This is a genomic window from Streptomyces olivaceoviridis (assembly GCF_014650115.1).
GTDB lineage: Bacteria > Actinomycetota > Actinomycetes > Streptomycetales > Streptomycetaceae > Streptomyces > Streptomyces olivaceoviridis.
This window is the reverse complement of record NZ_BMUI01000013.1, coordinates 170934-225933: the sequence shown is the minus strand read 5'-3', so window position 1 is coordinate 225933 and position 55000 is coordinate 170934. Positions and strand designations below refer to the sequence as shown.

56 protein-coding genes and 1 riboswitch (2 of these 57 only partly in view) are annotated in these 55000 nt (G+C 72.5%); of the genes, 30 read left to right on the top strand and 26 right to left on the bottom strand.

All coding sequences use genetic code 11. The features are described from left to right. Positions 1-611: the 3' portion of a MerR family transcriptional regulator gene (locus tag IE273_RS24820; RefSeq protein WP_086011502.1), read on the top strand. It extends 73 nt beyond the left edge of the window; only the last 611 of its 684 coding nucleotides appear in the window; its start codon lies off the left edge, out of view; the stop codon is at positions 609-611. 81 nt (positions 612-692) lie between these two features. Next, positions 693-2183, top strand: a complete 1491-nt coding sequence (locus tag IE273_RS24815; RefSeq protein WP_189817378.1) for a DNA polymerase IV — start codon at positions 693-695, stop codon at positions 2181-2183. Here IE273_RS24815 and IE273_RS24810 read toward each other — a convergent pair. Beyond that, entirely contained in the window at positions 2105-2476 is a 372-nt protein-coding gene (locus IE273_RS24810; RefSeq protein ID WP_189817377.1) for a PRC-barrel domain-containing protein, read from the bottom strand. The genes IE273_RS24815 and IE273_RS24810 overlap by 79 nt on opposite strands. A gap of 119 nt (positions 2477-2595) precedes the next feature. Next, positions 2596-2691: riboswitch (glycine riboswitch) on the top strand. Positions 2692-2865: 174 nt separating this feature from the next. On the opposite strand from IE273_RS24810, the gene gcvP reads away from it, so the two are divergent. Next, complete coding sequence (gene gcvP, locus IE273_RS24805; RefSeq protein WP_189817376.1) at positions 2866-5751, top strand: aminomethyl-transferring glycine dehydrogenase; 2886 nt, start codon at positions 2866-2868, stop codon at positions 5749-5751. A gap of 54 nt (positions 5752-5805) precedes the next feature. On the opposite strand, the gene IE273_RS24800 is transcribed toward gcvP, so the two are convergent. The 8 genes from IE273_RS24800 to IE273_RS24765 all read right to left on the bottom strand — a co-directional run bounded on the left by IE273_RS24800 (position 5806) and on the right by IE273_RS24765 (position 13467). Continuing rightward, positions 5806-6225 (bottom strand): TOBE domain-containing protein, encoded by a 420-nt coding sequence (locus IE273_RS24800; RefSeq protein WP_189817375.1) that lies wholly within the window; start codon positions 6223-6225, stop codon positions 5806-5808. A 28-nt stretch (positions 6226-6253) separates the two neighbouring features. Then, positions 6254-7546, bottom strand: coding sequence for an ABC transporter ATP-binding protein (locus IE273_RS24795; RefSeq protein ID WP_229887476.1), 1293 nt, complete (start codon positions 7544-7546; stop codon positions 6254-6256). Next, positions 7543-8403, bottom strand: a complete 861-nt coding sequence (gene modB / locus IE273_RS24790; protein WP_189817374.1) for a molybdate ABC transporter permease subunit — start codon at positions 8401-8403, stop codon at positions 7543-7545. Before modB ends, IE273_RS24795 begins: the two co-directional genes overlap by 4 nt. After that, positions 8400-9239 carry a molybdate ABC transporter substrate-binding protein gene (gene modA / locus IE273_RS24785; RefSeq protein WP_189817373.1) on the bottom strand — a complete coding sequence of 280 codons (840 nt, stop codon included), beginning with the start codon at positions 9237-9239 and terminating at the stop codon, positions 8400-8402. Before modA ends, modB begins: the two co-directional genes overlap by 4 nt. A gap of 200 nt (positions 9240-9439) precedes the next feature. Then, positions 9440-9835 carry a TOBE domain-containing protein gene (locus IE273_RS24780; RefSeq protein ID WP_041665013.1) on the bottom strand — a complete coding sequence of 132 codons (396 nt, stop codon included), beginning with the start codon at positions 9833-9835 and terminating at the stop codon, positions 9440-9442. A gap of 189 nt (positions 9836-10024) precedes the next feature. Beyond that, positions 10025-11983, bottom strand: coding sequence for an APC family permease (locus IE273_RS24775; protein ID WP_189817372.1), 1959 nt, complete (start codon positions 11981-11983; stop codon positions 10025-10027). A gap of 252 nt (positions 11984-12235) precedes the next feature. Continuing rightward, positions 12236-12793 carry a hypothetical protein gene (locus tag IE273_RS24770; RefSeq protein WP_189817371.1) on the bottom strand — a complete coding sequence of 186 codons (558 nt, stop codon included), beginning with the start codon at positions 12791-12793 and terminating at the stop codon, positions 12236-12238. 143 nt (positions 12794-12936) lie between these two features. Next, positions 12937-13467: a universal stress protein gene (locus tag IE273_RS24765; protein WP_189817370.1), complete on the bottom strand. Its 531-nt coding sequence runs from the start codon at positions 13465-13467 to the stop codon at positions 12937-12939. 222 nt (positions 13468-13689) lie between these two features. Between IE273_RS24765 and IE273_RS24760 the strand changes: the two genes are divergently transcribed. Next, positions 13690-15165 carry a glycoside hydrolase family 43 protein gene (locus tag IE273_RS24760; RefSeq protein ID WP_189817369.1) on the top strand — a complete coding sequence of 492 codons (1476 nt, stop codon included), beginning with the start codon at positions 13690-13692 and terminating at the stop codon, positions 15163-15165. 191 nt (positions 15166-15356) lie between these two features. Here IE273_RS24760 and IE273_RS24755 read toward each other — a convergent pair whose 3' ends face one another. Both IE273_RS24755 and IE273_RS24750 read right to left on the bottom strand, forming a co-directional pair. After that, positions 15357-15563, bottom strand: coding sequence for a DUF5999 family protein (locus IE273_RS24755; protein WP_189817368.1), 207 nt, complete (start codon positions 15561-15563; stop codon positions 15357-15359). Between the two features lie 286 nt (positions 15564-15849). Next, a complete protein-coding gene (locus tag IE273_RS24750) occupies positions 15850-16434 on the bottom strand; it encodes a hypothetical protein (protein WP_189817367.1) in 585 nt (194 codons plus the stop codon). A 569-nt stretch (positions 16435-17003) separates the two neighbouring features. Between IE273_RS24750 and IE273_RS24745 the strand changes: the two genes are divergently transcribed. Then, positions 17004-18521 carry a glutamate-cysteine ligase family protein gene (locus IE273_RS24745; RefSeq protein ID WP_189817366.1) on the top strand — a complete coding sequence of 506 codons (1518 nt, stop codon included), beginning with the start codon at positions 17004-17006 and terminating at the stop codon, positions 18519-18521. A 255-nt stretch (positions 18522-18776) separates the two neighbouring features. Next, positions 18777-19577: a CPBP family intramembrane glutamic endopeptidase gene (locus IE273_RS24740; RefSeq protein ID WP_189817398.1), complete on the top strand. Its 801-nt coding sequence runs from the start codon at positions 18777-18779 to the stop codon at positions 19575-19577. Between the two features lie 8 nt (positions 19578-19585). Here IE273_RS24740 and IE273_RS24735 read toward each other — a convergent pair whose 3' ends face one another. Beyond that, a complete protein-coding gene (locus IE273_RS24735; protein WP_189817365.1) occupies positions 19586-20398 on the bottom strand; it encodes a PhzF family phenazine biosynthesis protein in 813 nt (270 codons plus the stop codon). 187 nt (positions 20399-20585) lie between these two features. Here IE273_RS24735 and IE273_RS24730 point away from each other — a divergent pair, with 187 nt between their 5' ends. Continuing rightward, a complete protein-coding gene (locus tag IE273_RS24730; RefSeq protein WP_189817364.1) occupies positions 20586-21221 on the top strand; it encodes a PadR family transcriptional regulator in 636 nt (211 codons plus the stop codon). A 64-nt stretch (positions 21222-21285) separates the two neighbouring features. Here the strand turns inward: IE273_RS24730 and IE273_RS24725 are convergent, their stop codons facing one another. Beyond that, positions 21286-21714 carry a type II toxin-antitoxin system Rv0910 family toxin gene (locus tag IE273_RS24725; RefSeq protein WP_189817363.1) on the bottom strand — a complete coding sequence of 143 codons (429 nt, stop codon included), beginning with the start codon at positions 21712-21714 and terminating at the stop codon, positions 21286-21288. A gap of 334 nt (positions 21715-22048) precedes the next feature. On the opposite strand from IE273_RS24725, the gene IE273_RS24720 reads away from it, so the two are divergent. From IE273_RS24720 to IE273_RS24710, 3 genes are all read left to right on the top strand, one after another. After that, on the top strand, positions 22049-22648 hold the full coding sequence (locus IE273_RS24720; protein WP_189817397.1) for a Clp protease N-terminal domain-containing protein: 600 nt from the start codon (positions 22049-22051) through the stop codon (positions 22646-22648). Between the two features lie 84 nt (positions 22649-22732). Beyond that, a complete protein-coding gene (locus IE273_RS24715) occupies positions 22733-23737 on the top strand; it encodes an EamA family transporter (protein ID WP_189817362.1) in 1005 nt (334 codons plus the stop codon). A gap of 190 nt (positions 23738-23927) precedes the next feature. Then, positions 23928-24884: a DMT family transporter gene (locus IE273_RS24710; protein WP_189817361.1), complete on the top strand. Its 957-nt coding sequence runs from the start codon at positions 23928-23930 to the stop codon at positions 24882-24884. Between the two features lie 10 nt (positions 24885-24894). Here the strand turns inward: IE273_RS24710 and IE273_RS24705 are convergent, their stop codons facing one another. Continuing rightward, entirely contained in the window at positions 24895-25575 is a 681-nt protein-coding gene (locus IE273_RS24705; RefSeq protein WP_189817360.1) for a pyridoxamine 5'-phosphate oxidase family protein, read from the bottom strand. 50 nt (positions 25576-25625) lie between these two features. On the opposite strand from IE273_RS24705, the gene IE273_RS24700 reads away from it, so the two are divergent. Continuing rightward, on the top strand, positions 25626-26957 hold the full coding sequence (locus IE273_RS24700) for an aminotransferase class I/II-fold pyridoxal phosphate-dependent enzyme (protein WP_189817359.1): 1332 nt from the start codon (positions 25626-25628) through the stop codon (positions 26955-26957). Positions 26958-27023: 66 nt separating this feature from the next. On the opposite strand, the gene IE273_RS24695 is transcribed toward IE273_RS24700, so the two are convergent. After that, on the bottom strand, positions 27024-27965 hold the full coding sequence (locus tag IE273_RS24695; protein ID WP_189817358.1) for a DMT family transporter: 942 nt from the start codon (positions 27963-27965) through the stop codon (positions 27024-27026). Positions 27966-28039: 74 nt separating this feature from the next. On the opposite strand from IE273_RS24695, the gene IE273_RS24690 reads away from it, so the two are divergent. Next, the gene (locus IE273_RS24690) at positions 28040-28942 is read left to right on the top strand and encodes a LysR family transcriptional regulator (protein ID WP_189817357.1); all 903 of its coding nucleotides are present in this window, start codon (positions 28040-28042) and stop codon (positions 28940-28942) included. A gap of 15 nt (positions 28943-28957) precedes the next feature. Here the strand turns inward: IE273_RS24690 and IE273_RS24685 are convergent, their stop codons facing one another. After that, positions 28958-29428, bottom strand: coding sequence for a pyridoxamine 5'-phosphate oxidase family protein (locus tag IE273_RS24685; protein ID WP_189817356.1), 471 nt, complete (start codon positions 29426-29428; stop codon positions 28958-28960). A gap of 97 nt (positions 29429-29525) precedes the next feature. On the opposite strand from IE273_RS24685, the gene IE273_RS24680 reads away from it, so the two are divergent. Further along, a complete protein-coding gene (locus tag IE273_RS24680; protein ID WP_189817355.1) occupies positions 29526-30170 on the top strand; it encodes a cysteine hydrolase family protein in 645 nt (214 codons plus the stop codon). A 6-nt stretch (positions 30171-30176) separates the two neighbouring features. Here the strand turns inward: IE273_RS24680 and IE273_RS24675 are convergent, their stop codons facing one another. After that, positions 30177-30647, bottom strand: a complete 471-nt coding sequence (locus IE273_RS24675) for a Rieske (2Fe-2S) protein (protein ID WP_189817354.1) — start codon at positions 30645-30647, stop codon at positions 30177-30179. Positions 30648-30830: 183 nt separating this feature from the next. Then, positions 30831-31394 (bottom strand): fasciclin domain-containing protein, encoded by a 564-nt coding sequence (locus IE273_RS24670; protein ID WP_229887475.1) that lies wholly within the window; start codon positions 31392-31394, stop codon positions 30831-30833. A 385-nt stretch (positions 31395-31779) separates the two neighbouring features. On the opposite strand from IE273_RS24670, the gene IE273_RS24665 reads away from it, so the two are divergent. The 3 genes from IE273_RS24665 (at position 31780) to IE273_RS24655 (ending at position 35518) form a co-directional block, all read left to right on the top strand. Then, a complete protein-coding gene (locus tag IE273_RS24665) occupies positions 31780-32343 on the top strand; it encodes a hypothetical protein (RefSeq protein WP_189817352.1) in 564 nt (187 codons plus the stop codon). Positions 32344-32481: 138 nt separating this feature from the next. After that, positions 32482-35160, top strand: a complete 2679-nt coding sequence (locus tag IE273_RS24660) for a helix-turn-helix transcriptional regulator (RefSeq protein ID WP_229887474.1) — start codon at positions 32482-32484, stop codon at positions 35158-35160. A gap of 160 nt (positions 35161-35320) precedes the next feature. Beyond that, entirely contained in the window at positions 35321-35518 is a 198-nt protein-coding gene (locus tag IE273_RS24655; RefSeq protein WP_014671381.1) for a DUF8691 family protein, read from the top strand. Positions 35519-35532: 14 nt separating this feature from the next. Here the strand turns inward: IE273_RS24655 and IE273_RS24650 are convergent, their stop codons facing one another. Next, complete coding sequence (locus IE273_RS24650; RefSeq protein ID WP_189817395.1) at positions 35533-36030, bottom strand: potassium channel family protein; 498 nt, start codon at positions 36028-36030, stop codon at positions 35533-35535. A 560-nt stretch (positions 36031-36590) separates the two neighbouring features. Between IE273_RS24650 and IE273_RS24645 the strand changes: the two genes are divergently transcribed. The 11 genes from IE273_RS24645 (at position 36591) to IE273_RS24595 (ending at position 46277) form a co-directional block, all read left to right on the top strand. Further along, positions 36591-37937 (top strand): hypothetical protein, encoded by a 1347-nt coding sequence (locus tag IE273_RS24645; protein ID WP_189817351.1) that lies wholly within the window; start codon positions 36591-36593, stop codon positions 37935-37937. Between the two features lie 101 nt (positions 37938-38038). Next, the gene (locus IE273_RS24640; RefSeq protein ID WP_189817350.1) at positions 38039-38506 is read left to right on the top strand and encodes an SHOCT domain-containing protein; all 468 of its coding nucleotides are present in this window, start codon (positions 38039-38041) and stop codon (positions 38504-38506) included. A gap of 33 nt (positions 38507-38539) precedes the next feature. Continuing rightward, positions 38540-38965, top strand: a complete 426-nt coding sequence (locus IE273_RS24635) for a DUF7144 family membrane protein (RefSeq protein WP_189817349.1) — start codon at positions 38540-38542, stop codon at positions 38963-38965. A 66-nt stretch (positions 38966-39031) separates the two neighbouring features. Then, a complete protein-coding gene (locus IE273_RS24630) occupies positions 39032-39985 on the top strand; it encodes a CorA family divalent cation transporter (protein WP_189817348.1) in 954 nt (317 codons plus the stop codon). A gap of 113 nt (positions 39986-40098) precedes the next feature. Continuing rightward, positions 40099-40887 (top strand): HipA family kinase, encoded by a 789-nt coding sequence (locus IE273_RS24625; protein WP_189817347.1) that lies wholly within the window; start codon positions 40099-40101, stop codon positions 40885-40887. Further along, entirely contained in the window at positions 40884-41333 is a 450-nt protein-coding gene (locus tag IE273_RS24620) for a DUF3037 domain-containing protein (RefSeq protein WP_229887472.1), read from the top strand. Before IE273_RS24625 ends, IE273_RS24620 begins: the two co-directional genes overlap by 4 nt. 148 nt (positions 41334-41481) lie before the next feature. After that, positions 41482-42243, top strand: a complete 762-nt coding sequence (gene fabG / locus IE273_RS24615; RefSeq protein ID WP_014671373.1) for a 3-oxoacyl-ACP reductase FabG — start codon at positions 41482-41484, stop codon at positions 42241-42243. 21 nt (positions 42244-42264) lie between these two features. After that, a complete protein-coding gene (locus IE273_RS24610) occupies positions 42265-43026 on the top strand; it encodes an SDR family oxidoreductase (RefSeq protein ID WP_189817346.1) in 762 nt (253 codons plus the stop codon). Between the two features lie 193 nt (positions 43027-43219). Further along, complete coding sequence (locus IE273_RS24605) at positions 43220-44797, top strand: ABC transporter substrate-binding protein (RefSeq protein ID WP_189817345.1); 1578 nt, start codon at positions 43220-43222, stop codon at positions 44795-44797. Positions 44798-44916: 119 nt separating this feature from the next. After that, on the top strand, positions 44917-45600 hold the full coding sequence (gene ung, locus IE273_RS24600; RefSeq protein WP_189817344.1) for a uracil-DNA glycosylase: 684 nt from the start codon (positions 44917-44919) through the stop codon (positions 45598-45600). A gap of 164 nt (positions 45601-45764) precedes the next feature. Beyond that, positions 45765-46277, top strand: a complete 513-nt coding sequence (locus IE273_RS24595; RefSeq protein ID WP_189817343.1) for a hypothetical protein — start codon at positions 45765-45767, stop codon at positions 46275-46277. 190 nt (positions 46278-46467) lie between these two features. Here the strand turns inward: IE273_RS24595 and IE273_RS24590 are convergent, their stop codons facing one another. Then, the gene (locus tag IE273_RS24590) at positions 46468-46926 is read right to left on the bottom strand and encodes a hypothetical protein (RefSeq protein ID WP_189817342.1); all 459 of its coding nucleotides are present in this window, start codon (positions 46924-46926) and stop codon (positions 46468-46470) included. 239 nt (positions 46927-47165) lie between these two features. On the opposite strand from IE273_RS24590, the gene IE273_RS24585 reads away from it, so the two are divergent. After that, positions 47166-48077, top strand: coding sequence for a Gfo/Idh/MocA family protein (locus IE273_RS24585; protein ID WP_189817341.1), 912 nt, complete (start codon positions 47166-47168; stop codon positions 48075-48077). Here the strand turns inward: IE273_RS24585 and lnt are convergent. Both lnt and IE273_RS24575 read right to left on the bottom strand, forming a co-directional pair. Next, positions 47995-49569, bottom strand: coding sequence for an apolipoprotein N-acyltransferase (lnt, locus tag IE273_RS24580; RefSeq protein ID WP_189817340.1), 1575 nt, complete (start codon positions 49567-49569; stop codon positions 47995-47997). The two genes, IE273_RS24585 and lnt, sit on opposite strands and share 83 nt — an antisense overlap. Positions 49570-49732: 163 nt before the next feature. Continuing rightward, positions 49733-50197, bottom strand: coding sequence for a nuclear transport factor 2 family protein (locus IE273_RS24575; RefSeq protein WP_189817339.1), 465 nt, complete (start codon positions 50195-50197; stop codon positions 49733-49735). Between the two features lie 95 nt (positions 50198-50292). On the opposite strand from IE273_RS24575, the gene IE273_RS24570 reads away from it, so the two are divergent. Beyond that, a complete protein-coding gene (locus IE273_RS24570; protein ID WP_189817338.1) occupies positions 50293-50913 on the top strand; it encodes a DUF4291 domain-containing protein in 621 nt (206 codons plus the stop codon). Between the two features lie 55 nt (positions 50914-50968). Here the strand turns inward: IE273_RS24570 and IE273_RS24565 are convergent, their stop codons facing one another. From IE273_RS24565 to IE273_RS24555, 3 genes are all read right to left on the bottom strand, one after another. After that, entirely contained in the window at positions 50969-51148 is a 180-nt protein-coding gene (locus tag IE273_RS24565) for a hypothetical protein (protein ID WP_189817337.1), read from the bottom strand. Positions 51149-51343: 195 nt separating this feature from the next. Next, complete coding sequence (locus IE273_RS24560) at positions 51344-52219, bottom strand: undecaprenyl-diphosphate phosphatase (protein ID WP_189817336.1); 876 nt, start codon at positions 52217-52219, stop codon at positions 51344-51346. Between the two features lie 96 nt (positions 52220-52315). Then, on the bottom strand, positions 52316-52786 hold the full coding sequence (locus tag IE273_RS24555) for a winged helix-turn-helix transcriptional regulator (RefSeq protein WP_189817335.1): 471 nt from the start codon (positions 52784-52786) through the stop codon (positions 52316-52318). A 106-nt stretch (positions 52787-52892) separates the two neighbouring features. Here IE273_RS24555 and IE273_RS24550 point away from each other — a divergent pair, with 106 nt between their 5' ends. Next, positions 52893-54062, top strand: coding sequence for a thiolase family protein (locus tag IE273_RS24550; protein WP_189817334.1), 1170 nt, complete (start codon positions 52893-52895; stop codon positions 54060-54062). 561 nt (positions 54063-54623) lie between these two features. Here IE273_RS24550 and IE273_RS24545 read toward each other — a convergent pair. Then, positions 54624-55000 carry the final stretch of a TVP38/TMEM64 family protein gene (locus tag IE273_RS24545; protein WP_189817333.1) on the bottom strand. Its footprint extends 391 nt past the window's final position, so only the last 377 of its 768 coding nucleotides appear in the window; its start codon lies off the right edge, out of view; it ends in the stop codon at positions 54624-54626.

Below are 55000 nucleotides of genomic sequence, written 5' to 3'. Positions count from 1 at the left end.
CCCCGAGCTCGCGACCTCGCTCAGGCGGGGGTCATGCCCATCCCGGCAGCGCGGTGGAGCACGCTCCGCAGCTGCCGACGGCGGTGCCGAACGGCGGAGGGGTGGCGTCCATGGCGTCCGAGGAGATCGGCTACCGCGGGCCCACGGCCTGCGCGGCTGCCGGCATCACCTACCGGCAGCTCGACTACTGGGCCCGCACCGGGCTGGTCGAGCCCAGCGTACGGCCCGCCTACGGGTCGGGCACCCAGCGTCTGTACAGCTTCCGGGACGTCGTCGTCCTGAAGATCGTGAAGCGGTTCCTGGACACCGGGGTGTCCTTGCAGAACATCCGCACGGCCGTCCAGCACCTCAGGGAGCGCGGTTTCCGCGACCTGGAGCGGATGACCCTGATGAGCGACGGCGCGACCGTGTACGAGTGCACCTCGCCGGACGAGGTCCACGCCCTGCTCCAAGGCGGTCAGGGCATCTTCGGGATCGCCGTCGGCGTGGTGTGGCGGGACGTGGAAAGCGCCCTCTCCCAGCTGCACGGCGAGCGCATCGACACCGGCGAGACCCTGGTCGGGCACAACCCCGCGGACGAGCTGGCGCGGCGCCGCAACCGGGCGGTCTGACCTCCGGGTCCGGCCGCCGGGCCCCCCGCGGGGCACCCCGGCGTCACGGCGTTGTCAGTGCCGTGGTGCAGCATCGGAGATGTGAGAAACGCGCCCACGATCCTGCATCTCGACATGGATGCCTTCTTCGCCTCGGTGGAGCAGGCGTCCAAGCCGAGCCTGCGCGGGAAAGCGGTGGTCGTGGGCGGGCTCGGACCGCGCGGGGTGGTGGCGACCGCGTCGTACGAGGCACGGGTGTTCGGGGTGCACTCGGCGATGCCCATGTCCCAGGCGCGCCGGCTGGCACCCAACGCCGCGTATCTGGTGCCGCGCTTCACCCTGTACCGGACGATCAGCGAGCAGGTGATGGCGCTGCTGCGGGAGCTGTCACCGCTGGTCGAGCCGCTGAGCCTGGACGAGGCGTTCGTGGACCTGGAGGCCGGGGGAGCGGCCTGCGACGAGGAGTCGGCGCGGCGGGCCGGGGAGAGGCTGCGCGCGGACATCCGGGCGGTCACCGGGCTCACCGGATCGGTGGGGCTCGCCGCCTCCAAGATGCTCGCGAAGATCGCCTCCGAGCAGGCCAAGCCGGACGGCCTGCGGCTGATCGAGCCGGGCACGGAGCGGGCGCTGCTGGCGCCGATGCCGGTGCGCACCCTGCCGGGGGTCGGACCGGCCACCGGGGACCATCTGCGCCGGGCCGGGATCACCACGGTGGAGGAACTGGCGGAGGCCGGCGAGGACGAGCTGGTCCGGCTGCTCGGCAAGGCGCACGGGCACGCGCTGTACGCCATGGCCCTGGCCCGGGACGAGCGGCCCGTGGTGGCCGAGCGGGAGACCAAGTCGGTGTCGGTGGAGGACACGTACGACGTGGACATCCACGACCGGCTGCGGGTCGGTCTGGAGGTGCGGCGGCTGGCCGACCGGTGTGTGCGGCGGCTGCGCCAGGCCGGGCTGTCCGGGCGGACCATCGTGCTGAAGGTGCGGCGGTACGACTTCTCCACCCTGACCCGCTCCGAGACGCTCAGGGGGCCCACGGACGACCCCGTGGTCATCCGTGAGGCGGCGGCGCGACTGCTGGACTCCGTGGACACGACGGGCGGGGTGCGGCTGCTCGGGGTGGGGGTGTCCGGGCTCGCCGACTACACGCAGGAGGACCTGTTCGCGCAGGCGATGCCCGTGCCGGCGGCGGAGGAGCCGGAGAAGGGTGCGGTGGAGGCGGTCGTGGAGCGGGCGGAGCCCGTCGAGCGGCAGTGGCGGGCCGGACAGGATGTGCGGCACGCGGAGCACGGGCACGGGTGGGTGCAGGGGAGCGGGCTGGGGCGGGTGACCGTGCGGTTCGAGACGCCGCACTCCCCTCCGGGGCGGGTGCGGACGTTCTTCGCCGACGATCCCGCGCTGGAGACCGCAGATCCGTTGCCGTTGGTCCCGGATTCCTCCCACCCGGCCGAACGTCCCGGTCCGCCTGACCGTGGCCGTCGCACGGCTCCGCCCCGGTCTCCGGAGGACCTCGCGGCTCAGGCATCCTCCGACCCCGCCAGCTTGCCGAAGTCGTGGTCCGGGACCTTGGGGGGTGAGGCCACGTCGAGGCCGTAGTGGTGGTAGAGCTGGAGCTCCTGTGCGGGGGAGAGGTGGCGGCCCACGCCGAAGTCGGGGGCGTCCTTGATCAGGGAGCGGTCGAAGGGGACGTGCAGGGTGCCCTCGACGAGTTCGCTGGGCTCCAGCGGTACGAAGGCGTCCCGGGAGAACAGGCCGGTGCGTATGGCCGCCCATTCGGGCACGCCGGTCGCGTCGTCCAGGTACACCTCGTCGATGGTGCCGATCTTGGTGCCATTGCGGTCGAACGCCTTGCGGCCGATCAGGTTGCGTGGATCGATGTCGGTCTGCACGGTCCCTCTCCCTCCACGTGGTCGCAACTCATCCGTAAGCACTACAAAAGAGCACATTCAACGAGGCGGCCACTCGAAGACCCCGGTGTTGACCTCGCTGGTAGGCTGACAGCGGCTGCTGACCCCGTGCGGGAGAGTCCTCCGACCACCATCGGGGGCGCCGAAGGAGCAAATCCTCCCCGGAATCTCTCAGGCTCACGTACCGCACGGACGAGGTCACTCTGGAAAGCAGGGCGGATGTCGACGGCTTCCGCTCTCACCGACGGGGAAAGCCGGTGCCCACGGGCGTCCGGTGAAGCTCTCAGGTCGAGATGACAGAGGGGGAGGCCGTCGGGGTGCCCGCGCCGTGGTGCCCCTCGCAGGTCGCGTCAGACCAGGAGGCCTCCGCAATGACCGCCCATCGCATTCCGCTCTCCGAACTCGAAGCGGGCACCCCGTTCGAGCAGCGCCACATCGGGCCCGACCAGGAGGCGCGGGCCAAGATGCTCGCGCAGGTCGGGTACGGCTCGCTCGACGAACTGACCGCCGCCGCGGTGCCGGATGTGATCAAGAACGCCGATGCCCTGGACCTGCCGGGCGCCCGCACCGAGGCCGAGGTGCTCGCCGAGCTGCGCTCGCTCGCCGACCGCAACCAGGTCCTCGGCTCCATGATCGGCCTGGGCTACTACGGCACCTTCACGCCCCCCGTCGTCCTGCGCAACGTCATGGAGAACCCGGCCTGGTACACGGCCTACACGCCGTACCAGCCGGAGATCTCCCAGGGCCGCCTGGAGGCCCTGCTGAACTTCCAGACGATGGTCGCCGAGCTGACCGGCCTGCCCACCTCCGGCGCCTCCCTGCTGGACGAGGGCACCGCCGCCGCCGAGGCCATGGCGCTGTCCCTGCGCATGGGCAAGAACAAGAAGGGCCTGTTCCTGGTCGACGCGGACGCGCTGCCGCAGACCATCGCAGTGATCGAGACCCGTGCCGAGCCGACCGGCGTCGAGGTCGTCGTCGCCGACCTCGGCGACGGCATCCCGGCGGACATCGCCGAGCGCGAGATCAGCGGCGTGCTGATCCAGTACCCGGGCGCCTCGGGTGCCGTACGGGACATCAAGCCCGTCATCGACCAGGCGCACGAGCTGGGCGCCCTGGTCACGGTCGCCGCCGACCTGCTCGCGCTGACCCTGCTGACTTCGCCGGGCGAGCTCGGGGCGGACATCGCCGTCGGCACGACCCAGCGCTTCGGTGTGCCGATGGGCTTCGGCGGCCCGCACGCCGGTTACATGGCCGTGCACGAGAAGTTCGCCCGCAGCCTCCCCGGCCGGCTCGTCGGCGTCTCCGTCGACGTCGACGGCAACAAGGCCTACCGCCTGGCGCTCCAGACCCGTGAGCAGCACATCCGCCGCGAGAAGGCCACCAGCAACATCTGCACCGCCCAGGTGCTGCTCGCCGTGATGGCCGGCATGTACGCCGTCTACCACGGGCCGGAGGGCCTGCGGACCATCGCCCGGCGCACGCACCGGTACGCCACGATCCTCGCCGAGGGGCTGAAGGCCGGTGGCGTGGAGATCGTCCACGGCGCGTACTTCGACACGCTCACCGCGCGCGTGCCCGGCAAGGCCGCCGCGATCGTCGCCGCCGCCCGGGAGAACGGGGTCAACCTGCGTCTCGTCGACGCCGACCACGTCTCGGCCGCCTGCGACGAGACCACCGACCGGGCCCAGCTGGCCGCCGTCTTCGCCGCCTTCGGGGTCGAGGGCGACATCGAGGCGCTGGACGAGAGCGCCGAGGACACCCTGCCCGAGGCGCTGCTGCGCACCGACGCCTACCTCACCCACCCGGTCTTCCACCAGCACCGCTCCGAGACCGCGATGCTGCGCTACCTGCGCAAGCTGGCCGACCGCGACTACGCGCTGGACCGCGGCATGATCCCGCTGGGCTCCTGCACCATGAAGCTCAACGCGACCACCGAGATGGAGCCGGTCACCTGGCCCGAGTTCGGGCAGCTGCACCCCTTCGCGCCCATCGAGCAGGCCCAGGGCTACCTCGCGCTCATCCACGAGCTGGAGGACCGCCTCGCCGAGGTCACCGGCTACGACAAGGTCTCCCTCCAGCCGAACGCCGGCTCCCAGGGCGAGCTGGCCGGTCTGCTCGCCGTACGCGGCTACCACCGCGCCAACGGCGACGAGCAGCGCACCGTGTGCCTCATCCCGTCCTCCGCGCACGGCACCAACGCGGCCAGCGCCGTGATGGCCGGCATGAAGGTCGTCGTCGTCAAGACCGCCGAGGACGGCGAGATCGACGTCGAGGACCTGCGCGCCAAGATCGAGCAGCACCGCGACGAGCTGGCGGTGCTGATGATCACCTACCCCTCGACGCACGGTGTGTTCGAGGAGCACGTCGCCGACATCTGCGCCCAGGTGCACGAGGCGGGCGGCCAGGTCTACGTCGACGGCGCCAACCTCAACGCGCTCGTCGGCCTCGCCAAGCCCGGCCACTTCGGCGGTGACGTCTCCCACCTGAACCTGCACAAGACGTTCTGCATCCCGCACGGCGGCGGCGGCCCGGGGGTCGGCCCGGTCGCGGTCCGCTCGCACCTGGCGCCGTACCTGCCGAACCACCCGCTCCAGCCGGAGGCCGGCCCCGAGACGGGCGTGGGACCGATCTCGGCCGCCCCGTGGGGCAGCGCGGGCATCCTGCCGATCTCGTGGGCGTACGTCCGTCTGATGGGCGGTGAGGGCCTCAAGCGGGCCACGCAGGTCGCGGTGCTCTCCGCGAACTACGTCGCCAAGCGCCTGGAGCCGCACTACCCGGTGCTCTACACCGGCCCCGGCGGCCTCGTCGCGCACGAGTGCATCATCGACCTGCGCCCGCTGACCAAGGCGACCGGCGTGAGCGTGGACGACGTCGCCAAGCGCCTGATCGACTACGGCTTCCACGCGCCGACCATGTCCTTCCCGGTGGCCGGCACGCTGATGATCGAGCCGACCGAGTCCGAGGACCTGACCGAGCTGGACCGCTTCTGCGATGCGATGATCGCCATCCGCGCGGAGATCGACAAGGTCGGCTCCGGCGCGTGGCCCGCCGAGGACAACCCGCTGCGGAACGCCCCGCACACCGCCGCCGCGCTCGGCGGTGAGTGGACGCACGCCTACAGCCGCGAGGAGGCCGTCTTCCCGGCCGGTGTCTCGGCCGCCGACAAGTACTGGCCGCCGGTGCGCCGCATCGACCAGGCCTACGGCGACCGCAACCTGGTGTGCTCCTGCCCGCCGCTGGACGCCTACGAGGACTGAGCGAACCGCTGACGAAGGCCCCGCCCGGGTTCCGGGCGGGGCCTTCGGGATTTCCTACGCCGTCGCCAGCGAGACCTCCGTCGCCTTGATCAGGGCGACGACGTCGGAGCCCACGAACAGACCGAGGTCCCCGGCCGCGTCCTTCGTGATCGCGGCGGTGAGTTCGCCGCCTTCCACGGCGACCCGGACGGTGGCCATCGCCTCGCCGAGCGAGAGACGGATGACCGTGCCCCGCAACTGGTTGCGGATCGACAGACCCTCGACCCGGTCGGCGGCCAGGGAGACCTCCGTCGCCTTCACCAGGGCGGTCACCGGGGAACCCGGGGCGAGGCCGAGCTGCTCGACGGCTTCCAGGGTGACGGCCGCGGTGAGGTCCTGGCCGCCGGTGAGCCGGACTTTGACGGTCGCCATGACTTCGCCCGGGCGCACCTCGGTGACGGTGCCGGGCAGCTGGTTGCGGATGCTCAGGGTCATGGGCACCCACCGTAGAGCGCCGGTCCGCTCAGGCCGGGTATGCGTGGGTCTGCGTCGCCTTGACCGTCGCCCAGACCGGTGCACCCGGGTGCAGGTCCAGCTCGGCGGCGGCGACCGTCGTCAGGTCCGCCGCGAGCGGCAGCTCACCGGTGAGGTCGGCGCGGATCTGGTCGCCGTACGTCTCCAGGCCGGCGACCTCGCAGCGCCACAGGTTGCGGGCGCTGGCGCCGGAGGGCCGGTCCCGGAACAGGGTCACGGCGGACGGCGGGAAGGCCACGAAGGCCGGGCCCGACAGCTCCTCCGTGGTCGTGATCGCGGGCCCGGTGTCGAGCCGTACGGTGTGCCCCGCGGCCTGTCCGCGGTAGAGGTTGAGGCCGACGAGCCGGGCGATGTAGTCCGTGCGCGGGTGGCGGGCGATGTCGGCGGGGGTGCCCTCCTGGACGACCCGGCCGTGCTCCACGACCACCAGCCGGTCCGCGAGCACCATGGCGTCCAGCGGGTCGTGGGTGACCAGCACGGAGACCGCCTCGAACTCGGCCAGGTGGCGCCGGAGCTGTGCGCGGACCTCCAGCCGGGTACGGGCGTCCAGGGCCGCCAGTGGCTCGTCCAGGAGCAGCAGCCGGGGACGGGTGGCCAGGGCGCGGGCGAGGGCCACGCGCTGGGCCTGGCCGCCGGACAGACCACGCGGCTTGGCGCCCGCGTGGGCCGTCAGGCCCATCCGCTCCAGCCAGGCCGCCGCCTGGGCGCGGGCCTCCGCCTTGCGCACGCCCTGGCAGCGGGGGCCGAAGGCGACGTTGTCCAGGGCGGACAGGTGGGGGAAGAGCAGGTAGTCCTGGAAGACGACGCCGACCGGGCGGGACTCCGGAGGTGTGTGGGCCAGGGGGGTGCCGTCCAGGTGGAGGTGACCCTCGGTGAGGGGGGTGAGGCCGGCGAGGGCGCGCAGGGCGGTGGTCTTGCCGGCGCCGTTGGGGCCCAGCAGGGCGAGGACGTCCCCTGGATCGGCTTTCAAGGTCACGTCCAGGCGGAAGGTGCCCCGGTCGACGACGAGGCGGGCGTCGAGGCCGGAGGGCTGGTGCGGGTCGGTGGCGGGCGGCCGGCCTTCGATCGACTCCGGGTTCCCACCCGCACCAGCCGTGCGGGTCTCGCCGTCGGGTCCGGGTGGCCCCTGCGGGACGGGGGTGCCGTCGGCGGCTGCGGCGGTGTCCTGTGCCCGGGCGGTGCCGTCAGTGGTCGTGGCGGCGTCCTGTGCGGGGTCGGTGGGTGCCGCGGGATCCCGGGAGGGCTCGGTGCCGTCGGCGGCCTTGGGGTGGGGAGTCGTCATGACGTTGTCATCCAGCGGTCCCTGAGGCCCGCCAGTACCGCGATCGACACGGTCAGCAGGACCAGGCTGAGGGAGATGGCGGTCTCGGGGTCGTTCTGGAGGGCCAGGTAGACCGCGAGGGGCATGGTCTGGGTGCGGCCGGGGAAATTGCCCGCGAACGTGATCGTCGCGCCGAACTCGCCGAGCGCGCGGGCCCAGGCCAGCACCGCGCCCGCCGCGATGCCGGGCGCGATCAGCGGAAGCGTCACGCGGCGGAACGCGGTGAAGCGGGAGGCGCCGAGCGTGGTCGCCGCCTCCTCGTACCGTGGGTCGGCGGCGCGCAGCGTGCCCTCCACGCTGATCACCAGGAACGGCATCGCGACGAACGCCTCCGCGATCACGACCCCGGCGGTGGTGAACGGCAGGGTGATGCCGAACCACGCGTCGAGCCACCGCCCGATGACGCCGTTGCGGCCCAGGGCGAGCAGGAGGGCCACACCGCCGACCACCGGCGGCAGCACCAGCGGAAGGGTCACCAGGGCGCGCACGAGACCCCGGCCGGGGAACTCCGTTCGGGCCAGCAGCCAGGCCAGCGGCACACCGAGGACGAGGCTGACGGCGGTCGCCGCCGTGGCGCTCACCAGGGACAGCTGGAGCGCCTGCCACACCTCCGCGCCGGCCAGCCGGCCCGGCAGGCCGCGCCACGGCGCGCGGACGAGCAGGGAGAGCAGCGGCAGCAGCAGGAACGCCAGGGCCAGCACGCCCGGCAGCAGCAGCGGCAACGGCGCCCCGGGCCGGCCCCCCGTGCCGACGCGGCGGCGCCGTGGCCGGCCCGTGCGGGGGCCGGTCGAGGCACCGGGCTTGTCGAGCGAGGTCACGGCTTGAGGAACCCCGCCTCGCTCAGCACCTTCTGGCCTTCGGCGGAGCGTACGAGGGCGATGAACGCCTTGGCGGCCTCGGTGTTCGGCGCGTTCTTCAGCAGCGCGATCGGGTAGTCGTTGACGGCACGGGCCGATTCGGGGAACTCCACGCCCTCCACCCTGTCACCGGCGGCCCTGACATCGGTCTTGTACACCACCGCCGCGTCGGCCTCCTTCAGCTCCACCTTGGTCAGGGCGCCCTTGACGTCCTGCTCGTAGGAGACCGGCGTGAGCTTCAGACCGCTCGCGTCCAGGGCCTTCTGGGCGGCGGCGCCGCACGGAACGGTCCTGTCGCACAGGACGACCTTCAGACCGGCCTTGGTGAGGTCCTTCAGGGAGGCCACCTTGTGCGGGTTGCCCGGGACGGTCGCGATCTCCAACTGGTTGCGGACGAAGGTGACCGGGGTGCCGGCCGTGTCCTTCTCGTCCGTCACGACGGCCATGGTCTTGGGGCTGGCCGCGGCGAACACGTCCGCGGGGGCACCGCCGGTGATGTTCGCGGCGAGGGTGTCGCTGCCGCCGAAGTTGAAGTCGACCTTCGTGCCCGGGTGCTGCTTCTCGAACTCCTTGCCCAGGGCCGTGAAACTCTCCTTCAGCGAGGCCGCCGCGAACACGGTCACCGTGCCGGAGAGCTTCGGGGACGTCGATGTGCCGGAGGAAGCGGACGAGTCGGAGGAGTTGGACGAGTCGGTGGAGTCGGACGAGGAGGAGCAGGCGCTGAGGGCCAGCGCGGCGGCGGCTCCCGCGCCGGCCAGCCGCAGCATCCGCCGGGTCCGGCGCACGGAACGGGTCATCACGGATCTACTCCTCGGTTCTGTCGAACGACGGTCGCGTCCGGGCACGGCCGAGTTGGCCGTGCGGTGATGATTTTGCCGCATGTGCCAGGCAGAAGTCATCTGTTGCATGGCATGAGCTGGCAACTGTGGGCTTCCGGCTTGCATGTGCGTTCGTACGGCGCTCGTCGCTCCGAGGTGGGGCGGTCGTACGTGCCCGGTCAGGTCCGGTCGATGTGCACGTTGGTGGACTTCACGCGCGCGGTCGCCTCCATGCCGACCTCCAGGCCCAGTTCCTCCACCGCCTCCCGGGTCAGCAGCGAGACGAGCCGGTGCGGGCCCGCCTGGATCTCCACCTGGGCGGCGACATCGCCGAGCTTGATCGCGGTGACGATGCCGGGGAAGGCGTTGCGGGCCGAGGTGTACGAGGCGTCCTCCTCGGCGGCTCCCGCCTTGGCCAGTTCGACCGAGAACGCGGCGAGGTCTCTGCCGTCGACGAGCCGCCGCCCGGACTCGTCGCGGTGCGTGGCCACCCGGCCTGCGTCGGCCCAGCGGCGGGCGGTGTCCGGGCTGACGCCGAGCAGCCGCGCGGCCTGACCGATCGTGTAGGACTGCATGCCGGTCACGATAGGGCCACGCCCCCGGGAACCATGGACACGGGTCGGCCGTCGGAGGTACCGGGACGCGGCCGTACCGCGCCCCGGTCCCGGCGGAAGCGTTCGGCGGCTGCGGGATCAGGCGTACGTCGTCGCAGTGCCGGACGACCGGAGCGCCGAGGCGATCCGTGCCCGGCCGCACGGCCCGGCTCAGCCCGTGTGCACCCGTGGCCGGCGTTCGCGGTCCGGTTCCGCCTCGCGCAGTACCTCGCGGGTGACCGGGGCGACCTCGCCCTGGCCGAAGAGGAAGAAGCGGAGGAAGTTGGCGAACGGGTTGCCCTCGGTCCACTCGAAGTAGATGTGCGGGGTGCAGCCGGTGACGTCACGGATGTGCAGCAGCAGGGCGGCGAGGGCGTTCGGGATCGAGGCGGACTCCAGCGTCAGCACCCGGTAGCGGTCGTGCAGCACCTCGCCGCGGACGGTGAGGCCCGCCTCGAACTCCGACGGGTCGGTGACGGTGACCTCGACGAAGACGAAGTCCTCCTGCTCGGGCATGTCGTTGTCGGTGCGGATCTGCTCGATCTTGTCGCGGTACTCGGCCTTGTCCCGGCGGTCCGGTTCGTTGGCGATGAACCGCATCCTGCGGCTGGCCATGTCCCGTATGAACCGTTCCGCCATGGGATCGAGCGACACGCTGGTCACCCGCAGCTCGAACGCACGGGCCAGCCGGGACAACAGGGACACCAGCACGATGCCCGCGATGAAACAGGCACCGATCTTCACACCGTCCGGGCGTTCGATGACGTTCACGACGGTCGTGTAGAGGAACACCACCGAGATCACCGCGAACGTGACGGTCCAGCCGTGCTGTTCCGCCTTGCGCGCGGCGATGGTCACGGCGATGGCGGCGGAGCTGATCAGCACCAGCACGCCGGTGGCGTAGGCGCCGCCCTGCTTGTCGACGTTGGCGTCGAAGATCCAGGTCACCAGGAAGGCGACCAGGGTGAAGACGATGACCATCGGCCGCACCGCCCGCGCCCAGTGCGGGGCCATGCCGTAGCGGGGCAGATAGCGCGGCATCAGGTTGAGCAGCCCGGCCATCGCGGAGGCGCCCGCGAACCACAGGATGGCGATCGTCGACACGTCGTACACCGTGCCGAAGGCGTTGCCCAGGTACTCGTGCGCGAGGTAGGCGAGCGCGCGGCCGTTGGCCTGGCCGCCCGCCTTGAACTCCTTCTCCGGGATCAGCAGCGTGGTGATGAAGCTGGTGGCGATCAGGAAGCAGCTCATGATCAGCGCGGCGGTGGTCAGCAGCTTCTTGGTGTCCCGGATGCGTCCCGTGGGCCGCTCCTCGGTGTCGCCGGCGTCGCCCCTCACATGCGGCATCACGGCGACACCGGTCTCGAAGCCGGACAGACCGAGCGCGAGTTTCGGGAAGACGATCAGTGCCACGCCGATCATGACGAAGACGTTCCCGTGCTGCGCGGTCAGCGCGCTGCCCCAGTCGGTGACCACATGCCCGGCGGTGACGACGTGCCACAGGCCGGTGATGACGACGACGAGGTTGAGTCCGAGGTACACGCCCACCAGGGCGACCGCGACTCCGATCGCCTCCAGGAAGCCCTTGAGGAAGACCGCGCCGAGCAAGGCCACCAGGAGGAGGGTGATCAGCATCTGCTTGCCCTGGAGGGCCTGCGTCAGATGCGGGTTCTCCACCAGGTGGGTGGAGGCGTCGGCGGCGGACAGCGTGATGGTGATGAGGAAGTCCGTGGCCGCGAAGCCGAGCAGGGTGAGCACGAACAGCTTGCCCTGCCAGAACGACAGCAGCCGCTCCAGCATCGCGATCGAGCCCTCGCCGTGCGGGCTCTCCTCCGCGACCCGGCGGTAGACCGGCAGCGCGCCGGCCAGCGTCACGATGACGAGCACGATGGTCGCGATCGGCGAGAGCAGACCGGCGGCCAGGGCGGCGATGCCGGGCTGGTAGCCGAGGGTGGAGAAGTAGTCGACACCGGTCAGGCACATCACCCGCCACCAGCGCTGTCCCTGGTGCGGGGGCTCCGGCTCGGCGTGGGGTCCGGTGTGGCCACCGCCCTTGCCCATGTCGGACAGGCCCTCCAGCATCCACGCGCGCAGGCGGCTGGTACTGGGAGGGCGCTCGGTCGTGACCATCGGCGTGCTCCTGATGTGCGGCTCAGCTCTTTGCGGCCATCACGCGGACGGCGGCACCAGCGTAAGCAGAGAGTGACGCCTGGGCCCATGGATCACGGCTCGGGCGGCGTCAAGCTTGCGTTAAGAATGGCCCGCGCGGGGCGGAGCCGCACCAAGAAGGGGAGGCCGGGGCGGGTTCGGCCGGGGTGGAGCGGAGCGGATGAGCACGCGGGGAGTCGACGGGAGAGCCGCCCGGGTGGCGGCCACCGAGCGTCACTCCAGACCCGACGCCCGGAACACACCGAGGGCCGTCTCGCGGTCCACGCGGCGGGCCAGCTGATGCAGCTCCGTCGTACCGCACAGCAGCGTGCCGGCGGCCTCCGAACCGCGGGCGCCCTCGTCCAGCCGGTACCACAGCTCCGGGTTGCGGACGAGGACCTCCGGGTCGATCTCGATCCGGTTGCCGAGGGCGTCGCGCAGCACCAGGCGCTGGGTCACACCGTCCAGCGGGCGCACCGCGGTCAGCAGATCGGTGCGGACGCGGCGGGTGCGGTACAGGCGCCGGGTGGCCAGCCAGTTCCGGCCGGCGGACACGCGCACCGGGAACAGCACGAGGAGCAGGAGCAGGGCCAGCAGGAGCCACAGGGCTCCGCGCCACCAGGTCAGCGAGCCCGCCGCCCAGTCGACGCACAGCAGCAGGCCGAACAGCGCGCCCGCACAGCGGGCCGACGTGCGCGCGTCCTGGGTCCAGCCGCGGTCATGCACCACAGTGCCGGTGCCGGACGGGTGGGCGCCGGTCGGCTGGGGGCGGGTGTCGTTGCCGTGCTCCATGAGGAAAACGGTAGTCCGCCGACGGTGCCCCGGCGCTGCCGTTGACGGCGCTCTGACGTCCGGGGGCCGGTTCTTGACGGGACGGCAACGGCTCGGCGTGACGTCCTCGCCCCACGCGCCGGTGCGTGGTGTGGCCGCCCCCTTCACAGCCCCCGGGTGTCGATGCGCAGATGCCACGTGTTGCGGCGGTGGACGGACAGCAGCTCCGATTCCAGCGGGGACGGGGGCACCGCCAGCACCGGACAGACCGCGTGGGCCAGACAGTGCCGGGAGACCCGGCCGGAGAAGGCCCGTTGCAGTCCGCGCCGCCCGGTGCCCACGACCAGGACGTCGTCCTCCCGGTTCGCGGTCGCCACCAGCGCCGGGCCGGGGGCGCCACGGACGACGACGGGCCGCACCGGCACACCGGGAGCCTCCGCGTCGAAGATCTCCTCCAGCACCGAGGCCAGCCGCTGCTTGGCGAGCCGCTGCCACTCCTCGACCAGCAGTCCGGCGGCGGGGGAACGGCGCGCGGCGGAGTCACCGCCCGGTGGTTCCCAGGCCAGCACGGGCCAGAGCTGGGCTCTCAGCCGGCGGGCCAGCGCGGCGGCCCGCCGCAGGGCCGTGACGCTGTTCAGGGAGCCGCTCACACCGACCACCACGCGCGTGGCCGCCGAGCCGTCGTAACCGGACATGACGCATGACTCCACCGTTCCGGACGGGCACCGGGGAGGGTGACACCCCTGACATCCGTGACACCCGCGGGCATGCCCGCTGCGATTCCTCGCTCCCTTCCATCCCACTCCCGTGCCGGTGATTCGACCAGCCGGGCGGTACGGACACTCCCGCGAACGCCCCTCCGGTCATTAAGATTCGGAGCTCAGAACGAAACTTTCGAGTGCCTTTGGGAGGCGAGCATGCGAACGTACGACAATCCCGTCATCCCGGGTTTCCACCCCGACCCCAGCGTGTGCCGGGTCGGCGGCGACTACTACCTGGTGTGTTCCAGCTTCGAGTACTTCCCCGGCGTTCCGCTGTTCCACAGCCGGGACCTGGTGCACTGGCGCCAGATCGGCAACGTGCTCGACCGGCCGGGGCAGTTGGACCTGCCCGACGACGTCCCGGCGTCCTCCGGCATCTACGCGCCGACGATCCGGCACCACGACGGACTCTTCCACGTCATCACCACCAGCGCGGGCGCCGGCGGCACCTTCCTCGTCACCGCGGAGCGCCCCGAGGGCCCCTGGTCCGACCCGGTGTGGATCGATCTGCCCGGCATCGACCCGGACCTGGCGTGGGACGAGGACGGTTCCTGCTGGGTCGCGATGGCCGGGGTGAGCGTCGCCCGGATCGACCCGCGCACGGGACGGGTGCTGGAGGGTCCGCTGCCGATGTGGTCCGGCACCGGCCTGCGCGACCCGGAGGCCCCGCACCTGTACCGGATCGGCGACTGGTGGTACCTGCTGCTCGCCGAGGGCGGCACCGCCCTGGGGCACGGTGTCTCCGTGGCGCGCGCCCGCTCGCCGCGCGGCCCCTGGCAACCGGCTCCCGGCAACCCGCTGCTGTCCCACCGCGGCACCGGCCTGCCCATCCAGTGCACCGGCCACGGCGACCTGGTCCAGGCGGCCGACGGCACCTGGTGGATGGTGCTGCTCGGCACCCGGCCCCGTGGCTGGTTCCCGGAGTTCCACGTCCTCGGCCGGGAGACGTTCCTGGTCCCGGTGGAGTGGGCCGACGGCTGGCCGCGGACGGGTCCGGTCCAGGAGCGGCATCCGGCGCCGGCCGCCTGGGCCCCCCTCGAACAGCCGCCGGCGCGGGACGACTTCGAGGGCCCGGCACTCGCACCGCACTGGATATCCCCGCGGCGCCGGCCCGAGGGCTGCTGGTCGCTGACCGAGCGGCCGGGCCGGCTCACCCTGGCCGCCACCGGTGACAGCCTCGACCGGCCCGGGCACACCTTCGTCGGCCGCCGCCAGCAGCACCACGACTGCCGGGCGGCGGCGTCGCTGGAGCCCGGTGCCGCGCGGGCGGGGCTGTCAGTGCGCCTGGACGAGGCCCACCACTACGACCTGGAGGTGAGCGGGGGCACCGCGGCCGTGATCGCGCGGATCGGCCCGCTGCGGCAGCGCGTCGCCGAACACCCGGTGCCGGCGGGGCCGGTCACCCTGACCGTCGAGATCCGCGCCACCCGGGACCCCGGGACGCAGCACGGCCCCGACACCCTCGTCTTCTCCGTCGCGACCGCCGAGGGAACCGTCCGGCTCGCCGAACTCGACGGCCGCTATCTGTCCACGGAGGTGGCCGCCGGTTTCACCGGCCGTGTCATCGGCATGTACGTCACCGAGGGCCGCGCGGCCTTCGACTGGTTCGAATACGCGCCCGCCACGCCGTAGGCGAGACCATGACGCACCGAGCGATGTCGAAAGTTTCGAAAAGGTGGGGGCGCGGTGCTGCCCGGCCCCCGCACCCCGGACACGCGTCGGCGCCGGGGCGCACGGGTCATGTGCGGCCGGCCCCTCAGGGCACTGTGCCCCTGTTCAGGTCAGGTCGGTGTGCGTGCCCGGGTCAGGTCGCCCTGTCGCCCTCAGGCGGCGGTCATCACCTGCTCCACACCGAGCGGGCGGTGCGGGGCGATGACGCGGCCGTCCGGCAGCAGCTCACCGGTGTCCTCGAAGAGCAGGACGCCGTTGCACAGCAGGCTCCACCCCTGCTCCGGGTGGTGCGCCACGAGGCGGGCGGACTCCCGGTCGGCGGATTCGGCCGGAGGGCAGGTCGGTTGGTGCTGGCACATGGGCGGGATCTTTCGCTCTGTCGTGATCATGTCCGTCCCCCGTGGTGATGAGTCGGTCGGAAACCAGTGTTGTCCTCTGGGCGTCGTTCCGCAGGGATTTCACGGCACCGCTTCTCACAGGTTCAGGACGCGTCACCCGCGCGGACGGTTCAGTCCAACTGCACTGTCCCTTCGGGTGGTTCGCAGTAGCCGGATGGGACTAGTCCTGATGGCTCCGGGCGGCGGAGTGCTCGAAAGGCAGTCGTACCCCGCTTCCCTCGCGGGAAGCGGGGTACGCGGGCGTCGGTCAGGCAGGCGAGCCGAGCAGCGGGAGAGGAGTCGCCCGATGGGTCAGCACCGGAAGCAACTCGGCGACCGGGAACGGACGGTGCGTCGGAATGCCGGGCGGTGCGGGCGCCAGCGGCACGAGCAGATCGGTGGCGGCGGGATGGCCCTCGCTGCCGTCGCCGGAGCAGTCGCCGTGCAGCCACAGGGTGAGCATGTACAGCCCAGGCACGGACAGCAGCCGCGCCTGGTACGGCTGTTGCAGGGCCTCGGCCTGTTGCAGGGCGCGTTCGGTGGAGGCGACGTACGGGCCCTCGAAGAAGTGCGAGAAGGCCCAGCCGTCGGGAGTCAGCATGGTGTCGGCCGCGGCCACCGCGCGATCACCGCACCGGATCAGGAAGCGCCAGCCGGCCAGCCGGGTCGCGGACAGGCCTTGCGCGGTGATCCGGTCCAGCACGTGGACGGGCAGTGGGAGTTCCGGTGTCGCCGGACCCTGCGCGGCGCGCAGGGAGGGGGTGCGCGCCTCACGGACCGCGGTGGGGGAACCGAGGGCGGTGAGGACGGAGCGCAGGGCAGGCGCGGGGGCAGGGGGTACGTGCAGCGGCATGTGGGTCGCCTCTCATTCGACAGGCGCGGCGGCGCGAGGAGGGTGGGGCGGACGGCGCTGTCAGCTCACGGAAGGCCGGAGAGGTGGGGGCCCAGGTCGGTGTGAAAGAGAGTGCGGCTCGGTCTGCCGCCCGTCAACGGGGACGGCAGGAACACCGCGGAAACCAGGACCGAGGGCGCCAACCTTCTGCCTTGTGGAGGAAGTTTATACGACGTGTGTTCGGCCGGTGTTTCGGCTATCCGATTCCGGTCGACCCGGCAAGGCGGAATTAGGCCGTCGATTTACGAAAATCATCCCGATTTCCGGACCCGGTCCCCGTCGCTGACCTCGCCATACGCACCGGTAACGGTCGGCCGAATGTCGTCGGCGTTTTTCACGAGGTGTGCGGGGCACCCGAAGGTGCGAGTGCGGCATGCCCCGTGAATGTGCCGCCGGGAACATTCCGACAGACTAGCGGGCGGCGGGCCCGCGCGGGACGTTATCGATCGCTTCGGCTGGGCATCATCCCACCTGACCCGGGAGCCAGGCGGCCGGATCGTCGGCCCGCCCATCCGAGGAGGGACACTTCGATGGGGGAGAAGGTCGTGGCAGGGCAGTTCGACCTGTCCGATCGCCAGCGCTACCGTGAAAAGCTCCAGCAGTGCCTGTCGGGACTGGAGCGGCTGCTGCGCGAGAAGCGATTCGACCGGCCCAAGAATCTCATGGGGGTCGAGATCGAGTTGAATCTCGCCGGGTCGGACGGTATGCCGAAAATGTTGAACGGGCAGGTACTGGAGCGCATCGCGAGCCGCGATTTCCAAACAGAACTCGCCATGTTCAACCTGGAAGTAAACATAGCCCCACACCGGCTGGGCGGCCGGGTTTTCGACCGGCTCGCCGAGGAACTGCGCACGTCGCTCGCCTATGCCGACCGGAAGGCCGGGGAGGTGGACGCGGGCATCGTGATGATCGGCATCCTGCCCACCCTCGACCGGGACGACCTGGTCTCCTCCAACCTCTCCGAGGTCGATCGCTACACACTCCTCAACGACCAGATGGTCGCCGCGCGCGGGGAGGACTTCCGGCTCGACATCGAGGGCGTGGAGCACCTCGTCTGCACCTCGAAGTCGATCGTGCCCGAGGCCGCGTGCACCTCCCTGCAACTGCACCTGCAAGTCACCCCGGGCCGGTTCGCCGACGTGTGGAACGCGGCCCAGGCGGCCTCCGCCGCGCAGATCGCCGTCGGAGCGAACTCACCGTTCCTCTTCGGGCACGAGCTGTGGCGCGAGTCCCGGCCCCCGCTGTTCCAGCAGTCCACCGACACCCGGCCGCCCGAGCTCCAGGCGCAGGGCGTACGGCCGCGCACCTGGTTCGGCGAGCGGTGGATCACCTCCGCGTACGACCTGTTCGAGGAGAACCTGCGCTACTTCCCGGCCCTGCTGCCGATCTGTGACGACGAGGAGCCACTGGGGGTCGTCGAGGCCGGCGGGGTGCCCAAACTCGCCGAACTCGTGCTGCACAACGGCACGATCTACCGCTGGAACCGGCCGGTGTACGGCATCGCGGACGGCGTCCCGCACCTCAGGGTGGAGAACCGGGTGCTGCCGGCCGGGCCCACCATCACCGACGTGATCGCCAACGCGGCCTTCTACTACGGCCTCGTCCGCGCCCTCGCCGAGGAGTCCCGGCCGGTGTGGACCCGGCTGCCGTTCGCCGCGGCCGAGGCGAACTTCGACGCGGCGTGCCGGTACGGCATCGACGCGCGCTTCGTATGGCCCCGGCGGGGGCGGTACGGCGGCACGGGCGAGGTCGACGCGGTCACGCTGGTCCGCGACGAGCTGCTGCCGCTGGCCTCGGCCGGACTGGACGCGTGGGGTGTGGAGGCCGCCGACCGGGACCTCTACCTGGGCGTGATCGAGGAACGCTGCCGGCGCCGCGTCAACGGGGCGTCCTGGCAGGCGGCCACCTTCCACCGGGCGCTGGAGCAGGGGTTGTCACGGCAGGCGGCCCTGGCGGCGACGACGCGGAGGTACGCCGAGCTGATGCACGTGGGGGAGCCGGTGCACACGTGGCCGGTGGGGCTGCCGGAGCCGGTACCGCTGGGCTGAGCGCCGGGCTTCGCCGGGCCGCTGGAGGGGCCGAGCGGCGGAGGAGAGGAGGGGGCGGCGGACAGAGGCGGGTGGTGGGGCGTGGTCCAGGAGCCGGTCGCGGACGTCGGCGGGCTGCCGTAGGCCACGGCGGGCTGCCGTAGGCCACGAGAGAGCTCTGCCCTCCGGGGGCATGCCGCGCCCTCCACAGCTCCTTCTGCGATCCTTGCCAGGCGAAAGGTGGGCCAGGGGCCCGTGAGCCGGCTGGAGGCAGGGGTGCAGGTGGAGGCTGACTCGGTGGCCGATTCCGCGGCGCGGGAGCGTGACCCGCGACGGATGCTGCGGGACGAGACGCTGCTCGTCCTGGCGCTCTCGCTCGGGGCGAGCGGGGTGTCCGCGCTGATCAGCTTCATCGGCTCGGTCACCAAGCCGGGCGGGCTGAAGGACCAGGCGGCCACCCTCAACGCCTCCGCCGCACCGGGCCGCCCCTGGCTGGACCTGGCCTGGCAGCTCTTCGGCATCGCCACCGCGTTGGTCCCCGTGGCACTCGTCGCCCACCTGTTGCTGCGCGAGGGCGCGGGCCTGCGCACCCTCGGCTTCGACCGCACCCGTCCCTGGCCCGATCTCGCCCGGGGTGCCGGCATCGCGGCCGTGATCGGCAGCACCGGCATCGCCTTCTACCTCGCCGCCCGCGGCCTCGGCTTCAACCTCACCGTCGTACCCGAGGCACTTCCGGACGTGTGGTGGAAGTACCCGGTGCTGATCCTCTCCGCGTTGCAGAACGCGATCCTCGAAGAGGTCATCGTCGTCGGCTACCTGCTGCGCCGGCTGGGGCAGTTGGGCTGGACGCCGGGGACCGCGCTGGCGGCCAGCGCGGTCCTGCGTGGCTCGTACCACCTCTACCAGGGCGTCGGCGGCTTCCTCGGCAACATGGTCATGGGCGTGGTGTTCGTCTGCCTCTACCGCCGCTGGGGCCGGGTCGGGCCGCTGGTCGTCGCGCACTCCCTGCTCGACATCGGCGCGTTCGTCGGCTACGCCCTCCTCGCGGGCAAGGTGGGCTGGCTGCCGACCGCCTGAGCAAGCCCTCAGGCGCGCAGTTCGCCGTCGACGACCGTCACCGCGAAGCCGGTGAGCAGGGTGCGTTCGCCCCGCAGGCCGGTGCGGACCAGCCCGGTGCGGCGGGAGGCCTGGAGCCCGGTGAGGTCGTCGCGGCCGAGGCGGGCGGACCAGTGCGGGGCGAGCGCGGTGTGGGCGCTGCCGGTCACCGGGTCCTCGTCGATGCCGACGTTCGGGAAGAAGCAGCGGGAGACGAAGTCGTAGCCACGGGACGGCTCGTCGGCGCGGGCGGTGGCGATGATGCCGCGTGAGGAGTAGGCGCCGAGGGCCCGGTGGTCGGGGGAGAGGCCGAGCACGGTCTTCTCGTCGGCGAGTTCCACCAGCAGGTCGCCGACGTTCGGACCGGTGTCGAACGCGGCGACCGGCCGCGCCCCGAGCGCCTCCGCGACCCCGGCCGGGATCTCGACCGGGGTGAGCGGGGCAGTCGGGAAGTCCAGGGTGACCGAGCCGTCCGCGCCGGGCGTGGCGATCAGCACGCCGCTGCGGGTGGCGAACCGCACCGGGCCCTCGTGGGCGCCGGTGGTGTGCAGGACGTGGGCCGTGGCGAGGGTGGCGTGGCCGCACATCGCGACCTCGGTGACGGGCGTGAACCAGCGCAGCGCCCAGTCCGCCTTGCCGCCCTCGGGCAACCGGTGCGCGAACGCCGTCTCCGCGTGGTTGACCTCCATGGCGACGTCCTGGAGCCAGTCGTCGTCCGGGAAGACGTCGTCCAGGAGCAGGACTCCGGCCGGGTTGCCGGCGAAGGGGCGGTCGGTGAAGGCGTCGACGATTCGGATGCGCATGCCCCGACGCTAGCGACTGCGACGGCCCTCGGACCAAGGCCAATTCAGGGCTGCCGGACTGGTTCCCGGCCGGGCCGACCGCTCGGGAAGGGGATTGTCAGGCGATCGGTTCCGATATATCGTTGAGGTATCGCGAACGATATGCGATGCAGACGCGACAGATCAACGATGGAATGGAGTGATCGCGATGCGCACCCACGGTTTCGAGCGTGGACATCGGCACGAGGGCCCCGGCCGACGGGGTATGGGTGGTTTCGGTGGGTTCGACGGGCGGCGGGCCGCCTTCGGGCCCTTCGGTCCGGGCGGTCCGGGCTTCGGTCCCGGCGGACCCGGGTTCGGACCGGGCCCCTGGGGGCCGCGCGGACGGGGCGGTCCGCGAGGGCGGGCACGGCGCGGTGACGTACGCGCCTCGATCCTGGCCCTGCTCAAGGACCGGCCCATGCACGGCTACGAGATGATCCAGGAGATCGCCGAACGCAGCGGCGGCGCCTGGAAGCCCAGCCCCGGTTCGGTCTACCCGACCCTCCAGCTGCTGGAGGACGAGGGCCTGATCGCCAGCGAGAGCGAGGGCGGCAAGAAGCTGTTCGCCCTGACCGAGAGCGGACGCGCCGCCGCCGACGAGGGACCGGACGCCCCCTGGGAGGAGGCCTCGCGCGGGGTCGACTGGGAGGCCCTCACCGAGATCCGCCAGGCAGGCTTCGGGCTGATGGAGGCCTTCGGCCAGGTGTGGAAGACCGGAAGCAAGGAGCAGCGCGAGAAGGCGCTCGCCGTCATCAACGACGCCCGCAAGAAGCTGTACCTCATCCTCGCCGACGAGGACTGAGCCCCCTGGACGAGGGCCGTGGCGCCCCGCGCTGTCCGCGCGGGGCGCCTTCGCCTGTCCCGGCTCAGGCCACCAGTCCGTCCAGCTTGCGCAGCGACTCGTTCAGGGCGGCCGTCGCCGAGTCCCTGAGCTTGCCCGCCATCAACGACACCGCGGCCCCGGTGAACTCCCCGTCGATCCGGAGCGTCGTGGCGTCCCCGTCCGGGGTCAGCGTGTAGCGGGTGGCGACGGTCACCGCCATCGGGCCCTTGCCGCGGATGGCGAACACCCGGGCCGGTTCCAGCTCCTCGATGGTCCAGTCGACCTCCGCCGGAAAGCCCATCAGCTTCATGTTCTCCTGGAACGTGCCGCCCACGGCCAGGGTCTCCGGGCCGCCCCGCGGGAAGCTGGTGTGGGTCGCGTTCCACGCCCCGTACGACGGCCAGTCGGTGAGCTGGGCCCACACCTTCTCGGCCGGCGCCTGGATGCGTGCCTCGGCGCTGACTTCGGCCATGCGGCCACCCCTTCGGATCGGGCGTATCGGGCTACGGTGTCGCGGAACGTAGCCGTGGTGGCGCGAACATTCAATACTGATGAACTGTCAGAACCGTTGCGAGGGCGTGCCGTCCGTGCGCGGGATCGGTCTGATCTCCTCCGTAAGGATGAGATCCGGCTCGGCGATGTCCACTCCGCGTGGGACGCGCAAATGGTTCCCCTCGTGGATGTCCCGTCCCGTTGCGGCTGATGAGGTAGGGGATGTGCAACCCCGTACAGCCCACCGGACCGCCGAAGACGGAGCGGTTCCGTACCCGGACGGCGCTGCCGGGCTCGGTGCCGAGCTCGCGGCGGTGGTCTCCGCTGCCCGCCGCAGGGCCGTCCGGGACAGGGACCGGCACACCGACACCGCCCATCTGCTGCACGCCCTGCTGGAGCACGATCCCGAGGCCCGCGCCGCCGTCGGGGGCCCGCAACGGCTCGCCCGGGTCCTCGGCTACCTGGTGCAGCGCAGCATCGGCTACGGACTGCGCTGGCAGAGCCGGGTGGAGGACTCCGGCGCCATGCCCCTCGTCCCCGCACCGGCCGGCCCCGTCGACGCCGCGCGTCTCGCCGGCCCCGTCGACGCCGCGCGTCTCGCCGGGTCCGCCGACGCCGCGCGTCTCGCCGGGCCTGCCGGCCCCGTGGGTCCGGCCGGTCCCGGCGGTCCGGGCAAGGACGCCGAGGGCTGGTCGCCCGCCGCGTCCGCCGCGCTCGCGGACGCCCGCGCGCGTGCCCGGCGGCGGGGCGCGCCCCGCGTCGGCGGCACGGACCTGCTCGCGGCGCTCGCCGCGGACCCGCGGTCCCGGGCGGTCGAGGTCCTCGAACGCGCCGGCGTCCCCGCCCGCGAACTGGCCGCGCGGATCGACGCGGGCGCGGACGTGTACGCCGACGACGACGGGGCGGCCCGCTGACCCCCTGGTCCCCCCTCCGGCCGCCGTCCATCAGCTGAGACAGGTGTCACCAGGGGTGACGCTCCTGTCGTCGCCTGTCATCATGTGCCGGTGCGTACGTCTGTGAGCAGTCAGGACAGCCCCGGCAAGGGAGCCGGGCTCGGTCTCGCGCTCGGCTCGGCGCTGGCCTTCGGCGGGTCCGGAGTGGCCGCCAAGCCGTTGATCGAGGCGGGGCTCGACCCTCTCCACGTGGTGTGGCTGCGGGTGGCGGGCGCCGCCCTGGTCATGCTGCCGGTCGCGATCCGGCACCGGGCGCTGCCGCGCCGCCGGCCCGCACTGCTCGCCGGGTTCGGACTGCTCGCCGTCGCCGGTGTCCAGGCCTGTTACTTCGCCGCGCTCTCCCGCATACCGGTCGGCGTGGCCCTGCTCGTCGAGTACCTCGCCCCCGCCCTGGTGCTCGGCTGGGTGCGGTTCGTGCAGCGGCGTCCCGTCAGCCGTGCCGCCGCGCTCGGCGTCGTCCTCGCCGCAGGCGGTCTCGCCTGCGTGGTCGAGGTCTGGTCCGGCCTGAGCTTCGACGCGCTGGGCCTGGTGCTGGCGCTCGGCGCCGCCTGCTGCCAGGTCGGCTACTTCGTGCTGTCCGACCAGGGCAGCGACGCGGGTGAGGAGGCGCCGGACCCGCTCGGTGTCATCGCCTACGGGCTGCTCGTCGGCGCCGCCGTGCTGACCGCGGTGGCCCGCCCCTGGAGCATCGACTGGCCGGTGCTGGCCGGCTCCGCCCGCCTGAACGGCACCGCCGTACCGGCCGTCGCCCTGCTCGCGTGGATCGTGCTGGTCGCCACGGTGATCGCGTACGTCACCGGGGTGCTGTCCGTGCGCCGGCTGTCGCCGCAGGTCGCCGGGGTCGTCGCCTGTCTGGAGGCGGTCATCGCCACCGTGCTGGCCTGGGTACTGCTCGGCGAGCACCTGTCCGCGCCGCAGGTCGCCGGGGGCGCGGTCGTCCTGGTCGGCGCGTTCATCGCGCAGTCCGCCACCCCGGCCGAGGGCTCCTCCACGCCGGTCGCCTCGGGTGGCGCGGAAAGGGAGTTGTCCGCGCGGGGTACGGCCGCCTAGGCTCCGGATCATGTCGCACCGCGCGCTCGTCCTCTCGCCCCCGGCCGCCTGAGGCGGGCCTCCGGGTCCCGCCCGGTGCGTGCGCGCCGGGCCGGACGGTGCCGCCCGCAGATGAAGTCCACGCGCCCCGCCCGGGCGGGACGCTCCCGAACTTCCGCACGTCCACGTGCGCTTCTGCGGAGAGATTCCCTTGTCGACCTTCTCGCACCCCACTTCAGACCTGCCCGTCGGGCGTGGCCTGCTCTACCTGATCGCCACCGGTGCCGCCTGGGGCACCGCGGGCGCCGCCGCCTCGCTGGTCTACCGCACCAGCGACATGGGCGCCTTCGCCCTCTCCTTCTGGCGCTGCGCGCTGGGGCTTGCCCTCCTGTCGGCCGGCCGGGTGCTGCGGCCGGCCGGCCGCCGTCCGGCCCCGGCCCGGCCCCTGCGCCGCACGCTCACGAGGGCGCCGGCCACCGGGCTCGGCCTGGCCGTCTTCCAGACCGCGTACTTCGCGGCCGTGGCGTCGACCGGGCTGGCCGTGGCCACCGTCGTGACCCTCGGCGCGGGCCCTGTGCTCATCGCGCTCGGCGCCCGGCTGCTGCTCGGGGAACGGCTCGGCGCCGGTGGTGCCGCGGCGGTCGCCGGCGCGCTCGCCGGACTGGCCGTGCTCACCTTGGGCGGCTCGGCGGCGACCGTACGGCCGGCCGGGGTGCTGCTGGCCCTGGTCTCGGCGGCCGGCTACGGCGTGATGACCCTGCTCACCCGCTGGTGGGGGAGGGACGGCGGCACCGACGCCGCTGGCACCACGGTGGGCGCCTTCGCCGTGACCAGCCTGTGCCTGCTGCCGTTCGCGGCGGGGGAAGGGCTGCTCCCGCACACCGCCCACCCGGCCCGGCTGCTGTGGCTGCTGCTGTACATCGCCGCCGTACCCACGGCCCTCGCGTACGCGTTCTACTTCGCCGGTGCCGCCGTCGTCCGGTCCGCGACCGTCTCCGTGATCATGCTGCTGGAGCCGGTGACCGCGGCCGTGCTCGCCGTCGTTCTGCTCGGCGAGCGGCTCACGGTGACCACGGCGGCCGGCACCCTGCTGATGCTCGGCGCGGTCGCGGGCCTGGCGGTGGGCGAGGCCCGCGGGGCCGGCCGGCGGGAACCCGCCCCGGTGTGACCCTCGGCCGCTACCGCTCCGCCAGGTAGTCCGGCAGCTCGACGCCGGGCGCCAGGTCGGCGTTGCGGACCGGTGTGTCGTAGCCCTTGCGGAGCGGGACGACCCCGGCCCAGTGCGGCAGGTCCATGTCCTCGGGCTCGTCGTCGGCGTCGCCGGTGCGGACCTTGGCCGAGACCTCCTCCAGGTCCAGGCGGATGACCGCGGTGGCGGCCAGCTCCTTCTTGTTCCCGGGCCGGGAGTCGGCGGCCCGGCCCGGGACGACGTGGTCGACCAGCGCGTCCAGGGCCAGCCGCCGCTCCTCGGGGTCGGTGACCTCGTACGCGGTGCCGTGCACCACGACCGAGCGGTAGTTGATCGTGTGGTGGAAGGCGGAGCGGGCCAGCACGAGCCCGTCGACGTGGGTGACCGTCAGGCACACCGGCAGACCCGGGTCGGCCTGGCCGGTCATCCGCAGCGGCCGGGAGCCGGTCGAGCCGTGCACGTAGAGCCGCTCGCCGACCCGGCCGTACAGCGTCGGCAGCACCACCGGGGCGCCGTCCCGGACGAAGCCGAGGTGGCAGACGTACCCCTCGTCCAGGATCGCGTGGACGAGCTCCTTGTCGTAGGACGCCCGCTCGGCGGAGCGCGTGGGCACGGTCCGGTCGGTCGGCGTGTAGGCGGCGGCCCGTGTGTCCTCGGTCGTGCCCTGCATGGCGTCCCCTCCAGTGGCGGCGAGTTTTGTACTAGTGCATAATGCTCTTTGTGCTAGGAGAATATCGGATCGCCGGGCGCGGCGCAGCCGAGATCGCGGCCGGCGTCGAGCAGGCGGTCGGCACCGGCGAGCTGCGACCGGGCGAGGCCCTGCCCCCCATGCGGGAGCTGGCGGCCCGGCTCGGAGTGAACGCGAACACGGTCGCCGCCGCCTACCGCATCCTGCGCGAACGCGGCGTGATCGAGACGGCCGGCCGCCGGGGCAGCCGTATCCGCCCCAAGCCGGCCACCACCGGCCGCGAGCAGCTGTGCGTGGAGGTGCCCCCCGGAGGCCGGGACCTGTCCACGGGCAATCCCGACCCGGCCCTGCTGCCCCTCCTGGCCCCGGCCCTCGCCGCGGCGGCGGAGCAGGGCGACCGCGTGCCCGTCCGCTACGGCGACGACCCCGTGGACGCCGACCTCGCCCGCCTCGCCCGCGCCGAACTCGACGCCGACGGCGTCCCGGCGGGCCCGCTGACCGTGACCTCCGGCTCCCTCGACGCCGTCGAACGCGTGCTCGCCGCGCACCTCAGGCCCGGCGACACGGTCGCCGTCGAGGACCCCGGCTGGGGCAGCCTCCTCGACCTCGTCCCCGCCCTGGGTCTGCACACCGCCCCGGTCGGCGTGGACGACGACGGACCGCGCGCCGACGACCTGCGCCGCGCCCTGGAGTCCGGGGCCCGCGCCCTGATCGTCACCGACCGGGCCCAGAACCCGACCGGCGCCTCGGTCACCGCCACGCGCGCGCGTGCCCTGCGCGCGGTGCTGCGGGACCACCCGGGGACCCTGCTCGTCGAGGACGACCACGGCCACGGCATCGTCGACCTGCCGCTGCACCCCCTCGCGGGCGTCACCCACCACTGGGCCTTCGTCCGCTCCGCCGCCAAGGCCTACGGCCCCGACCTGCGCCTCGCCGTCCTCACCGGGGACCCCGTCACCGTCGACCGGGTCCGCGGCCGTCAGCGCCTGGGCCCCGGCTGGGTGAGCCTCCTGCTGCAACGGGCCGTGGCCCACCTGTGGACCCAGGGCGCGGTCGACCGGGCGGCGGTGGCGGAGGCGTACCGGGCCCGCAGGACCGGCCTGGTCGACGCGCTGGCGGAGCGGGGGGTCGTCGCGCACGGCCGCAGCGGCATGAACGTCTGGGTCCCGGTCCCCGACGAGACGGGCGCCATCGCCCGCCTGCTCCACAGAGGCTGGGCGGTCGCCCCGGGCGCCCGCTTCCGCCTGGCCTCCCCGCAGGCGGTCCGCATCACGATCTCACCGCTCACGCGGGAGGACATCACCCCGCTGGCCGACGCGGTGGCGGCGGCGGTGCGCCCGTCCCCGGCCCGCGCCTACGGCTGACGGTGCCGGGTTACGGGGCGCGGTGAGCCACCATGGACCCGCACCCCGCACCCCGCACCCCGCCCCTCACGCGCCCTTGCCCCGCACCTGCGTGAGCGCGGCCCCCGCCAGCACGATCACCGCCCCGACCGGCGTGGTCCACCGCAGGGTCTCCCCGAGGATCGCCACCCCCGCGGCCGTGGCGATGACGGGGATGAAGTACGTGACCATCTGGGCGGTGGTGGGCCCGACCTCGGCGACCAGCCCGTACTGGATCAGCACCGCCAGTCCGGTCCCCAGCGCGCCCAGGGCGGCGACGGCCAGCAGCGGAACGACGGCGAAGTGCTCCGGGACGCTGGTGAACAACGGCGTCACGACGGCCAGCTGCACGGTCGCCAGCAGCAACTGGCCCCCGGTCATCGACAGATGGGAGTTCCCCGTGCCGGCCAGGGTCCGCCGCACGTAGATCCAGCCGACCGGGTAGCTCAGCGAGGCCAGCAGCGCCATCGCCGTACCCGTGGCGTCCAGCCCGTGGAAGCCCTGCCAGGCGCCGAGCACGGTGAGGACGCCCAGGAAACCCAGGCCGAGCCCGGCGACGCGCACCCGGGTCGGCCGGTCCTCGGACAGGGCGACCAGGGACAGGGCCATGCCCCACAGGGGGGACGTGGCGTTGCAGATGCCGGCCAGGGTGGACGGGATCGTCAGCTCGGAGTAGGCGAACAAGGAGAACGGCAGGGCGTTCAGCAGGAACGCGGCGACCGCCATGTGCCCCCACAGCCGGGCCCCGCGCGGCAGCCGCTCCCGCTTCACCGCCATCGCCGCCACCAGTACCGCCGTACCGAACACCAGCCGCCCGAGGGTGACCTGGAAGGGCGCGTACCCCTCGGTCCCCACCTTGATCAACAGGAAGCTGAAGCCCCAGATCAGGGACAGGACGCCGAAGCGGAGCCGCCAGGAGAGGCGGGCGCGCGGCCGGACGGGGGCGGGGGACTGGGACCGGGTTCGGGTCGATGCGGTGACCGTGCTCATGGGCTCCACGATGCGGGAGACTACCGCGTAGCACAATCGAGATTTCTCACCTGGTACCTCTTAGAATCGCTTACATGTTGAACCTGGAGCGCCTGCGCACCCTCGACGCCCTGGCCCGGCACGGCTCGGTCAGCGCCGCCGCCGACGCGCTGCACGTCACCACGTCCGCGGTCTCGCAGCAGCTCGGCAAGCTGGAGCGGGAGGTCGGCCAGCAGCTCCTCGCCAAGAACGGCCGGGGCGTACGGCTCACGGACGCCGGCCGGCTGCTGTCGGAGCACGCGGCGCGCATCCTGTCCCAGGTCGAGCTGGCCCAGTCCGACCTGGAGGCACAGCGCGGCCAGGTCGTCGGCGAACTGAGGCTGTCGGCGTTCCCGACCGCCGCCCGCGGCCTGTTCCCCGCCGCGCTCGGCGCCCTGCGCACCGAGCACCCGGGACTGCGCGTGCGCTCCAGCGAGCTGGAGCCGGAAGCGGGCATCGCCGGGGTCGTGCGCGGCGATCTCGACCTCGCGGTGGTCCTGGACTGGTACAACAAGCCGATGCCCGTGCCCGACGGCCTGGTCAAGGCGCCCCTGCTGGACGATCCGGCCGAGGTGGCCATGCCCGCGACGCACCGGCTCGCGGACCGGGACGAGGTGGACCTCACCGAGTTCGCCGAGGACGAGTGGATCACCTGGGGCGAGGGCGAGTTCTGCCACGAATGGCTGATGTTCACCCTGCGGTCCAAGGGCGTCGAGCCGATCGTCGGCCACCGCGCGGGGGAGACCCACACCCAGCTCGGGCTCGTCGCGGCCGGGCTGGGCGTGTGCATCGCGCCGCTGCTGGGCCGGCACCCGGTGCCCGAGGGGGTGGTCCTGGTGCCCCTCAGACAGCGCGTGCGCCGCCATGTGTACGTGGTCTGGCGGGCGGACGCCGACCGCAGGCCCTCGATCCGCGCGGCCGTCGAGGCGCTGCGGACGGCGGCCCGGAAGCTGGGCTGAGACCCGCGCCGCGGGCTACGCCCCGCCCAGCTTCCGGAAGTCCCACGACACGATCTTGTCCGGGGTCAGCCGGGCCCAGGCGTGCCGGCCGTCGTGCGGCATCTCGTCCAGACCGAAGTTCTTGCGCGCGAACAGCGTCTCGGCCGTGTCCAGTTCGGCGCACAGCTCGCCCCGGCGGGGCACCTCGCCGACGAACTCCACCCGGCCGGACAGCTCGACCCCGCGCAACTGGTCGTACTCCTCGCCGCAGTCCACCACGACGGCCACCCGGGGGTCCTGGCGCAGCTGCGCCCAGCGCCGGCTGCGCACCACCGAGTACAACCACAGCGACGTGCCGTCCCAGGCGAACCACAGCGCGCTGACGTGCGGTGCGCCGTCGGCCGAGACGGTAGCGACCCGGCAAGTGCGCTGGGCGGTGAGGAACTCGTCCAGTTCGCCGGGCGTCATCATGATCTTCCGGCCCCGGCGCTGCTGTGTGACGGTCATGCGGCCCCCTCTTCTCCCACGTCGTGTCAGAAAACTATGGTGATCCTCTGACATCACGTCAGAAAAGAGAAGCCGTCGTCTTCAAGGGGGCGCTGCCATGCCGTCGTACGAGCGACTCGACGACCTCCTCGATCCCGCGAGCACCGTGCTGCTCACCGTGGAGTGCCAGCAGGGGGTCGTCGGCCCGGACAGCGCCCTGCCCGAACTCGCCCGCGCCGCACGCTCTTCCGGTGCCCTGCACAACGTGGCCCGGCTGGTCGCCGCCGCCCACGACACCGGTGTGCAGGTGATCCACGCGGTCGCCGAGCGCCGCCCCGACGGCCGGGGAGCGAACCGCAACGCGCGCCTGTTCCGGGCCGCCGAACGGCTTCCCGTGCAGCAGCTGACCGGCAGCACGGCGGTCCGTGTCGCGCCGCCGGTCGAGGTCGCCGAGCAGGACTTCGTCGTACGGCGGCTGCACGGGCTGTCGCCGATCCACGGCACCGAGGTCGACGCCCTGCTGCGCAACCTCGGCTGCCGCACGCTGATCGTCAGCGGGGTCTCGGCCAACGTGGCCGTACCCAACGCGGTGTTCGACGCCGTCAACCTCGGCTACACCGCCGTCGTCCCGGCCGACGCCATCGCGGGGGTGCCCGCCGACTACACCCCCGCGCTGATCCGCAACACCCTCGCGCTGGTCGCCACGATCGCGACCACCGACGAACTGCTCGGCTGCTTCGGGCGGGCGCGCGGACGGCGCTGAACCCGCTCAGGCCAGCGTGATCTCGTCGCCGGAGACGGCGATCTTCGCCGCGGGCAGCGGCTGCGTCGCGGGCCCCTTCTGCACACTGCCGTCCGTCACGGAGAACTCGCTGTTGTGGCACGGGCACACGATCACGCCGTTCGCCACGCTGCCCACCGCGCAGCCCTGGTGGGTGCACTTGGACGAGAACGCCTTGTAGGTGCCCGCCGACGGCTGGGTGACCACGACGCCCTGGTCCTTGAAGATCTTGCCGCCACCCTCGGGGATGTCGGCGGTCCTGGCCAGCGCGGTGCCGCCGGCGGAGCCGGCGCCGTCCTGCGCGGACCCGCCGGATCCCGAGCCGGTGTCGACGGTGCCGGACGAGTCGTCGCCGGAACCGCAGGCGGTCAGCGCGGCGGCGAGCCCCGCCGCTCCGGCCGCCGCCATGACGGTACGGCGGGCCGGTCCCGCTGCGGGGTGGAGGGATGGGCTGGTCATCTGAGCGTGTCCTTTCGCGGAGCTTCTCATGGTCCGTCAAGGGGTACGGCCAGGAGGTGGCGGCCGTTCAGACGGGCGCCCGGATCCTTCCCGTCCGGTCAGGAACCGAAAGCTGCGCGAAGAGGCTCCCGCTCCCGGGCGGGCCCTCAGGGGGCGCACCGAGCCGGGAGCGGGAGCCTCGGGTCAGGACGGGGGCTGGAGAACCGCGTCGATGACGTAGATGGTGGCGTTCGCGGCCTTGATGTTGCCGCAGACGATGTTCGCCTTGCCGTTGACCTTGAAGTGGCTGCCCGAGCCCGACGTCGTCAGCTTGCTGCCCTCCACCGTGGTGAAGGAGCCCTTGGCGAGCTGGTCCGGGGCGATGCGCTGGTCCACGACGTGGTAGGTCAGCACCTTCTTCAGCTGCCCCTCGTTCTTCAGGAGCGAGGCGAGCTGCGAGGCGGTCACCTTCTTGAACGCCTGGTCGTTGGGGGCGAAGACGGTGACGTCGGGTTTCCCGTCGAGGGTACCGCCCAGCTTGGCGCGGACCGTGGCCGCCACCAGCTGGCTGAGCTCCGGGTAGGCGGCTGCCGCCTCCACGACCTTGTCCCTGGCCGTGTCGGCCTTCTGCGAGAGCGACGAGCAGCCGGGACCGAACGTCCCCGACGGGCTGGGAGACGCGTCCTGTGCGTGGCTCTGTGACGTCAGACCTCCGAGTGCCAGCGGAACGGCGACCAGAGCCGCCCAGGTGGCCCTTGCTGTACGCATGCGGGTGAACCTCATCGCAACCTTCCTCCCGTGGAGGTGTGAGCACTGCGACGGAGTGGACAGCGGAAGTTCTCGTTTCCGCTGGGCGGGGCGGGGCGACTGCTGCGCCAGGCCATGGGCCGTTCCACCCGGCCACTCAGCGAGCGTAACCAGGGGGTGCGGATGACCGCATCTCGAAGCCCGGCCCCTGGGAGAACCCGGTCGCCGGTCCGTTCGCGGGAACACGTCACCGCGGCCGTGGACCCTGCCGGACGAACCGTGGTCTCCCGCCGGGTCGTCGGGACCCTCGCCACTCGACCGACCGCGTGCCCGTCTGCGGGCACAACGGGTGACGCGTTCGGCGTGGACCGTCGTACCCGCCGCCGCGAGCCGTTCACTGACAGGTGTGATCAGGCTTGGTACGGCGCTCGTGGGCCTCGGCGGAGCCCTCGGCGGAGGCTTCCTCGGAGCGACAGCCCACTACGTGGTCAGAACGCTGGGACAGCGCCGCAGGGACGAGCGATCGGGACTTCAGGCCCAGCGGCAGGCCGTTCACCAGCAGTTCGGACAGGTGTGCGCGGCGAGGGACTGGGTGGCTGGGCTGCCGCGGTCGACCAGCGCGCCGGACTCACCTGAGCACCGGCACCGGACCAGGGCCGAAGCGGTCAGGCTCAGGGACGAGTGCCGCACCGTCTGGGACAGCGCCCAAGTGGACATCGACAGTGGCGAGGTCCGCTCGGCCATGGCCGGCCTCGAAAGGGAGGTCGCGACCGTCCTGGGCCAGGTGGCGAAGGGGAACTTCGCCCCGGACATGAACCGGCTCGAGCAGCGTCTCGACGAGCTGACGGCCGCCGCGAAGCACCGGCTGACGACCCGTCTCGGCGCACGGCCCTCCGAACTGACACGCCTTCGCAGGGGTGGTGAGGCCGACGGTCACCACGAGCCCCGGCGATCCGGAAGGGTAAGCTGACATCACGGGGCGCCGTCCTCACTGTCCACCGGCGCTCGTCACAGCCGGCGTCGGGGAGACATCCGGTCCTTGCTGTGCCCAGGGCAGTTCTGCCCTTCCTGCGTCGTCCACAGGGCGACGATCGAGGTGGTGAGGAGCATGGCCGTACCGGGCGGGAACGGACGGGCGCCGGCCACATCACATGCCGATCCCCGCGGGGACCCGTTCCTGCGCACGCAGTTCGCCGTACCGGCGCGTCCCGTGACGTTCCTGCGGCGCGACCGGCTGGCCGGGCACCTCGACGAGGCCCTGCTGACCCCGTTGACGGTGGTCCACGGAGCCGCGGGAGCGGGCAAGACCCTGCTGGCCGCCGACTGGGCCTCGACCCGGGACGAGCCCGTCGCCTGGCTCACCGCCCAGGTGGCGGCCAAGGGAGGCGGCACCTTCTGGGCGTACCTCCTGGAGGCCCTGCGCCTCGCCGGCGTGACGACGTCCGCCGACGCCGGCCTCCCCGCCGAAGCGGGCCGCGCGGACGACAGGCTGCTCACGCGGCTCGCCGCCGAACTGAGCACCCGGAACACCCCGGTGATCCTGGTCGTCGACGAATACGACAGGGTGACCGACCCGGAGATCGCGGACCAGCTTGAATTCGTCCTCCGTCAGGCGGGCCACGGCATGCGCCTGGTTCTCGTCACACGCACCGAGCCCCTCCTGCCGCTGCACCGCTACCGGGCGGCCGGCACCATCACGGAGATCAGGAACGCCGAGCTGGCCTTCACCCCGGGCGAAGCGGCCGCTCTCCTGGCGCTGCACGGCCTGCGTCTTACGGCCGACGACGCGGGCGCGCTGGTGGAGCGCACCCGTGGCTGGGCAGCCGGACTGCGCCTGTGCGCCCTGGCGGCACAGGGAGAGCCGGATCCGCGGACGTTCCTCAAGGAGTTCGAGGCCGACCGCACCACGATCGCCGACTTCCTGCTGGCCGAGGTGCTCAAGCGGCAGACAGCCGGGACGCAGGACCTGCTGCTGCGGGTCAGCGTCCTCGAACGCTTCTGCCCCGATCTCGCCAACGCCCTCACCGGGCGCACCGACGCCGAACGGGTCCTGACCGCTCTGCACGGCCAGAATGCCTTCGTCGAGTACCTCGGGCACGCCTGGTTCCGTCTCCATCCGCTGTTCGGGGAGATCCTCCGCGCCCACCTCCGGGTGCGCTCCCCGGAGCTGGAAGCCGAGCTCCACCGCCGCGCGGCACGCTGGCTGCGGCGCTCGGGGTCCCTCGGCGAAGCGCTCGGCCACGCAGCCGCGGCGGACGACTGGGAGACCGCCGCCCGCGCCGTCATCGGCGACCTCGCCCTGGGGGAGGTCTTCAGCGGCCTGCACTGCGACGAGCTGTCCCGGCTGTTCTCCCGCATGGGGCCCGAGCCCGTCAGTGCGGCCACGGACCTCGTCCGCGCCGCCTGCGCGCTGTCCCGCTGTGAGGTCGCGCGCGGCTCTTCCCGGCTGCGACGGGCGGCACAGGCCCTGGCGGCACAGGCCGGATCGGCGGACGGCGATCCGGCCGACCTGGCCGCGACCCGGCTGAGCTGCGCCTTCCTGGAGACTCTGGTAGCGCGCCTGACGGGTGCGCCGGGACGAGCCGAGAGGGCGGCACAGTTCGCGGAACAGGTGCGGCGCGACGTTCCGGACGCGCTTCTTGAGGCGCACCCCGAGCTGATCGCACTCCTGCTCACCCACCTCGGCTCGGCGCGACTGTGGGCGGGCCGGGTCCGGGCTGCCCGAGCGGCCCTGACCACGGTGGTCGACTCCAGCGGGACGGGGGCGACGGAGCAGGCACGTCGGGAGTGTCTGGGCCACCTGGCCCTGATCGACTATCTGAAGGGCTGGCCGGGCAGAGCCGAGCGCAAGGCGTTGGCCACGGTCACCGCGGCGGACCAAGGCGGCCCGCCCCCGGTGTCCGGGCCGGGGCTGGCCTCGCTGGTCCTGGCCGCGGTGGCCGTCGAACGCGACGAGCTCGACCGGGCGCAGGCGCTCCTCGACGTCGCGGTGGACGCGCGGCACCCGCCGCCGGACCCGGTGACGCAAGCGGGGCGGGCCATCGTCACCGGGCGGATCCTGCTGGCCCGCGGCGACACGCAGGCAGCGCTCGAAGCGGCGGACCGGGCCGTCGTGGCCGATGTGGCGTCCCCCTGGGCCGAAGCGCACACGGCGTCCGTGGCCGCCGCCGCTCACCTCGCCGAGAGCCGGCCGGAGATGGCCGTCAAGCTGCTGGAAGACGTGCCCGGCGACGAGCCGGTGTGCCTGGTGGGGGCCGCGCAGGCGGAACTGGCCGCGGGCAGACCCGAGGCCGCGGCCGAACTGCTCGACAGAATGCGGCCACAGGGCGACCTCGGTCCCGCCATCACCGTACGGGCCGCGCTGGTCAGGGCCCAACTGGCAGGCGAGGACGGTGACTACGCCGCCCAGTGCGGGCTCGTCTCGCGGGCGCTCCGGGAAGCCCGCCGCGAGCGGCTGCGACGCCCCTTCGCGGAGGCCGGGCCGTGGCTGCGCGCCCTGCCCTTGGGAGCACTGGCCGAGGGCCGGCTCCCCTGCGGGCCCACGAGGCGCGGCTCTCCGGCGCGCACGGGGGAGCAACCGGCGCCGCCGGTGGTCGAGGAACTGAGCGGACGGGAACGCGACGTCCTGCGCCGGCTGGCCCAGATGATGTCCACGGAGGAGATCGCCGCCGACCTGTACGTCTCGGTGAACACGGTGAAGACCCATCTCAAGAGCGCCTACCGGAAGCTGGGCGTGAACCGGCGTCACGACGCGGTGTGCCGCGCGCGCGAACTGGGGCTCCTGTGACGGCAGGCCTCGCGAGCGGTCGGGGCGGACGCACGCGGTCGGGCGCCCTCGTGACAGGCGGTCTCACCTCCCACGGGCGATGCGGTGCGAGGGACGGAGCCGGAGGATCGCACGGACAGGGGCCGGCGGTCCCCTCGGGGAGACGTGGGGAGAGCAGCTCATGCGCTACGAGATTCGCGTCGACGGACGGATGACCGAGACGCTGGTCAAGGCGTTCCCCGAGCTGGACCACGTCCTGATGGCCGGCCAGACCATCCTGTTCGGAGCGGTCGTCGACGAGGCACACCTGTACGGGCTGCTGGCCCGCTGCCAGTCCCTGGGGCTGAGGGTGCTGGAGATGCGCCAGATGCCGTCCTGACCCGGCCGGCGGCCTCACTCCGGCGTGCCCCGCCCCTGGCGCCGAAGACCGGCGCGGACGGCGGCCCCGAGCACCCGTACGGCAAGCCCCACGATCAGCAGAGTGCATGTCATCTGGCACATCACCAGCACCCTTCCCGTCTCGGAGAGCGCGACGATGTCACCGAAGCCGACGGTGGTGAACGTGGTGAGTGCGAAGTACAACGCGTCGGTCCTGCTCAGGTGCTCGTTGAAGGACCCGGGCACCGCGCGTTCGAGCAGGTAGTAGCCGCTCGCGAAGAGAACCAGGTACAGCGCCACGGTGGCCGTCACGGCCTCGACGGCCTTCAGCCGCGGCCAGGGTGAGCGCCTGATGAGCCACACCTCCCAGCCGAAGAACAGGCCGGCCGCCAGCAGACCACCGACGAGGGTCAGCGCGGCGAGGTCCTCGTGGTACCGGTCCAGCGGCAACAGGTAGTACGCGGTGACGAGACCGGCCGCGACACCGGCCGAGCGGGTGACCGAGACGGCCATCGCCCAGGCACCCGGCTGGAGGGACCGTGCCGTCCCGTCCGGCGGGTCCGGCCGCTCGCCCGCAGCCACTGGATCGGTCATCTCGTGCCTCTTCGTCCGCTCCGCCACGGGCCGGCCGCCGGCCCTCCGCACCACCTCATCGTCGCGGTCCTCCGCACGGATCACCCGCCGTGGGTGACCCCCCGGCGGCCGGTCGGCGGCACTCTGGCCCGGTGAGGTGCCCGCACACGGCCCCGTCGGCCCTGCGGAGGAAATCCGCCGATCGCGTGAGGAGGAGCCATGACCTGCTCCCGCGGTCACGAGCCGTACGCCCGACCGCGGCGGCTCGCCGGCGGGGCCCGTCCCTCGGGACCGCCGGCCCGGGTCACCGGCGTGGTCGGGCCCGCGAAGGCCACGCGCCCCTTCGCCCGGCGAGCCGCACGGCCCGGACCGGGCTTCCCGGGCCGGTGCGACCTGGGCACGGACGCCGTGCACCCGGACGTCCGCGAGCTCTCGGTGGGGGAACCCTCCGCGGGCCGGGCCCCCGACGCCACCGACGACACTCCCTCCGAAGGAGGACCATGGATTCCGGCACCGCCTCCGGACCCGCCGGTCCGGATTCGCCCGTACCGGCCGGTCATGCCCTGACCGCCGACGAACACGCGGAGTACCTGCGGCTCCAGCGCGCCGCGCGGGTACGCCACCGGCGTCTGCGTCGCCTGGGCGCATCGGTCCTGCTGGTGCTGACGCTCGTGCTCGCCCCGCTGGCCGTCGTCGCGGTCTGGGTCCACGACACGGTCGCCGACACCGACCGGTACGTGCAGACCGTGGCGCCGCTCGCCTCGGAGCCGGCCGTCCAGAACGCCCTCGTGGACCGGTTGACCGACCGCGTGGTGAGCCAGGTCGACGTCCAGGCCGTGACGTCCTCGCTCAGCAAGGTCCTGGCGGACAACGGGGCGCCGCGCCGTGTGGTCGACGCGGCCGGGGAGCTGACCGGCCCGCTGCGCTCCGCCCTGCGGTCGGTCGTGCACCGGGTCGTCCACCGCGTGGTGACCAGCGATGTCTTCGAGCAGGCATGGGTGGCGGGCAACCGGCGGGCGCAGTCCTCGGTGGTCGGCATGCTCACCGGAGAAGGGCAGGGAGCGCTCCGGGCGAAGGGTGACACCGTCCAGCTGGACATCGGTGTGGTGATCGACCAGGTGCAGAAGCGCCTGGTGGACGCCGGATTCAAGCACGCCTCCGCGATCCCGCAGATCGACCGTTCGGTCACCCTGTTCCACACGGAGAAGCTGCGCAAGGCCCAGAACGCGATGCGGCTGCTCGACATCCTCGGCGTCTGGGTCCCCGTCCTGGCCCTCGTCGCGGCCGTCGCGGCCGTGTGGACCGCTCCGGGACACCGGCTGATGCTGATGGTCACCGCCCTCGGCGTCGGCGCCATGATGGTCGTGCTGCTCGTGGCACTGGTCGTCGTACGGCGTGTCTATCTCGACTCGGTCCCGCCGGCCACGTTGCCCCCCGACGCGGCGGCGGCGATCTTCGACACCTTTGTCCGCTTCCTGCGGGACAGTGTCCGCACACTGATCGTCGTCTCGTTGATCACGGCACTGGCGGCCTGGCTGTACGGGCCCAGTCGCGCGGCCCGGGCCGTGCGGTCCGCGGCGCAGAAGGGCACCACGGCGGCGGGACGGGGGCTGAGCGGCGTCGGGGTGCGCACCGGCCACTTCGGACAGTGGCTGGCCGTTCACCGGTCCTGGACCACCGGTGTGATCATCGGGGCCGGCGCCCTGTCCCTCGTGCTGTGGAACCACCCCACGGTGGGCGCGGTGGTGCTCGTCCTGGTCCTGGTCGTGGTCGTGCTCGCCGTCATGGCGGTCCTGTCCGCGGCGACGGGACCGATGTCCGACCGGGTGGACCGATCGGTCCCATGACGGACGTTCACCCGTACCGGGTGAGGTGGCCGCGGTCCGCTCCGCGCACGCTGAGCGTACGGAACGGCTACCGGGCGCGGACCCGGGACGGAGGGTGAGACATGAGCACGCACATCCGCCTCGCCTATGACTATCCGGCGCTGAGCGTCTTCTGGTCCATGCTGGTGTTCTTCCTGTGGATCATGTGGTTCATCCTGCTCTTCCGGGTCGTCACCGACATCTTCCGTGACGACGACCTGGGTGGCTGGGGCAAGGCGGGGTGGCTGGTGTTCGTCGTCGTCCTGCCCTTCCTGGGCGTCTTCGTCTACCTGATCGCCCGCGGCAGGAACATGGGCCGCCGGGAGGTGCAGCAGGCCCGTGCGCAGCAGCAGGCCGTCGACGACTACATCCGCCGCACCGCCCGGGCGGACGCCCCCCTGAGCAGTGCCGACGAGCTCGCGAAACTGTCCGCGATGCGCACGCACGGAGACATCACCGACGACGAGTTCCGGCGCGCGAAGGAACTGGTCCTCGCCGGCAGCGGGCCGTCCGGACGTCCGGGCGGAACCCCCTCCGCCTCAACGCGCTGAACACGGCGCACAGCACAGAAACGAGGTCGCACCATGCCCGCCGCACACACCGCTTCCACACAGACCGCCAAACAGCAATGGGCCACCGGCCTCACGGCCTTCGCCGCCGTCATGCTCGTACTCGCCGGGTTGCTGGACATCTTCCGCGGCATCATGGCGATCGCACACGACGACGTCTTCCTCGCGACACGCAGCTATGTCTTCCGGTTCGACCTCACGGGCTGGGGCTGGATCCATCTGATCCTCGGCGCCGTCGCGCTGCTGGTGGGCTTCGGTCTCTTCGGGGGCGCCCTGTGGGCGCGCGTCGGCGGAGTGGTCATCGCCTCGCTGGTCATCATCGCCAACTTCCTCTCCCTGCCGTACTACCCGGTCTGGTCGATCGTTCTGATGGCCTTCTCCGGATTCGTCATCTGGGCCCTGTGCGTGGGGCGGCAAGGCGCCTCCGGCATGTTCGACTGAGGGCCACGCACGCCGGGCGCGGGCGAGGACCGCGGTGAGGGCGCGATGATCGTAAGGATGGTGTCGATGCCGGAGGGGACCATCACGCGCCTCTCCTTGGCGGAGGCGCGTGAGCGGCTCGCCCACGACTCCTTCCTGCTGCTCGCCGTCGAGCTGCCCGTGGAGGAGGGCCCGGCGGGCGAGCCACTGGCCCACCGGCTCGGACTGGACGCCCGGGAACTGGCCTGGTTCGGCAGGGAGGGAGAGTCCGCGCGGGCCGAATATCTGGGTGACATCGCCACGTTCGTCGTTCCGGTGGTCCATGGCGACCGGGTCGCCCATCTCCACATGCTGGCCGGTGAACGCCACCTGGTCCTCTCCCATTGGGGCCGGGCCGTCCTGGCGGCGGACTGGACCACGTCCCTGCGGCGGGAGAAGCCGCACGATGCCGTGGCCGCGCTGTTCCTGGTGCTCCAGGAGGCGCTGACGACGTTCCGCCGTGCCGCGGTGGGCGCCCGGCTCCAGGTGGAGGAGCTGGAGGACGACATGTTCGCGAAGCGGCGCCCCGAGCAGATCTACCGTCTGTCCCACCTGCGCCGCCGGGCCGCCCTCCTGCACCACTCGCTGCTGCCGTACTTGCAGGTGGTCGAGGAGATGATCACCCGCAGGATGATGAGCGGCGACTTCCCGGTGGAGCGTCAGCGGCTCGCTCAGGAGTTCCAGCGCGCGGCCCGGCTCGTCCTCGCGGACATCGAGTCCTTGCAGGAGGCCACCCGCCGGGCTTTCGCCAGCTACGGGTCCCTGGTCGCGGGCGAGCAGAACGGTGTGATCAACCGGTTGGCCATCGTGTCGGTGATCTTCCTGCCGTTGTCGTTCCTGACGGGCTTCTTCGGCATGAACTTCGCCTTCATGACGGACGAGTTGGAGAGCAGGGTGGTCTTCTGGCTGCTGGCCATAGGGCTCCAGGCGGGCGTCCTGTTCGTCTCCCTCTACGTACTGCACCGCACCCGCGCCTGGCGAAGACTGCGGGACCAAGCCTGACGCTCTTCACCGACGATCACCCTCGGTTACTATGCTCACTTCATGCCGGAGGCCGGAAGCACAGGGGCGAACGGCCCTTGACGCAAGGCTGAAGAGACGGGCTGCCTGGGAAAATGCTGAAAGAGGTCACCGCGACCCGCTATATCACGCCCCTGCGTGAGGGAGGCTCGCTGCCGGGGCTCGTCGAGGCCGACGACTTCGGGACGTACGTCATGAAGTTCACCGGCGCCGGACAGGGCCGCAAGACGCTGGTCGCCGAGGTGGTGTGCGGCGAACTCGCCCGGCGCCTCGGATTCCGCATGCCCCGCCTGGTCACCGTCCGCCTGGACCCGGTCCTCGGGCTCGGCGAGCCGGAGCAGCAGGTGCAGGACCTGCTCCGGGGCAGCGGCGGCACCAATCTCGGCATGGACTTCCTGTCCGGCGCCCTCGGCTACGACCCGCTCGCCTTCCCGGTGAGCCCCGAGGAGGCCGGCCGGATCGTCTGGTTCGACGCGCTGATCAACAACGTCGACCGCTCCTGGCGCAACCCCAACCTGCTCGTGCACCAGGGCGAGCTGTGGCTCATCGACCACGGCGCCACCATGATCTGGCACCACAACTGGCCCGGCGCCGAGGACTCGGCGGCCCGTCCCTACGACGCCTCGGACCACGCCCTCGCCGGTTTCGCCCCGGACGTCACGGCCGCCGCGGCCGAGCTGGCACCCCGGGTCACCGAGGACCTGCTCGCCGAGGTCACCGCCGAGATCCCGGACGTCTGGCTCGCCGACGAGCCAGGCTTCGACACACCGGACGACCTGCGCCGGGCCTACGCGCGGCCGTTGCTCGCGCGGGCGGCCGGCATCGCCGAGCGGATCACCGGCATCGGCACCGTCAGCGGCTCCGTAACGGGGGAGGGCAAGTGAGCGAGCGTCACATCCACATGGCCGGCCATGTGACCGAGCGGCACATCACCCGGGCGGGCCAGGGCGGCGACCGGGTCGTGTTCGAGTACGCGCTGCTGCGGGTCGTGCCCCGGGTGGAACGCGGGGAGTGCATCAACGCGGGCGTGGTCGTGTACTGCCGCGCCCGGGACTACGTCGGTGCCCGCACCCATCTGGACGAGGCCCGGCTGCGCGCGCTGGACCCGGCCGCCGACGTCGCCGGGGTGCGGGCCGCGCTGCGTGCGATCGAGCGGCACTGCGCGGGCGGTGACCAGGCCGGGCAGGCGGCGGGCGACGACGCGGGGCGCCGCTACCGCTGGGTGATCGCGCCCCGTTCCACCGTGGTCCAGCCCGGACCGGTGCACACCGGCCTGACGGCCGACCCGGCGGCCGAGACGGAGCGGTTGCTGGACCTCTTGGTGAGGTAATGGATCACACCGGCCGGATGTGCCGTTGACACCGGGTGCCAGGGCTTCTAGCGTCACGGGTGCTGAAGGTACTAAGCGGTCGCTCACCGCACCAGGGGGTCCTCTCCGAGGGCCCGACAGGTTCTCTCAAGGGCGAGGAGACACAGCAATGTCCACCACTGAACAGCGGGTCGCGGTCGTCACCGGCGCGGCGCGCGGCATCGGCGCCGCCACCGCCGTACGACTGGCGGCCGAGGGCCGCGCGGTCGCCGTGATCGACCTGGACGAGGCCGCCTGCAAGGACACCGTCGAGAAGATCACCGCGGCCGGCGGCAAGGCCATCGCGGTCGGCGCGGACGTCTCCGACGAGGCGCAGGTCGAGGCGGCCGTCGCCCGGATCGTGGAGGAGCTGGGCGCCCCGACCATCCTGGTGAACAACGCGGGCGTGCTGCGCGACAACCTGCTGTTCAAGATGAGCGCCTCCGACTGGGACACGGTCATGAACGTGCACCTGCGCGGCTCGTTCCTGATGACCAAGGCCGTCCAGAAGCACATGGTCGACGCCGGCTGGGGCCGCGTCGTCAACCTCTCCTCCTCCTCGGCGCTCGGCAACCGCGGCCAGGTCAACTACTCGGCCGCCAAGGCGGGTCTCCAGGGCTTCACCAAGACCCTCGCCATCGAGCTGGGCAAGTTCGGCATCACCGCCAACGCCGTCGCCCCCGGCTTCATCGCCACCGAGATGACCAAGGCCACCGCCGACCGGGTCGGCATGGGCTTCGAGGACTTCAAGAAGGCCGCCGCCACCCAGATCCCGGTGCAGCGCGTCGGTGAGCCCGAGGACATCGCCAACGCCATCGCGTTCTTCACCGGCGAGGCGGCCGGCTTCGTCTCCGGCCAGGTGCTGTACGTCGCCGGCGGACCGCTCAACTAAGGATCCAGGGGTAACACGGACATGACTGAACTCCCGGAGCTGTCCGGCAGGGTCGCGATCGTCACCGGCGCCAGCCGCGGCATCGGCTACGGCGTCGCCGAGGCGCTGATCGCGCGCGGCGACCGCGTGTGCATCACCGGCCGGGGCGAGGACGCCCTGAAGGAAGCCGTCGAGAAGCTCGGCGCCGAGCGGGTCATCGGCGTCGCCGGCAAGGCCCATGACCTCGACCACCAGAGCGAGGTCGTCGAACGCGCCATGGAGGCCTTCGGCCGGGTCGACTTCCTCGTCAACAACGCGGGCACCAACCCGGTGTTCGGCCCGATGGCGGACCTCGACCTGAACGTCGCCCGCAAGGTCTTCGAGACCAACGTGATCTCCGCGCTCGGCTTCGCCCAGAAGACCTGGCACGCCTGGCAGAAGGACAACGGCGGCGCGATCGTCAACATCGCCTCCATCGCGGGCCTCGCGCCCTCGCCCTTCATCGGCGCCTACGGCGTCAGCAAGGCCGCGATGATCAACCTGACCCAGCAGCTCGCGCACGAGTTCGCGCCCAAGGTGCGGGTCAACGCGATCGCCCCGGGCGTCGTCAAGACCAAGTTCGCCCAGGCCCTGTACGAGAACCGCGAGGAGGAGGCCGCGGCGGCCTACCCGCTCGGCCGGCTCGGAGTGCCCTCCGACATCGGCGGGGCCGCCGCGTTCCTCACCTCCGAGCAGTCCGACTGGATCACCGGTCAGACCCTCGTCGTGGACGGCGGCATCTTCCTCAACGCCGGCGTGGGCTGAGCCGCGCATCTCTTCCGGGCGTCGATTTTCGGACGGATCGGCGCCCGGAAGGCCGTCCAGAGTCCGCACAGCGGAATGACAACGTCGTCACCGCTCGGTCGATCAAGACGGTCTGAATTCGGGCAGGTTCAGGCTCCCGGACGCTGCGGTATGGTCTGCCGACCCTTGGTACGGCGGATCGAGGAGCGTGCGCGTGTTCAACCGGAGCCGATGCCCGCGGAGAGTCGCGGTGATCGCGTCCCTTTCGCTGGTGGCCGGATGCAGTCTGCTGTCCGACGGCGACCCCGACAGCCAGGGGCCGATCGTCGTGGGTACCACCAGCGCCCCCAGCACCCTGGACCCGGCCGGTGCCTGGGACGGTTCCTGGGAGCTGTACCGGAACATCTTCCAGACGCTCCTCGCCTACCCGAACGGTGCCACCACCCCCCAGCCCGACGCCGCCGAGAGCTGCTCCTTCACCGACTCCACGAGCCGCACCTACCGCTGCGAGCTGCGCGCCGGCCTGAAGTTCGCCGACGGCGACCCGCTGACCGCCGAGGCCGTCCGGCACTCCATCGAGCGCATCCGCACCATCGACGCCCCCGGTGGCCCCGCCGGGCTGCTCGGCAGCCTGGACAACGTCCGGACCAGCGGCGACCGCGAGATCGTCTTCCACCTCAACCGGTCCGACGCCACCTTCCCGTTCGTGCTGGCCACCCCCGCCATGTCGATCGTCGACCCGGACGACTACCCCGCCGACTCCCTGCGCGAGGACACCACGGTCCACGGCTCGGGCCCGTACAAGCTCCGGTCCTACGAGGAGGGCGGCAAGGCCGTCCTGGTGCGCAACGACACCTACCAGGGCTTCGCCGAGCGGCAGAACGACGCGGTGACCATCCGGTACTTCAAGGACTCCGCCGGCATGGTCAAGGCGCTGCGGGACAAGCAGATCGACGTCACCTACCGCGGCCTGGCCGCCGACGACATCCTCGCCCTCCAGGAGCACGCCGGCGAGGACCTGCAACTGGTCGACGGGGCCGGCACCGACATCAGCTACCTGGTGTTCAACCCCGAGGACCCCTGGGCCAAGCAGCCCGCCGTGCGCAAGGCCATCGCCCAGATCGTGGACCGGGGCGCCATCGCGCACAAGGTCTACAAGGACACGGTCGACCCGCTGTACTCGATGGTCCCCAAGGGCCTGACCGGCCACGCCACCCCGTTCTTCGACGACTACGGCGAACCGAGCGTCCCCAAGGCCCGCGAGATCCTCTCCGGCGCCGGCATCACCCGGCCCGTCCCGCTCACCCTCTGGTACACCACCGACCGCTACGGCTCCGAGACGGCCCTGATGTTCCGGGAGCTGAAGCGGCAACTGGACGGCTCCGGCCTGTTCAGCATCACCCTCAGGAGCCGCCCGTGGAAGAGCTACGTGGTCGGCTACCAGAAGGGCGAGTACCCGGTGTTCGGACGCGGCTGGTTCCCGGACTTCCCCGACGCCGACAACTTCATCGCCCCGTTCGTCGGCGAGCACAACGCGCTCGGTACGCCCTACCCGGCCAAGGAGATCACCGACCGGCTGCTGCCCCACGCGCGCGCGGAGAGCGACCGCGCCCAGACCGTCAAGGACGTGGAGGCGGCCCAGCGGATCATGGTGGACGACGCCCGGCTGATCCCGCTGTGGCAGGGCCGGCAGTTCCTCGCGGCCAGCGTCGACATCTCCGGCGGCGAGCAGGCCCTGGACCCCTCGACGATCATGATGATGTGGACGCTGCACCGCAAGACCAGCTGGTGAGCCCGGCTGCCGGGCTCGGCGGACGGTCCTCGCGGCACCGGTTGTCAGTGGTCGCCTGTAGGTTCGAAGACCTGAAGTGACCGCACGCCGTAGTTGATCGACATCGTGAGGACGTTGACGTGACCGACATCGCCATGCTGCCCGAGTCCTGGCGCGGGGTTCTGGGCGACGAGCTACAGCAGCCCTACTTCAAGGAGCTGACCGAGTTCGTCGAGGAGGAGCGGGCGAGGGGTCCCGTCTACCCGCCGCGCGAGGAGGTCTTCGCCGCGCTGGACGCCACGCCGTACGAGCGGGTGAAGGTCCTGGTCCTGGGCCAGGACCCGTACCACGGCGAGGGCCAGGGCCACGGCCTGTGCTTCTCGGTCCGCCCCGGCGTGAAGACCCCGCCCTCCCTGCGGAACATCTACAAGGAGATGCAGGAGGAGCTGGGCCTGCCCGTCCCGGACAACGGCTATCTGATGCCGTGGGCCCGGCAGGGCGTGCTGCTGCTCAACGCGGTCCTCACGGTCCGGGCCGGCGAGGCCAACTCGCACAAGGGCAAGGGCTGGGAGAAGTTCACGGACGCGGTGATCCGCGCGGTGGCCTCCCGGCCCGACCCGGCCGTCTTCGTCCTGTGGGGCAACTACGCGCAGAAGAAGCTCCCGCTGATCGACGAGACCCGGCACGTGGTGGTCAAGGGCGCGCACCCCTCACCGCTGTCCGCGAAGAAGTTCTTCGGCTCCCGCCCGTTCACGCAGACCAACGAGGCGATCGCCGCGCAGGGGCACGAGCCGATCGACTGGCGCATCCCGAACCTGGGCTGACGGCGGCCGGGGGCCCGGGGGAGCGGCCCGCGCGGGCGCGACCCGCCACCACGGGCCCGCGGTCGACCACCGGCCGTCGGCACGACGGCGCCGCCTGTCCGGGAATCCGGTGCGCGACGGTTAGCGTCAGCAGCGGACCATTGCCGACGGCCCGGAGGGACCCCGTGGCGGAGCGACAGGAACAGGCGGCGCCGGACGCCGTGCTGACGCGGATCGGACAGGTCGTGATGCTGCACCACGGAGGCGACCGCGAGGAGGCCCGCAGCCGCTTCCTGGAGCTGTGGGCGGAGGTCGGCGAGGAGGGCGACCCGCTGCACCGCTGCACCCTGGCCCACTACTTGGCCGACACCCAGGACGACCCGGCGGACGAACTCGCCTGGGACCTGCGGGCGCTGTCGGCGGCGGAGGAGGTCGCCGACGGCCGCGTGGGCGCCGACCCGTCGAGCGTGCGGGGCTTCTTCCCCTCCCTGCACCTCAACCTGGCCGCCGACTACGCCAAGCTGGGCCGCGCCGAGGCCGCCCGCAGCCAGCTGCGCCGGGCCCGCAGCGCCGCCCGGTGCCTCGCCGACGACGGCTACGGCGCGGGTGTCCGGTCCGAGATCAGCCGTCTGGCCCTGCGGCTGGGGGAGGACGGCACGCCGGGCGAAGAGGGCTGGAGACCGCCGCGCCAGGGCTAGGCCCTGTCGTCGAACTCCCGTCTGCCGTGCGACGCCATGCACGTTCCCCCACTGCCTCAACGGCGTGGGAGGTGCCCCCACTCGCCGCACCGGGCACGCACCTGACGCCGCGCGGCCCGCCCTCCGGGGGACGACGGGAGTGTGACGACAAGGCCCAGGGCCGGTGAGTTCACCGCCTTCAGGGCGACGGTCAGTGGTCGTACGCCTGCGCGCAGATCCGGGCTTGGGGGCTGTCCTTCCGCCAGCCGCCGTACGCCCTGCCCAGGGCGCAGACATCCGGAGGGCGGGTCACCGCCGGGGGTGGGAGGGGCATGGGGGTGTGCGGCCGGCGGGAGGGGGCCGGGAGCGGGGGCCCGGGCGGGGCCGCTGGGCGGTGGGTGACCTCGGGTGCGGCCGGGGCCCGGTGCCGGGCGGGCGGTCCGGAGCGCTCCGGGCGCCCGGACGGGCCCGTCCTCTCCAGCGCCTCGCGGGCCGGTGCCTGCACCACCCGGGGCTCCGCGCTGCCGTTCGGCCGGGTCGCCGTCGGCCGCGAGGGCGCGCTGCCCGGCGGCGACCCCGTCGGCGCCGCGTCCCGCACCGTCACACAGCCGGAGAGGGCCGAGACGGCCACGGTGACCAGAAGCGCTGCGGTGGTCGTCGTTCGATGCACCCGCGCAACTCTGCTGGGCCGGCGGCCGGTTCGGCACCGGGGAAGCCGGATCCGATGCCCGTACGGGTGACCGCATGCCCCCCGTCGAGGGACGCGCCGTACCGGAGCTGACGTTCAGCCACCGCCGGCGCCGTACCGAACACGGTCGCTCCTCCCTCGGGGCATCGCCGGCATCGCCGCCCGGTGGCCCCCGTATGCTTCCGGCAGGAATCACGCGGGCAAGCCGTAGGGGAGAGCACGTGAAGGTCGGCTGCATCGGACTCGGGGACATCGCGCAGAAGGCGTATCTGCCGGTGCTCGGCACGCAGCCGGGGGTCGACCTGCACCTGCACACCCGCACGCCCGCCACCCTGGACCGGGTCGGCGACAGCCTGCACCTGCCCCGGGAGCAGCGGCACACCACCCTCGACTCCCTGCTCGCCGCCGGCCTCGACGCGGCCTTCGTGCACGCGCCCACCACCGTCCACCCCGAGGTGGTCACCCGGCTGCTGGAGGCCGGCGTGCCGACGTACGTGGACAAGCCCCTCGCCTACGAACTCGCCGACTCCGAGCGGCTGGTCGCCCTCGCCGAGCGGCGGGGCGTCTCGCTGGTCGTCGGCTTCAACCGCCGGTACGCCCCCGGGTACGCCCAGTGCCTGGACCACCCGCGCGAGCTGATCCTCATGCAGAAGAACCGGGTCGGGCTGCCCGAGGAACCGCGCTCGATGATCCTGGACGACTTCATCCATGTCGTCGACACCCTGCGGTTCCTGGTGCCGGGCCCGGTCGACGACGTCACCGTGCGCGCCCGTGCCGAGGGCGGGCTGCTGCACCACGTCGTGCTCCAGCTCGGCGGCGACGGCTTCACCGCGCTCGGCGTGATGAACCGGCTCAGCGGCTCCACCGAGGAGATCCTGGAGGTGTCCGGACAGGACACCAAGCGCCAGGTGGTCAACCTCGCCGAGGTGATCGACCACAAGGGGCAGCCGACCGTGCGCCGGCGCGGCGACTGGGTGCCGGTGGCCCGCCAGCGCGGCATCGAGCAGGCGGCCCTCGCGTTCCTCGACGCCGTGCGGGCCGGGAAGCTGCTCAGCGCCAGGGACGCGCTGGCGACTCACGAACTGTGCGAGCGGGTGGTCCGAGCGGTTCAGGACCGCTGCGGCGCAGCCTGAGCGCCCGCGCCCCCTCGGTCACGCACAGCGTGGCCAGCACCAGCAGCGCCCCGTGCACCGGCCAGTCGCCGTAGCGGACGTACGGCGTGACGCCGTGCGCGAGCGGTACGTCGTACACGCGCGCGGCGCTCGCGTCGGTGGTGAGCCACGGGCCGAGGCGCTGCCCGGCCGGGCCGTACACCGCCGAGACGCCCGTGAGGGTGGCGTGCACCATCGGGCGGCCGGTCTCCGCGGCACGCAGTGCGGCCAGCGAGGCGTGCTGCTCGGGCGCCCAGCTGTGCTGGAAGGACGAGGTGGACGACTGGCCGAGGAGGACGTCCGCACCGTCCTCGGCGAGGTGCCGGCTCATGTCCGGGAACGCGGTCTCGAAGCAGATCAGCGGGCCGATCCGCAGCCCGTGCCCGACGTTCATCACGGTCTGTTCGGTGCCGCGGTGCCGGTCCTCGCCGGCCGCCCGGCCCACCGAGGTGGCCCAGCCGAGCAGCGAACGGGCCGGTATGTACTCGCCGAACGGGACCAGACGCATCTTGTCGTAGCGGTCGCCGGTCGGGCCGTCCGGGCCGACCAGCACCGAACTCTTGTAGATGCCGGGCCGGTCGGAGCGCCGGGCGTCCACGTTCACCAGCACGTCGGCGCCGGTCTCGCGGGACAGCGCGGCGAGCCGCCGGGACAGGTCGGGGCGGTCGTCCAGGTCGAAGCCGACGCTGGACTCGCCCCACACCACCAGGTCGGCGCCCTGCCCGGCGAGCCGCCGGGTCAGCCGCTCCTCCTGGTCGAACCGCTTGTCGCCGCTGTCCTGCCCGGCCACGATCCCCGGCTGCACGACGGCGATCCGCACCCGCCCGTCGACGTCCGGGCGCGGCGCCCAGGCCCACGCGACCGAGGCCACGGCGGCCGTGGCGACCAGCGAGGCCACGGCCGGCACCCGCGACGCGCGGACGGCGAGCAGCACGGCCACGGCCACGTTGACGGCCACCACCAGGAAGCTGAGCAGCCAGACCCCGCCGACCGAGGCCAGCCGCAGCGCCGGGCCCACCTGCCACTGGCTGGCGCCGAGCATGCCCCACGGCCCGCCGAGCCCCTGCCAGGACCGGACCAGTTCCACCGCCAGCCAGGCCGACGGCAGCACCACCAGGGCGGCGGCACACCGGCCCGCCGACGGCACCCCGCCCAGGAACCGGCGCACCAGCCGGCCCCACGGCGCCCACAGCAGCCCCAGCAGGGCGGCGATCAGGAAGATGAACACGTGCAGGCTCGGCAGCAGCCAGTGGTGGACGGCTATGAGGAATCCGATGCCGCCCCACCAGCCGTCGTACGCGGCCCGCCGTCCGGTCGGCGCGGAGCGGGCGAGCAGGATCCACGGCACCAGCGCGACGTACGCGAACCACCACAGCGAGGGAGCCGGGAACGAGAGCACCGGCAGGGCACCGGCGAGGGCGGCGGCGGCCGAGCGGCGCCAGGGGGAGGTCAGCCAGCGGTTGATCGTCCTCATAGGGAGCCTCCCTACCCAGCGATAGGTCCAGTGTGCGCGGTGAGCGGGAGGCCGTGTGTCTTCCGGCCAGGGCGGGCGGTCGTACGGCGTACGCGGGCATGCGGGGCGCGCTGCCGAGCCGCGGGTCGGCAGCGCGCCCCGCGCCGCTCAGGGGCTCCCGGCGTTACGGGGCGCCCGGCCCGCGGCGCCACTTCTCGTGTACGACGACCTCGCTCAGGCGCCAGCCCTCGGCGGTGCGCAAGAGCCCGAAGTCGTAACGGCCGCCGCACACCAGGTCCGGGGCGGCGGAGCCGTCGGGGCCGGTGAAGCGCATGGGGTTGAGGTAGTCGGCGCGGACACGGGCGGTGTCGCCGGTGTCCTGGTCCAGGACGCCGAAGCGGACCTGCCGGTTGACGATCAGGTGCTGGCGGACGGCGAACAGGGTCAGGCTCCCGGCCAGCCAGGCGGCGACCCGGCCGGCGTCGCCCTCGATACCGCCCGCCGAGCGGTAGTCGGCGCGTCCGTCCGCCGTGAACAGCCCTCGGTACCCCGGCCAGTCGCCGTCGTCCACCGCCACCGCGTACGCGGTGACCAGGTCGTCCACGGCCAGGCGGTCCCTCACGGTCGCGAACTCCGCACGCTGCGTCATCGGCACAGTGTTGGGCACGGCGGGCGCGGAGCCAAGAGGTGTGCGGGGTGAATATTCGGTGGTGCGGGGCGGGCCGCTCGGCCGAACCTGTCCCGGTGAACGAACAGGACGAACAACTCGCAGGCACCGAGCCCAGGTTCCGCGTCCGCGCCCGGCACACGGAGACCACGGTCACCGTCTACCAGGCCTACCGCCCGGGGATCGGCCGTGTCGCCGCCCGCACCGGACGCTTTCCGTCCGCCTGGAAGCGGGACCGGATGACGTGGATCAAGCCGTCGTTCCTGTGGATGATGTACCGCTGCGGCTGGGGCACCAAGGAGAACCAGGAGACCGTCCTGGCCGTCGAGATCCGCCGGGACGGCTTCGAGTGGGCCCTGCGCCACGCCTGCCTGTCCCACTACGTGCCCGCGCTCCACGCGGACCAGGCCGCCTGGAAGGCGGAGTTGGCGCGCTGCCCGGCCCGGGTGCAGTGGGACCCGGAGCGCGATCTGCGCTTCGACCCGCTGCCGTACCGGTCGTTGCAGCTTGGCCTCGCCGGGGAGGCGGCGGCCCGGTACGCGGACGAGTGGATCGTCGGCATCGAGGACGTCACACCGCTGGCCGCGGAGATCCACGGGCTGGTGCGGGCGGGGGAACCGGAGCGGGCGAAGGGGCTGCTGCCGAAGGAGCGGCCGTATCCGGTGGCCGATGAGGTGCTGGCGCACCTGCGGGCGTAGGACGGCGGCGGGATGCCCGCGGGGCGGGGTGCCGGACGGGGTGCGCCGGGCCGGGTCAGGCCGCCTCGATGACCTGACCGCGGATCGCCTCGGCCCACTCGATCACCAACAGCTCGTACTCCGCGCGCTCCTGGGCCGACAGGATGCCGCCCGCACGCAGCCACAGCGCCCGGATCTGCTCGTTCACCTCGGCAGCAGAGCGCACGGAACCAGGGGGCGGGGATTCGGGGGACATGCCGACCAGCCTAGGGGCAAGGTCTGACCGTGCGCTACCGCGCGGCTACGCAGAAGGTATGGGGTTGGTCACCAACGCCGCCCGGTCATCCGTCCGTGGCCGCGAACAGCCCGGCGCCCGCGGGGCGTTGCCCAGGTCCTGGGCGGGCCGCCGCGGGCGCGAAGATGTCCGAAACAGAGGTGGTGGCGCGGGCCGTCAGCCCGCCGACTCCGCCGCGTGGGGGCTCAGCACGCCGGCCCCGACCAAGGCGATGATCGCCACGCCGAGGGCGATGCGGTACCAGACGAACGGCATGAAGCTCTTGTTGGAGATCCACTTCATGAACCACGCGATGACCGCGTATCCCGAGACGAACGCGATCACCGTCGCGAACAGGGTGGGCGGCCAGTCCACGTGGCCCTCGCCCAGCGAGTCCTTCACCTCGAAGGCGCCGGAGGCGAGGACGGCCGGGATGGCGAGCAGGAAGGAGTAGCGGGCCGCGGCCTCGCGCCGGTAGCCCATGAACAGGCCGCCGCTGATGGTCGCGCCGGAGCGGGAGACGCCGGGGATGAGGGCGCAGGCCTGGCAGAGGCCGAAGATCAGGCCGTCCTTGACGCCGAGGTTCTCCAGGGTCTTGCGCTGCTTGGGCGCCCGGTGCCGGCCGCCGGTCTCGTCGCGGGCCGCCATCCGGTCGGCGATGCCGATGACCACGCCGATGACGATGAGCATGGTGGCGGTGATCCGCAGGTCGCGGAACGGCCCCTCGATCTGGTCCTTCAGTGTCACGCCCAGCACCCCGATCGGGATGGAGCCGACGATCACCAGCCAGCCCATCTGCGCGTCGTGGTTGTGCCGCATCGTCTTGTCGAACAGCGAGCGGAACCAGGACGAGATGATCCGGCCGATGTCCTTGCGGAAGTAGATGAGGACCGCGGCCTCCGTGCCGATCTGCGTGATGGCCGTGAAGGCCGCCCCCGGATCCTTCCAGCCCGAGAACGCCGCGGTCAGCCGCAGGTGCGCGCTGGAGGAGACGGGCAGGAACTCGGTCAGCCCCTGGACGAGTCCGAGGACGAGGGATTCAAACCAAGACATGGAGGTATGGCGTCCAAGCGCTGAGGGGAGAAGAGGTGATCATGTGACGGAGGAAGCGTAGCGGGCCCCGCCGACAGCGCGGCGGCGAGGTCCCTCCTATGCGGCCGACGGCCCGGTGACGGTCCAGCCCGGGGTCTGCGGACGGGCCGTCAGGTCCTCGTGACGCACGGGATCGCCGCAGGCCTGGCACGTGACCACCGGCACCAGTTCCTCGCCGCAGTGGTGCTCGACGACCATGGGCAGGTCGACGCCCTTGCGCAGGTGCCGGTCGCCCCACTCCTTGAGCGTCATCAGGACGGGCTCCAGCTCCAGCCCGGCCTGCGTGGGCCGGTACTCGAAGCGCTGGGGGCGTTCGCTGTAGAGGCGCTTGGTGAGGATGCCGGCCTCGACGAGGCGGCGCAGCCGGGTGGACAGGATGTCGCGCGGGGCGCCGATGTTGCGCACGAGCTGGTCGAAGCGGCCGTTGCCCAGGCAGACCTCCCGCAGGACGAGCAGGGAGTACTTCTCGCCGACGATCGCGAGGGCGTCGGCGATGGAGCAGGGGCGCGAATCCTTCGTGGCGGCCATGGACCCCAGTCTAGAGGAGGGTTTGAATTTCCAACCCAAGGGGTTATGGTGAGTTCGCATTTCCTACTCACCGGTAGCTCGTCCGATCAAGCTGGAGGCCGGCGCCATGCGAGACGCGGTCATCGTCGAAGCCGTACGCACCCCCGTCGGCAAGGGCAAGCCGAACGGCTCCCTCGCCCACGTCCACCCCGTGCAACTCCTCGCCCACACCCTGCGCACCCTGGTCGAGCGCTCCGGCGTCGACCCGGCGTCGATCGACGACGTGATCGGCGGCACCGTCGACCAGGTCGGCGAGCAGGCCATGAACACCACCCGGTACGCGGTGCTCGCCGCCGGCCTCCCCGAGTCCGTCCCCGCGACCACCGTGGACCGCCAGTGCGGCTCCTCCCAGCAGGCCGTCCACTTCGCCGCGCAGGGCGTGATCTCGGGCGCGTACGACCTCGTGGTCGCCTGCGGTGTGGAGTCGATGAGCCGGGTGCCCATGTGGTCCAACGTGCCCGCCGGCAAGGACCCGTTCGGGCCCGGTGTCGCCGAGCGCTACCCGGACGGCCTGGTGCCGCAGGGGATCAGCGCCGAACTCATCGCCGCCAAGTGGTCCCTCACACGCGCGCGGATCGACGAGTTCGCCGTCTCCTCGCACCACAAGGCCGCCGCCGCGTGGCGGACCGGGCTCTTCGACGCCGAGGTCGCCCCGCTCGACGGCGTCGCCCGCGACGAGTCCGTCCGCCCGGACAGCACGCCGGAGATCCTCGCCGGACTCAGGCCCGCCTACTACGACCCCGGCTTCGCCGAGCGCTTCCCGCAGATCGAGTGGAACGTCACCGCGGGCAACGCGAGCCCGATCAACGACGGCGCCTCCGCCGTCCTGATCACCTCCAGCGACACCGCGGCCCGGCTCGGCCTGCGCCCGCTGGCCCGCCTCCACAGCTTCGCCGTGACCGGCTCCGACCCGCTGCTCATGCTGACCGGGGTCATCCCGGCCACCGAGAAGGTGCTGCGCCGGGCCGGGCTGACGCTGGACGACATCGACCTGTTCGAGGTCAACGAGGCCTTCTCCAGCGTGGTGCTCGCCTGGCAGCAGGAGACCGGCGCCGACCTCGCCAAGGTCAACGTGCACGGCGGCGCCATCGCCCTCGGTCACCCCCTCGGCGCCAGCGGCACCCGCCTGACCACGACTCTGGTCCACGCGATGCGCGAACGCGGCGCTCGCTACGCCCTCCAGACCATGTGCGAGGCGGGCGGACTCGCCAACGCGATGATCCTGGAAGGCGTCTGAGCCGGGGCTCCGGCCGGGGGACCGGGCGGGCGCAGGGCGGCGCCGAGCGGTGTCCCGGCGCCGCCGGGCCGCCGGTCACCGGGCCATGATGCCGGTCACCGGGCCATGATGCCGGTCACCGGGCCATGACGCCGGTCACCGGGCCATGACCCGCCCGGCGGTGACCGGCTCGTCGACGAGCGGAGTCACGGGGTCGAACACGGCGGGGGCCGCCTGCCCCGCCGGTCGGGCCGGGGACGCTCCGAGGACGCAGACCGCGACAAGGGGGCGGTCACGGGGGAGCGGGTCGCGTGGGACGCCGACCGTGCCGCCTCGGTGGCGTCCTGGCGCGCGCCGTCCAGGCGGAGGTCCTCACGGTGCCACAGGGCCGCCGGTGGTCACCCAGGGCCGCCACCAGTTCGGCCGGCGCCCCGTGCGGTGCCTCGGCCCTCGCTCGGCGCGGGCGGCCCGCTCACGCCGGGACCGGGGCAGTGCGGTGAACGCGCCGCCGAGCGGCGTGCCGGCCACGGCGATGACGCCGGACCACAGGAGAGGCCCTCTCCGGCGGACGGGCGACCGCGCTCACCGGCCGCGCAGCTGGTGGCGTTTGCGCCAGGCCACCACCGTGCCCGCCAGCGCCGGTACGGCGATGCAGGCCATCGCGATCAGGAAGGCGGGAGAGGTCGGCGCCGAGGCGCGGGCGCCGGCGACGGCGTAGGCGGCGGTGTTCGGGACCGAGCCGAGACCGGTGGCCAGCAGGAAGGGCAGCCACCCCATGCGGGAGACGGCCGCGCAGTAGTTCGCCGCCCAGAACGGCACCCCCGGGAAGAGCCGCAGGGCCAGCATGGACCGGAGCCCGTGCCGGCTGAGCTGCCCGTCGGCCGCGCGCAGCCAGCGCCCCCGCAGCAGCGGGCGCAGCGCGTCCTGCCCGAGCAGCCGGCCCAGCCCGAAGGCCACCC

Excerpts from the sequence above, each read along its gene's own strand:
- gcvP (WP_189817376.1), top strand. The coding sequence starts at position 2,866 with ATGACCGCCCATCGCATTCCGCTCTCCGAACTCGAAGCGGGCACCCCG.
- IE273_RS24800 (WP_189817375.1), bottom strand. The coding sequence starts at position 6,225 with ATGACCCTGAGCATCCGCAACCAGCTGCCCGGCACCGTCACCGAGGTG.
- IE273_RS24795 (WP_229887476.1), bottom strand. The coding sequence starts at position 7,546 with ATGACGACTCCCCACCCCAAGGCCGCCGACGGCACCGAGCCCTCCCGG.
- modA (WP_189817373.1), bottom strand. The coding sequence starts at position 9,239 with ATGACCCGTTCCGTGCGCCGGACCCGGCGGATGCTGCGGCTGGCCGGC.
- IE273_RS24780 (WP_041665013.1), bottom strand. The coding sequence starts at position 9,835 with ATGCAGTCCTACACGATCGGTCAGGCCGCGCGGCTGCTCGGCGTCAGC.
- IE273_RS24775 (WP_189817372.1), bottom strand. The coding sequence starts at position 11,983 with ATGGTCACGACCGAGCGCCCTCCCAGTACCAGCCGCCTGCGCGCGTGG.
- IE273_RS24770 (WP_189817371.1), bottom strand. The coding sequence starts at position 12,793 with ATGGAGCACGGCAACGACACCCGCCCCCAGCCGACCGGCGCCCACCCG.
- IE273_RS24765 (WP_189817370.1), bottom strand. The coding sequence starts at position 13,467 with ATGTCCGGTTACGACGGCTCGGCGGCCACGCGCGTGGTGGTCGGTGTG.
- IE273_RS24760 (WP_189817369.1), top strand. The coding sequence starts at position 13,690 with ATGCGAACGTACGACAATCCCGTCATCCCGGGTTTCCACCCCGACCCC.
- IE273_RS24755 (WP_189817368.1), bottom strand. The coding sequence starts at position 15,563 with ATGTGCCAGCACCAACCGACCTGCCCTCCGGCCGAATCCGCCGACCGG.
- IE273_RS24750 (WP_189817367.1), bottom strand. The coding sequence starts at position 16,434 with ATGCCGCTGCACGTACCCCCTGCCCCCGCGCCTGCCCTGCGCTCCGTC.
- IE273_RS24745 (WP_189817366.1), top strand. The coding sequence starts at position 17,004 with ATGGGGGAGAAGGTCGTGGCAGGGCAGTTCGACCTGTCCGATCGCCAG.
- IE273_RS24735 (WP_189817365.1), bottom strand. The coding sequence starts at position 20,398 with ATGCGCATCCGAATCGTCGACGCCTTCACCGACCGCCCCTTCGCCGGC.
- IE273_RS24730 (WP_189817364.1), top strand. The coding sequence starts at position 20,586 with ATGCGCACCCACGGTTTCGAGCGTGGACATCGGCACGAGGGCCCCGGC.
- IE273_RS24725 (WP_189817363.1), bottom strand. The coding sequence starts at position 21,714 with ATGGCCGAAGTCAGCGCCGAGGCACGCATCCAGGCGCCGGCCGAGAAG.
- IE273_RS24705 (WP_189817360.1), bottom strand. The coding sequence starts at position 25,575 with ATGCAGGGCACGACCGAGGACACACGGGCCGCCGCCTACACGCCGACC.
- IE273_RS24695 (WP_189817358.1), bottom strand. The coding sequence starts at position 27,965 with ATGAGCACGGTCACCGCATCGACCCGAACCCGGTCCCAGTCCCCCGCC.
- IE273_RS24690 (WP_189817357.1), top strand. The coding sequence starts at position 28,040 with ATGTTGAACCTGGAGCGCCTGCGCACCCTCGACGCCCTGGCCCGGCAC.
- IE273_RS24685 (WP_189817356.1), bottom strand. The coding sequence starts at position 29,428 with ATGACCGTCACACAGCAGCGCCGGGGCCGGAAGATCATGATGACGCCC.
- IE273_RS24680 (WP_189817355.1), top strand. The coding sequence starts at position 29,526 with ATGCCGTCGTACGAGCGACTCGACGACCTCCTCGATCCCGCGAGCACC.
- IE273_RS24675 (WP_189817354.1), bottom strand. The coding sequence starts at position 30,647 with ATGACCAGCCCATCCCTCCACCCCGCAGCGGGACCGGCCCGCCGTACC.
- IE273_RS24670 (WP_229887475.1), bottom strand. The coding sequence starts at position 31,394 with ATGCGTACAGCAAGGGCCACCTGGGCGGCTCTGGTCGCCGTTCCGCTG.
- IE273_RS24660 (WP_229887474.1), top strand. The coding sequence starts at position 32,482 with ATGGCCGTACCGGGCGGGAACGGACGGGCGCCGGCCACATCACATGCC.
- IE273_RS24655 (WP_014671381.1), top strand. The coding sequence starts at position 35,321 with ATGCGCTACGAGATTCGCGTCGACGGACGGATGACCGAGACGCTGGTC.
- IE273_RS24650 (WP_189817395.1), bottom strand. The coding sequence starts at position 36,030 with ATGGCCGTCTCGGTCACCCGCTCGGCCGGTGTCGCGGCCGGTCTCGTC.
- IE273_RS24645 (WP_189817351.1), top strand. The coding sequence starts at position 36,591 with ATGGATTCCGGCACCGCCTCCGGACCCGCCGGTCCGGATTCGCCCGTA.
- IE273_RS24640 (WP_189817350.1), top strand. The coding sequence starts at position 38,039 with ATGAGCACGCACATCCGCCTCGCCTATGACTATCCGGCGCTGAGCGTC.
- IE273_RS24635 (WP_189817349.1), top strand. The coding sequence starts at position 38,540 with ATGCCCGCCGCACACACCGCTTCCACACAGACCGCCAAACAGCAATGG.
- IE273_RS24630 (WP_189817348.1), top strand. The coding sequence starts at position 39,032 with ATGCCGGAGGGGACCATCACGCGCCTCTCCTTGGCGGAGGCGCGTGAG.
- IE273_RS24625 (WP_189817347.1), top strand. The coding sequence starts at position 40,099 with ATGCTGAAAGAGGTCACCGCGACCCGCTATATCACGCCCCTGCGTGAG.
- fabG (WP_014671373.1), top strand. The coding sequence starts at position 41,482 with ATGTCCACCACTGAACAGCGGGTCGCGGTCGTCACCGGCGCGGCGCGC.
- IE273_RS24610 (WP_189817346.1), top strand. The coding sequence starts at position 42,265 with ATGACTGAACTCCCGGAGCTGTCCGGCAGGGTCGCGATCGTCACCGGC.
- lnt (WP_189817340.1), bottom strand. The coding sequence starts at position 49,569 with ATGAGGACGATCAACCGCTGGCTGACCTCCCCCTGGCGCCGCTCGGCC.
- IE273_RS24575 (WP_189817339.1), bottom strand. The coding sequence starts at position 50,197 with ATGACGCAGCGTGCGGAGTTCGCGACCGTGAGGGACCGCCTGGCCGTG.
- IE273_RS24565 (WP_189817337.1), bottom strand. The coding sequence starts at position 51,148 with ATGTCCCCCGAATCCCCGCCCCCTGGTTCCGTGCGCTCTGCTGCCGAG.
- IE273_RS24560 (WP_189817336.1), bottom strand. The coding sequence starts at position 52,219 with ATGTCTTGGTTTGAATCCCTCGTCCTCGGACTCGTCCAGGGGCTGACC.
- IE273_RS24555 (WP_189817335.1), bottom strand. The coding sequence starts at position 52,786 with ATGGCCGCCACGAAGGATTCGCGCCCCTGCTCCATCGCCGACGCCCTC.
- IE273_RS24550 (WP_189817334.1), top strand. The coding sequence starts at position 52,893 with ATGCGAGACGCGGTCATCGTCGAAGCCGTACGCACCCCCGTCGGCAAG.